Genomic DNA, 56,326 nt, shown 5'->3' with positions numbered 1-56,326 from the left:
TTCGTGGCCCAAGGCGCAGGCGATGTAGGATTTGCCCACCCCGCAGGGCCCGGTGATTAGAACGGTGCGATGCTCTGCGATCCATTGTCCCTGCGCGAGGGAGTTGAGTTGCGCCTGATCTAAGTTTCGCTTGGTCGCATAGTCGATCAGATCGACCCGCGCGGTGTCATCGCGCAGTTTTGCGGCCCGAAGGCGTGACTGCAAACGCCGCTCGCCGCGGTTCTGCTGCTCTTGCTCGGCCATGAGGCGGATCCACTCTACCGGATCAGCCTGACGATTGGCTTCGTTCTCGGCCAATTCGCTGAACATTTCTGCCATGCCGTCGAGTTTGAGCGCACGCAGGGCGTCATGTGTCGCGGTGAGGGACATTATTTATCTTCCTTTTAGCTAAAATAGTCTCGACCGCGGATATTTTCGTGCGGGAGCGTTGGCGCTTTGACTTTGTGGCGCGGTGGGGTTGGAGCAGGTGTGTCTTGCACGGCTGAGGTCGCTGCCACTGCGGGCGGGGGGCTGTCGGTCTTGGGTGCGCGCCGAACGAGGGCAGGGTGCGATGTTGGTGCGGTGGCGGGGGGCTCTTCGGCAGGTGTACTGACATCAATCGCGGTGTCAGCGTCTGGCGCAGGATCGTCACTTTTGAGGCGCGTATTCAACTCAGCGATTTGTTGTTTCAAATATTGCTCATGACTGCGGCGCAGTGTGGATAAAATATTGACACCAGAGGCAACTTTTTGACTGTTTTGTTCGGCGCGCGCGCGTGCCTCGGGCAATCCGATCTCAGGAAATCGGCCCAATTCAACGATGCGCGGTTTGTTGTCGATCTTGATGTTCTGAACCCAGATACGGCCACCAGATACATCCGGACGCAGCGAAACGCCGGGTCGCCAGTTTGGCTTTTTCTGAAGGGAATGTGGCATCGGGTGTCGGTGTCTCGTGGGCGTTGTGGCGCGAATGGGTGCGTTGGCACAGCAAATTGCGTGCCGGGAATTGGGCTGCATCCTTCTTTTTGCCGTAGTCGGTCGATTGAGGGTCGCACGGCCTTGTGTATCGTAACGGCAGGTTGGCTCGAAATTTAGCGCTGTTTGGGGGCTAATTGTCCACCCGGCAGGTCGAAATCGCCGAAATAACCCAGTCGCGCGGCATTTGGACCCAAGACCAGCCCTATACAAAAGACGCCCCATTCGGTAGAGCCGGGCCTTCACCCATGGATGACGCAACGCCTGTGAACACAGCGGCGCATACCACTTGCCCTATATAAAGAGCTTCCGACTTGAAAAAAACGATCGCAGACGTGCTGGCCCGCAAGGGCTACGATACCTTGACCCCTGTCCAAGAGGCGGTCACCCAGCCGGATATGCAAGGTCGGGATCTATTGGTTTCGGCCCAAACGGGTTCGGGCAAAACCATCGGGTTTGGCTTGGCGATCGCGCCAACACTGCTGGGCGAGGATGACACATTCGGGCAGGCAGAAACGCCGCTCGCGCTTGTGATTGCACCGACCCGTGAATTGGCAATGCAGGTCAAGCGGGAGTTAGGATGGCTTTATGCCGATGCTGGCGCATCGCTTGCGTCCTGTGTGGGCGGCATGGACATGCGCGACGAACGGCGCGCCTTGGCGCGTGGTGCTCATATCGTTGTGGCCACCCCCGGACGTCTACGCGACCACATTATGCGCGGCTCCATTGACCTGACGACTGTGCGGTCTGTGGTCTTGGACGAAGCGGACGAAATGCTGGATCTCGGTTTCCGCGAGGACCTTGAGTTCATCCTAGAGCAAACCCCATCTGAGCGTCAGACGCTCCTGTTCTCAGCGACCGTGCCTAAGTCGATCCTTGGTTTGGCATCGACCTACCAGAATGATGCGCAGCGGATTTCTACTGTGGGTGAGCAAAAGCAGCACACCGATATCGAATACCGCGCGATGTCCGTATCCCCGCGTGATGCTGAGAACGCGGTGATCAACGTTCTGCGGTACTATGAGGCTCCCAACGCGATTGTGTTCTGTAACACGCGCGCGATGGTGTCACGCCTGACGGCCCGCTTGTCCAACCGTGGCTTTGCCGTGGTGGCCCTGTCGGGTGAGCTGACACAAAGCGAGCGGTCTAATGCGCTGCAATCCATGCGCGATGGGCGTGCACGGGTTTGTGTTGCCACGGACGTGGCCGCGCGTGGGATCGACCTGCCCAAGCTGGATTTGGTTGTTCATGCGGAACTGCCCAATAACCACGAAACGTTGTTGCACCGGTCTGGCCGGACAGGTCGGGCAGGGCGCAAAGGCGTCAGCGCACTGGTTGTAGTACCCTCGACCCGCAAAAAGTCCGAGCGGCTTTTGAAGATGGCCAAACTGAATGCGAACTGGGGGTCTGCACCCTCGGCCGCAGAAGTGTATGAGCGTGACGAAGTGCGCATGTTGGCAGCGGACGATTGGCAGCAAGAGATCACCGAAGGTGAGCGTCCGTCCGTGGACAAATTGGTTGCGCAGTTCTCGGCAGAGCAGATTGCAGCGGCCTATATGCGCCAGTACCAGACGCGCCATTCCGCACCCGAAGACATTGGGGCGGTCCAACACGAAGAGCGTAAACCGCGCGCGCCGTTTGGGCCAAGTGTCTGGTTCTCTGTGTCGGAAGGGCGCAACGACAATGCATCGCCACGTCATCTTTTGCCGATGATCTGCAAGGCGGGCGGCGTCAGCAAAGACGATATCGGTGCAATCCGCATCGCGGATAATGAGTCCTATGTTGAGATCCGTCAGGCCAGTGTTGATGGCTTCTTGGCCTCCATTGGGCCGAGCATGAAGGTTGAGGGCACCAAGGTGATCACGCGCTTGGATCAGGCGCCCAATGTGCCGGATTTCAAGGGCGGACGTCCCGACCGCGCGCCGAAATCAAAGCCCGCACATCGCAAAGGCGACACCCGCCCTGTTGATTGGAACGACGCACCCGAGCCACGCAAGCGCAAGCCAAAGCCTGAGGATCGCAAGCCCGCTAAGCCTTATGGAGCAAAGCCCAAAGGTGAGGCGTCTGATGCCCCTTGGAAAGCACGTGCCGACAAGCCGGGTGCTGCTGCGGGAGGCTATAAGGGAAAGCCAAAGTCCAGCGGTGAAGGCGACGGTGCTGGCGGCTACAAGCCGCGCGGTGATGGCCCCAAAGGTCCGCCACCGCCCAAAGGCAAATCCAACAGCAAAAAGAACCGGGTCCGCACCGCCGAGGCGAAAGCCGCCAAGGGGGGAAAAGGAGCGCCAAAGCGCAAGTGATTGCGCGCTGACGTTTGTGACGATCGGATGCGATGAGGCCCGCACAAGTTGGGCCCGCATCACGACGGTATCAGTTGCGCTGAATTTCTAGCTTTGCAGCTACGCCGCGAGAAACGTCTTCAAACACGAGTGAACCACCGTGCAGCTTGGCAATCGTTGCAACGATTGTCAGGCCCAAGCCATGTCCATCGATGGTGGCGGTGTCTTCGCCCCTCTGGAAGGGGGCCATCAGGGCTTCGATGTCTTGCGCGGATGTTTGGGTGCCTTCGTCCTCAATCACCACGGTGGCTGTCAGGGCGGTGGCCGTGATCGACACATGCGCCCGGCGGCCGTATTTCAGCGCGTTCTCGATCAGGTTGGTGATTGCGCGTTGCAGCGACACGGGGCGCGCAAAGACGATGATGTCGGTTTCAGACGGCACGACGCCTTGGCCTTGACGCGACATAAAGATCGACCGTCCGCCATGTACGATCACCTCTTTGGCTTGTTGCAGCATGACGGGCCGCCCGACGTCTTGGTAATCTGCCACAATCGCATCCACGAGCGAGGTCAGTGAAAGCTTGCGGGGGGCTTCCGCGTTCATTTCCGCATTGGTGTAGGTCAGCACGCTTTCGATGATGTTTGTCATGCTGTCGATGTCGTTTTCGAATTTTTGGCGCAGGTCTTGGTCTGGGATCAGGGCGGCACGTAACCGCAGGCGTGTTGCGGGGGTGCCAAGGTCGTGGCTGACGCCCGACAGGACTGCCGCGCGGCTGGCCAGTTGGTCGCGCTCAACCTCAAGATAGCTGTTCACGGCTCTGACAATCTCGCGCAGTTCTTGGGGGCCTGTTGCATCGTATTTCGTGGGGCCGCCAAGGCGGCGGCGGTTGCGCAATTGATCTGCGAACGCTGTAAAATCTGACGACAGGTTCAACGTCAGAGTGATCATCGTCACCATCGACAAAACCGCCAGCAACACCGCCAAGAGCCGCCAGTCAGCGGGGTTCGCCTCACACCCCCACACCTGTGCGCCGTCGATGCTCAGCCAAGGTGCGTCACCCAGTTTTGCAATGACCACCGGGTCGCTGCAAAAGGACGCGAATTTGCGTGTCACAGCACCGGTTGTTTCGGCGGCTGTCTGGCCGTCGCGGTTGGGCAGATCAGCAATGTTGTAGGTGATATCAGGGGATAAAATCGCGAGCGTCAAAGGTGCCCCGACACGCTGCGGGGTGATGTCGGCAGAAATGGGAATAATCGTGAGGCGTGACGCGGATGTGGTGCCGGTTATTTGGCGGAATTGCCCTGTCGCTGCAAAGGCTTGATCCTCGCGGGAGAGCGCCCGAAGTGTCACCCCCGCTGGCGGAGCCGTCCCGTTTTGCAGGGCGTCATAAAGCGTAACACCCGCGATATATGCTGCACTTTGATGGTCACGCCAATTGGCGGTCGACTGGGTCCAAAGCCAGACAGAGACCCCGCCCGCCAGAAAGGCAGCACTCACGAGGATCAGACCGATCGTGCGCAGGCTCGACAGGGTACCGATCAATCGTCTTGGTCCACGACATCAACGGAAAAGACGTAGCCAACGCCGCGTTCTGTCTTGAGGATGAGGGGGGCCTTGGGGTTTGCTTCGATCTTACCACGCAGGCGGCCAACCAAAACGTCGATGGCGCGCCCCATAGCTTCGGGAGATTGTGAGGACGTGCCCGTGACATCCAGTGCGGTCGCAATTTCGGCACGGGTCAGCGGAATATGTGGGTTGGCCAACAGCGTTTGTAAAAGTGCGGTTTCACGGCGTGACAGGGCCACTTGGACATTGTCGGGCGATAAAACCTCTTCGGTTTTGGCGTGATAGGTCCAGCCCGCAAATGTAAAGGTTTTGGTGTTGCGTCGGTGCACGAGGGATGATGAGCGCCGTGCCCGCGACAAGACGGCCTTGACCCGCGCCAATAGCAAGTCGGGGTTAAAGGGTTTCGCGATGTAGTCATCCGCGCCCACCGCATAACCTTTCATACGCTGATGATCAGCCGACAGGGCGGATACCATAATCACGGGCACATCTTGTTCGTCACGCAAGCGGCCACAGATTTCGAGGCCGTTTTCATCCCCCAGCATCACGTCCAGCAAGATGAGATCCACACGCCCTTCATTTAGATGCGACTGTACCTCACGCTCGCATGAAGCTGGCAATGCAATCATGCCGTTCTGGCGTAAAAACTGCGTCATCATCTGGCGCATGTCAGAATCATCATCAACGACGAGGAGCCGCGGGATACCCATGATATGCCTTTCTAGGATGCTTAACTTATAGGCTGGCAGAGCAGTTAACGCCCCATATGTAACACTGTGCAACAAAATCGAGCACTACGTAACAACGTGTAACAAAATCCGCGATTAATGCCGAAACCGCTCTGAATACCTGCCCTGCGCTGATTGCAATGCTATGTGAGGCTCTCCAATAATTTGCGCACCTGCCTCACAGCGGGGCACAAAATTTCTGGGAGGAAATCACGAAATGACTATGAAATTCCTAGGCGCAGTGTCTGGTATGGCGATCGTTGCATCCACAGCTGCATTCGCGGACGGTCATGCGTCGCCTGAAGCTGAAGTCCTGCATTACTGGACATCTGGCGGCGAAGCAAAATCGGTCGCTGTTCTGCAAGAAGAGTTCGCCGCAAACGGCGGCACATGGACGGACATGCCCGTTGCTGGCGGTGGCGGCGATGCGGCGGGCACAGCCCTGCGCGCACGCGTACTTGCGGGCAACGCACCGACAGCGGCGCAGATCAAAGGCCCAGCCATTCAAGAATGGTACGAAGAGGGCGTTTTGGCTGATATCTCAGCTGTTGCTGAGGCCAACAACTGGTCCAAAATCCTGCCTGAGGCTATCGCGGGCCACATGCAGTGTGAGGGCACTTGGTGTGCGGCACCTGTAAACGTGCACCGTGTTGACTGGATTTGGGCGAACGCCGAAGTGCTGTCGGCCAATGGCATCGACATGCCCACCACATGGGATGAGTTCAACGCGGCTGCGACCAAGCTGCAAGCGGCTGGTGTCATCCCACTCGCACACGGTGGTCAGGCATGGCAGGACGCGACAGTGTTCGAGGCCGTTGCTTTGGGCATCCTCGGCTCTGACGGTTTCCGCAAAGCATTCGTTGAGCTGGACATGGACACACTCAAGTCTGACGACATGGTCGCGGTCTTTGACCAAATGCGCACCATGCGCGGCTACGTTGATGAAAACTTCTCCGGTCGTGACTGGAACCTCGCAACAGCTATGGTCATGAACGGCGAAGCCGCGTTCCAGATCATGGGCGACTGGGCCAAGGGTGAATTCATGGCCGCTGGCAAAGTGCCGGGCGAAGACTTCCTGTGCCTGTCCACACCGGGCGAAGGCTTCCTGTACAACGTGGACAGCTTTGCAATGTTCGCCGTCGATGGTGACGACAAGCAAGCCGGGCAGGCCCTGTTGGCCGAACTGGTTGTTGGGGAAAGCTTCCAAGAAGTGTTCAACCTGAACAAAGGTTCGATCCCTGTGCGTACAGACGTAGCACTGGACAACTTCGACAGCTGTGCAGTTCTGTCTGCTGACGACATGGCCGCAAGCAACGAAGGTGGTTCGCTCCTGCCATCTTACGCCCACGGTATGGCGCTTCGTGGCGCGCAGGCGGGTGCAATCACCGATACTGTGACGGCACACTTTAACTCTGACATGTCCTCGGCGGATGCCGTTCAGATGTTGGCTGACGCAATCGCGAACAGCATGTAAAAGTCTCCTCCCTTCCTCTCCCACGTTCGCGTGGGGGAGGACCTTTTAAGGATAATCCAATGACCAAGTGGCTTGAAGAACACATGCCTAAATTGGTTTTGGCCCCCTCGTTCATCGTCGTCCTGATCTTCGTCTATGGCTTTATCGCTTGGACGGCTTGGGTGTCTTTGACGCGGTCGCGGCTTTTACCAAGATATGAGATTGATGGTTTCATCCAGTATGACCGTCTGTTTGCCTCCCCCCGCTGGGACACCGCGTTCACCAACCTGTTTGTGTTCGGCTTTTTGTTCATTGTGATTGCAATGATTCTTGGCCTGATCCTTGCCATTCTGCTGGATCAGAACATCCGCACAGAGGGCGCGATCCGGACGATTTACCTCTATCCGATGGCGCTTTCGATGATTGTGACCGGTACGGCGTGGAAATGGATCCTGAACCCAGGTTTGGGCCTAGAGGCCACAGTGCGCGGTTGGGGGTTTGAGGACTTCACCTTCAACTGGCTCGTTGATCCGGACATGGCGATTTATACGGTTGTCATTGCGGCGATTTGGCAAAGCTCTGGTTTTGTGATGGCGCTGTTTCTGGCTGGTCTGCGGTCGGTGGATCAAGAGATCATCAAAGCGGCCCAAGTTGACGGTATTCCGACATGGCGCGTTTACACGGCGATCATTATTCCAGCGATGGCTCCGATCTTCTTGTCAGCTTTCATCGTGCTGTCGCACCTCGCGATCAAAAGCTTCGATTTGGTTATTGCTCTCACGGGGGGCGGTCCCGGTTATGCCACCGACCTGCCGGCAACATACATGTACACAATGGCGTTTTCGCGCGGCGATATTGGCCAAGCGGCCAGTTCTGCGATGATCATGATGATGGTCGTCTTTACGATCGTGGTGCCATACCTCTACTCAGAACTGAGGACGAAAGATGACTGATCTGTCTTACACCTCTCCTCGATCGGGCAGCCGTACGGCCAACATCCTATTACGCTGGGCGCTGTACATCATGCTGGGTCTGTTCGCGCTGTTCTACCTGATGCCGCTGTTTGTGATGGTCATAACATCCTTCAAAAGCCTCGACGAAATCCGGACCGGCGATTTGATATCGCTGCCGCGCGAAGTCACGTTTGATGCGTGGCGCACAGCGTGGTCCGGTGCGTGTACCGGCATCCAGTGCGAAGGCGTGCGTCCGTTCTTTTGGAACTCTGTCCTGATCGCGATCCCTGCGGTTCTGATCTCGACTTTGATCGGTGCTTTAAACGGCTATGTCGTCGCCCAGTGGCGCTTCAAAGGAGCGAACCTGTTCTTTGCTCTTATGCTGTTTGGCTGCTTCATCCCGTTTCAGGTCGTCTTGCTGCCCATGGCCCGCATGTTGGGTTTGATGGGAATGGCAGGGACCATTCCGGGGCTGATCTTTGTCCACGTCATCTATGGGCTTGGGTTCACCACATTGTTCTTCCGCAACTACTATGTGTCGATCCCATCGGAGCTGACAAAGGCCGCAAAGGTAGATGGCGCAGGGTTCTTCCGCATCTTCTGGTCGATCTTTCTGCCGCTTTCGCTGCCCATCATCGTTGTGACCGTCATTTGGCAATTCACCCAAATCTGGAACGACTTCCTGTTCGGTGTGTCCTTTAGCCAAGCAGGCACGCAGCCTGTGACTGTCGCCCTCAACAATATCGTTAATTCAACCACTGGCGTCAAAGCATACAACGTGGATATGGCCGCAGCGATCATCGCCGCTTTGCCGACCCTGTTTGTCTATGTCGTCGCTGGTAAATACTTCGTCCGCGGTTTGACCGCAGGCTCCGTGAAAGGTTAACCCAATGGCCCCCATCCTAGAAATCAACAACCTGTTCAAAAGCTATGGGTCCGTTGAAATCCTGAAAGACATCAATGTCGCGATCGAACAGGGTGACTTCCTTGTTTTGGTCGGTCCCTCCGGCTGTGGTAAGTCCACGCTGCTCAATTGTATTGCTGGGCTTGAGCCTATCACAGGCGGGCAGCTGAGCATCGGTGGCAAAGACATGACCCACGTCAGCCCCAAAGACCGAGACATCGCAATGGTGTTTCAGTCCTACGCCCTTTACCCGACGATGACGGTCGCCAAAAACATCACCTTTGGGATGAAAGTGCGCGGCGTTGATCAGGCGACGCAGGACGAAAAGCTGGCGCACGTTGCCACCCAACTACAGATTGAGCCCCTGTTGAACCGCAAACCGGGACAATTGTCCGGCGGTCAGCGTCAGCGTCAGCGTGTTGCGATGGGGCGCGCCCTTGTGCGTGATCCAAAGCTGTTCTTGTTCGACGAGCCGCTGTCCAACCTTGACGCCAAGCTGCGTGTGGAAATGCGCACTGAGATTAAGGCATTGCATCAGCGCCTTGGCGCATCGATGGTCTATGTAACTCATGACCAGATTGAGGCGATGACATTGGCGACCAAGATTGTGGTGATGAAAGGCGGCGTGATCCAACAAATCGGCACCCCGTCCGAGATTTATAATCACCCCGCTAACCTGTTTGTCGCCGATTTCATGGGCAGTCCCGCGATGAACCTGATCCCAGCCAAGACCAAAGCAAACGGGAAGGGTGTCGAAATTGAAATCGCGAGTAAGTCCGGCGATCCGATCACTTTGATCGACACCAAGAACAAAGACTTGCCCGAAGATGTCATTTTGGGCGTGCGCCCCGAAGATATTGCCGATGCATCCTTGCGCGGGGGCGAAGGACGCCAAGAGGCCGATTGCCTGATCGATATTGTTGAACCTGCGGGCGCGGACACTTTTGCCGTGATGCAATTGGGTGGCAAGCATGTCACGGCGCGCCTGCATGCCGAAACAGGGGCGGTCGCAGGGCAAAACCTGAACCTCGTGTTTGATCTTGGCAAGGTGTCCTACTTTGCACCCGAAACCGGCGAGCGTTTGAACTAAGCCATGCGGCTTGTTGCGGATATTGGCGGCACAAATGCCCGCGTTGCTTTGTGCGCGAATGGTGTGATCGATAAGGGGTCCGTTCAGCGGTTTTCCAACACGGACTGGGATAGCCTGATTGATCTGCTGCGCGCGTACTGTGATGCCCATCGGGGCGTTACGGTCGATGAAATGGTCATCGCGGTTGCAGGCCCCGTTCACGCGGGCCGCGCCAAATTGACCAACCGCAATTGGACAATTAACGCGGATGATCTGGCGCAGGTCTTTGCGTGCGAACGGGTTGTTTTACTGAACGACCTTGGGGCATTGGGGTACGCTGTGCCAATGCTAGGAGCAGATCAGGTGGTGCCGCTATGCGGTCAACTCAGCGCCCCCTATGCCAACGGACAGGCCTTGGTCGTTGGCGTGGGGACAGGATGCAACATCAGTCAGGTGATTACCAAAAACCAATGGACCGTCTGCCCCCCAGCCGAGGCGGGGCATATCTCAATGCCCTCAGCGATCGTTTCTAAGTTGCACGAATGTTCCTGTAATCCGGACGCATTTCTAACGGTTGAAGCGTTGTTTTCGGGTCGCGGCCTTACCGCATTCTGTCGTCTCTTCACAGGCTCAGAAAATGTCACCGGCGAAGTCGCCATTAGTCATTACGGCGCCCCCGGCAAAACGAAAATGACCGCTGCAATCGATACGTATGCAGCACTATTGGGCCTGCTTCTGCGGGATTTTTCACTGAGCTACATGCCATCCCACGGGACTTTTCTAGCCGGTAGTGTCGCCAGGGCCATATCCGAATGCGCGCCTGAGCGGCTGATTAAGGTGTTCCAAGAACCTTGCAGATTTCGTTTGCAAGAAACCCCATCCCTTTTTGTAGTCGATGAAGACGGCGCGGCCTTGCTAGGTTGTGCGCAGTTTTGAGTGGGGCATTGGTGATTTGTGGCCTTGGGAAAGCCGCAGTGGGCGACCTGATGCATAAAGAAACGGCTCTAATCGAACCGCATCTTATGTTCTCGTGCTCCCTTCGAACGGGTGGCTGTTGCCAGATTTTCAGGCGTGGGCAGGTATCAAATGTGCTCAGTGTCTTGTGAGGCGCTATACGATCGTTCTCAATACTTACATTAAATCAGTATAGTGAGCTGCGTGAGCGACATTGCTTGAGAGCCTTTGGGGCGTATTGGGATATCTTTAGAAGAATATCGGTTTCACGGATTAGTAAAGGCACAAGGTGCTCGTCAAAGAGACTTGAACTGCTGGTGCTATTTGAGTGGCAAGCGTTCCTAAAGGGAGCAAGGTCTGCTCGGTATAGGCGGGCAGGCTGGCCCAAATATGACCTGTCGCGGACGGGTCGCAGCCCGTCAGCTTTGGTCCTCATTACAGGTGGGTATACAACCTGACGACGTTTTACAGTGCCCCGCAAGCGTCTATGGCCTCCGCCAATTTAAGTGCTGTCGATGGGCAATGCCGAAGAGAATGCTTGAGACTGACTGATGTGCGTAGCTGCGTTCAGGTTCGTACGGGCGATCATCGTGGCCTATAGCGGGCCATAGTGTGTGAGTGCTGAGAGGGAGATTTGCTCACTCCTACAGTCTGATTAGGCGGCGCGGCCATTCCATTCGTATCGAAAACATGGACACCAATACCCCGCCTCATAATTGCTACGCCCGATAGACACCTTTGGCATGCCGTGCGCTGAGAAGCTCTCTGCCGCCGGTGAATATGGCTAAAGGTTTTCAGATGCTGAAGCTCGTAGAAGGGAGCATTGGCAGGATTGCGTTGTGGAAATAGCTGACCTAACGTCCGCTTTATATGAAATTTTCAAACGGTCTGATGAAAAAAACTGCCAAAGACGTCGCGGATCTCTGTGGGACCTCAACAGCAGCCGTCTCCCGAGCCTTTCGGGCGGAATCAACGATAAATACGGACTTGCGCCGCAGAATTTTGGCTACCGCGCGAGAAATGGGCTATGCACCACCCGCAAAGAGGATGAGGGGGCGTGAAGGCCGGCGCACGATTTCTATTGTGGTCGGAGACATTTCCAATCCGTTCTACGCAAGTGCCCTAGAAACGTTCGCTGCTGAGATAGGCAGGCTCAAGTATGAAATGCTCGTTCACGTTGTTGCTGAAGGTAAGACCGTGGATAGTGCGATTTCTCAGGTCATGAAGAGCGGCTCTGATGCGGCAATCATCGCCTCTGCAAATCTATCATCAGAGTTGGCGCAAGAGTGTAAGCGTCGCGGTATACCGGTTGTGTTGTTCAATCGGGTGCAGGCTGACCCGAATACAAATGCGATCTGCACAGACAACTATAACGGGGGTATGTTGGCGGCAAAGCGGTTCGTGTCCCGGAACTGCGCGTCTATTGGGTTTGTAGGTGGTGTTCCGGATACATCCACTCACCTTGAGCGTCGGCGGGGTTTTTTGGATGAACTTGCGCGGCATGACGCTGGACTTAGCTTTGAGGGTCTAGGCCAATACGATTATGGTGTGACATTCAATATGATCAGATTGTTGTTGGATAGTCGCAATCGCCCAGAGGGTTTATTCTGCGCCAACGACATAATGGCGATTGCTGCGATTGATGCCGCGAGGCTGGCTGGAATGGTTCCGGGAAAAGACATCTCAATCATCGGTTTTGATGATGTGCCAATGGCAGCCTGGACATCTTATCAATTAACGACCTTCCGCCAGCGCATACGCCAAATGGTGAGCAACGCACTCAGCCTTGTAGAAGAAATTTGGCAGGAACCGGATACCACAGGGGCATTGCGTATGGTGAGATGTGGCTTCATTGAACGCCAAAGCGGCTGAAATATTTCATCGTAATTATATTTTTCTTGCGGAACAATGGGGCCACGCTACCCCTATTGTTGTGGAAATGATTGCGGAGCTAATTCGCACAACCACTCCCAGCAAGGAGGATGTATTATGAATGTGATGAAAATTCTGAAACCTGTGGTTTTAGCTGTATCTGTTGCGGCTGTTCCGATGGCGGTATCGGCGCAAGAGCGTCTCGCGTTCGGTGCGACCAACGCACAAAGCGCTCACTACGCCTATTTCGCAGCTATTGCGAAGGTCGTGAACCAAGCCGGCGATAACTATCAGGCCTCGGTCGTAGAGACAGGTGCGACTGTTGATAACCTAAAGCGGATGGACCGCGGCCAGTTGGATATTGGGCTGATCACGACCAGTGCCCTTTACCACGCGAATGCAGGCATCAAGACTTTTGATGGTGCGCCTATCGCTTCGAAATTGCTCTGGGCCTACTCTCTTGCACCTCAAAACGTGGTCGTTCGCCAAGACTCTGGCGTGTCGTCTCTCGCGGAGTTGGATGGGGTTCGTTTCGGCCCTGGACAGCGCGGTAGCTCGACGGAAGCCACATCAATCGACGTCATGAAACTGTTTGGCTTTGAGCCCGACTGGGTCCGTGGTTCCAACGGTGAACTGGCCGGAGCGATCAAAGATAACCGTGCGGCAGGCTTCATCAAATCCGCCGTTGGCACCAGCTTCGATGCGCTGACAACTGATATTGCGACGTTTACGCCCGTTCAGGTTCTCGGTCTTTCGGATGAGCAAACCAGTAAAATCCGCGAAGATCTGCCTGAGCTGTCCATCGTGGACATGCCCGGTGGTGAGATGGAAAATTCCGGGCCTTACACAACTTGGGGCTTTATGATTGGTGTGTCTGCACGTCCTGACCTGCCTGATGATGTGGCTTACGACATCGTAAAGGCTGTGATGGAAGACGATATTGAGCAAGCCACGGCCTTTCCAAACGTCAAGGGTCAGAACCTTGCCGAGCTGACGCTGCAATACGCAACGTCCAAGCTGCACCCAGGTGCGATCCGCTACTTTGAGGAAATCGGCCTCACAGTACCTGATGCGCTGAAGTGAGCTGATATCCCGACGCTGCAAAGCCTGCGGCGTCGGGGCCTTTTCTGACAGGGAAACGAATATGTCGCAGATGATAGAAGACGCGAGCGCCCCGCAAAGCCGTTCTGAGTGGCTGGCGGCAATCCTTGCTATAACAATTGGGCTGTTTGTCTTTTATACATCGTTTTTCGGTTCCTTTGAGACGTTGATCCAGCGGGCCATTTTTGTCGCTATGATCATTCCACTCAGTGTTTTGCTGTTTCCCCTTGGGCGCGGAAAAACGTGGCGGCCTGTTGGGGCGGCTATCGATTTTGCGATGTGCGCATTCGTTGTCGCTTCAACCTCGTATATTGTTGTGAACTTTGAACGCATTATGACGGATCTGCCCTTCGCGGAGCAGATCGATATTTTTCTCGGGTTTGGCACACTTTTGGTTATCCTCGAAATGGCGCGTCGAAGCGCGTCTTTCATTTTCCCCCTCATCGTTGGCGGTGTGGTTGTCTACGCGTTCTTTGGCGAAAGCATTCCGGGCGCGTTTGGGCACCGTGGTTTTGATACTGGCTATTTGACGGAAGTCATCTTTTTGTCGGATCGTGGGCTTTGGGGTATGCTTGTGTCTATCGCCTCTACGACGCTTGCTGCGTTTATCTTGTTCGGGGCGCTACTTTTGCACACTGGGGCCGGTCAAACGTTTTTCGACCTGAGCGCACGCGCAGGTGGGAAAAGTCCAGGTGGGGCTGCGAAAATTGCGACGATAGCATCTGGGCTTTTTGGATCCATTTCGGGGTCATCCGTCGCCAATATCGCAACGACCGGAAACTTCACAATTCCGCTGATGAAAAGCCTGCGGTACCCGCCGCGCTTTGCAGGTGGGGTTGAAGCCGTCGCCTCAACCGGAGGCCAACTTGCACCCCCGATTATGGGTACCGCTGCCTTTGTTATGGCAGAATTAGTGGGGGTTAATTACTGGACCATCGCGGCGATTGCCGTTCTGCCCGCGTTTTTGTTCTATCTTGGTGTCTTCACAACAATCCACCTGATCGCCAAGCGCACGGGCTTAGGTGCCGTGTCGCAAAGCGAATTGCCTGATTGGCGCGAGGCTTTGAATTGGCGTCGCATGAGCCCGATTGTGGCTGGGATCGCGGGTCTAGCGTTCGGCATCTACAACGGCAATTCAATCCAGCTGACTGCTTGTTACGGAATGCTCGGGATTATTGGCGCTTATACCCTGGCGACACTGACGTCTGGCGGAAATCTGAAGCAAGTTGTTTTCACGTTGCTGCGCGCCCTCGAAGATGGGGGTAAGGGTGTGGTTATCGTTGGGGTTTTGTTGGTCGCTGCACAGGTTTTTGTCGCGATCGTCAATCTTACGGGAGTGGGCGTTGCAGTAACGTCGTCGATCCTTGCACTTGCTGACGGCAACCTCATCTTGATCGCGATCATTATGGCAGTTGTATGTTTGATTGCCGGTATGGGGCTGCCAACGTCTGCGGCTTACGTTCTTGTTGCCGCTGTTTTTGCGCCTGTTTTGATCCAGCAAGGTTTGGAGCCGATTACAGTCCACCTCTTTGTTCTTTATTATGCTGTCCTGTCGGTGATTACCCCGCCTGTATGTGTCGCGGTTTTTGTGGCGGCAACGGTTGCAAAAACGCCTTGGACAGGTGTCGCGAGCGAGTCACTTCGTTTGGGTGTGACGGCATATGCCATTCCAATGCTGATGCTCATCTATCCCGGTTTGTTGTTGCAAGGTGGGCCTGCATCCATTGTTATGGCTGTTCTGGCGGGTTTGGGCTTTACGATTAGTGTTGCGGCGTTCTTTGCGGGTCAGCCGATCTTTGGGCGGTTCTCGAGCCTGCTTTGGTCTGTGCCTGCCATCCTTCTTTTGTTTCCCATTTGGCCCGCAACCATCAGCGGCTTTGCACTTGTTTGTATTTTTTGGATGATTTCCAAACGTTCATCGGGTGCGGGCCTGTCCCAAGATGTTGCCTACGACACGTGACGTGAACATTCCAAAATTTTCGAACTCCAAAATCATGGGCATGACGGCGCCCATTCAATCATTTGATGCCCTCGGCGGCGTGTAGGAGAGAGTAAATGACAATCGAATATCTCAAACGCGGAAAATCTGATGCTGAGCGTGGTGAAGATGATGCCAAGACGAGACAAGTCGTTGAAGCAACACTGAAAGAGATCGAGGTAAAAGGGGATGCGGCGGTTAGGGCGCTGTCGGAGAAGTTTGACGGATATAGCCCTCAAGCTTTCCGGCTTTCTCAAGCTGAGATTGATGACTTGATCGCGCAGGTTAGCCCCCAGGACTTAGCTGATCTCAAGTTCGCCCAAGAGAACGTACGTCGTTTTGCCCAGGCACAACGTGAGTCGATGCTTGATATCGAGGTTGAAATGCAACCGGGCGTTATTCTTGGGCACAAGAATATCCCGGTTCAATCTGTTGGGTGCTACGTGCCCGGGGGTAAATTTCCAATGGTGGCGAGTGCTCATATGTCGGTGGCCACGGCCAGCGTCGCTGGAGTGCCGCGCATTATTGCCTGTACTCCGCCATTTAATGGCACGCCGAACCCCGCCGTTATTGCAGCCATGCGTTTGGGTGGTGCGCATGAGATCTATGTCATGGGCGGTATTCAGGCGGTTGGGGCCATGGCGATAGGCACGGAGACTATTGATCCCGTGCATCTCTTGGTTGGCCCGGGCAATGCCTATGTCGCCGAAGCCAAGCGCCAGCTGTTTGGGCGCGTTGGTATTGACCTTTTCGCGGGCCCTACGGAAACCATGGTAATTGCTGATGAAACTGTGGACGCCGAGATTTGTGCGACCGATCTACTTGGGCAAGCTGAGCATGGCTACAACAGTCCTTGCGTCCTTCTGACCAATAGCCGGAAGCTGGCACACGAAACCCTACAAGAGATTGATCGCTTGTTACAGATCTTGCCGACAGCCGATACTGCTGGTGTCAGTTGGAAAGAGTATGGTGAGGTCATTGTTTGCGATACCTATGAGGAAATGTTGCAAGTAGCGGACGAAATAGCATCTGAGCATGTGCAGGTAATGACCGATCGAGATGATTGGTTCCTCGAAAACATGACGTGCTATGGCGCGCTCTTTTTGGGGCCCCGGACCAATGTGTCTAACGGTGACAAAGTCATTGGCACCAACCATACACTGCCCACCAAAAAAGCGGGCCGCTATACGGGTGGTCTTTGGGTCGGAAAGTTCCTCAAGACGCATAGCTATCAAAAAATCACCACTGACGAAGCTGCGACGGAAATAGGCGCGTACGGGTCCCGGCTTTGTATGTTAGAGGGGTTTGTTGGGCACGCAGAGCAATGCAACGTTCGGGTGCGAAGGTACGGTGGTGTTAATGTGCCTTACGGCGAAGGGGCGCCCGTATCGTAGTCACGTAAGCAATCTGGGCGACGAAATACTTCTGGATGCGGTTAAAGGCAGAAACTCTGCTTCTGTCCTGCCAGTATCAAGTCTCTTGGGTCTATAGTGGTACGAGCAGGCGCTTGTCGTCTCCATAGGCGCCTACTTGCGCCCGAAAGTCGCGGCCAGTCTTTGTGTGACGGATTTCTCGCTTATACGAAGTGGGTATTTTTATGAGCTGGACGGGTTGGGTCACTTTGCACTGTGAGAAGACCCGGAGACCTATGCTAATGCACTTCTAAGCCTTTGTGGGAGCACAAATGAGTCAATCTGATCTGAGCGCATTGATTGCCCGAATGCAGACCTGTGATACGCCCACTATTTGCAACGCGATTGAAGTTGCTCAGGGTCAACGCGGCTTTGACGGGTTTACACACCGCACGACAATCTGGGCTGGCCCGCCAGATGCTAAGATCGTGGGCTTTGCAAGGACGGCTCGTATTGCAGGCAGAACGCCACCTTCTGAACCTCCTGAGGTCATCCGTGCACGCCGGATGTCCTATTTTGAAGCGATGAATACAGGTCCTCGGCCCGGTGTCGCTGTGATCGAAGACATGGATGGCGAAGCCGCCATTGGGGCATGGTGGGGGGAGGTGCATGCACAAGTGCACCAAAATGTCTTTGGTCTTTGCGGGGCAGTAACCAATGGAGTGGTGCGCGATCTAGGTGATCTCCCCGACGGCTTTCCAGTGCTGGCCGGATCTGTTGGGCCTAGCCACGGGTTCGTTCACATCCGTGAGATCGGAACGCCTGTCACTGTTTTTGGCATGATGGTCTCTGACGGTGATTTAATCCATGCCGACCGCCACGGGGCGGTGTGCGTGCCGGTCGATGTGATCGCGCATCTGAGCATAGCACTCGACCGGCTCTTCAATGCTGAGGCTGTGGTTCTGGATCCTCTCAAAGAGGGTCACGTGGATTATGACACTTTCAAAACGCTTTGGGCGGATTTCGAAAAGGCCCGCACATAAGCAGATCCGGATCGAGCTTATTGGTTTGTCGCAACTCTGATCGATAAGCTTGGAGCTAATTTAACTGGCAGTAAAGCTAAGAGAACCATTATCCACTTCTGTGCAACGCAGGTTTCACAGCTTTTGACTGATATCTGACGCAGCGCCCAATGGCTGGAACGACACGCCAAACCTGCCAGTGCCAATATTTGTTAGTTGGTCGCCGCGACCAATGCCGCACAAAATCGTCGAAACAGCGATGACGACGACATAGATGCGTTCCTTAAGTTGAAAGGGGGCGAATAGGTGCAGGTGGGCAGACGTGGTCGCAAGACGGTCACGCAATCAGAAAATGCTGTGGACAATCAATTGTGATCCAATATCAGTTTGATTCGTCCAAATTTCGAATGAGCCTAGACATGCAGACAATTACCGAACCGTCCCGAGAGACATCCGTTATCCACAAAACAGATGTGCTTGTTGTGGGCTCTGGGCCGGGCGGTCTTGCGGCCGCTTTAGCTGCTGCGCGCACAGGTGTTGATGTCTGTTTGGTTGAACGGTTTGGCTGTTTTGGCGGAAATATCACTGTTGTGGGGGTTGAGGGCTTCGCTTGGTACCGACATGAGCAGACGGTTGAGGCGGGGGGCATCGGGCGCGAGTTTGAGGACCGGGCAAAGGACATGGGTGCTGCGGTGCCGGAGTCACAGTCCCTCAGTTATGAGATCGATAGCGAAGGCTTTAAGTTGGTTGCGGATCGGTTGGTTGAAGAGGCGGGCATTCACGGCATGATGCACCGTCAATTCGTGGCGCCCGTTATGGATGATAACCGAGTGACAGGTATCATCGTGGAATCAAAAGCGGGTCGCGAAGCTATCTTGGCCAAAGTGGTGATCGACGCGACCGGTGATGCCGATGTCGCCCATCGCGCAGGTGCGCCTACGCACAAGACTCCGCTTGAGGACATGCAGGCGGCCAGTGTTATGTTCCACCTGGCCGGTGTCGATAAGTTAGCCTTTATGGCAGAGGTGCACCGCGATCCGCATACCTACAAGGATTGGTCCACCGGAGAATGGACCGTCGAAACGGACGGCAAAGAAGACGACATGTTCTCGCCGTTCCTTAAAAAGCCTTTTGCCAAAGCGATTGAGGATGGCGTGATACCTGCCCATCTGAACACAATTGCAGGTACGTGGGGCGCGATGCATGACACAGGTGAACTGACGTATATGAACCTTGTTCATCTGGCTGAAGTTGACGGCACGGACCCTGATAGCCTCACCAAAGGTGAGATTGAGGGTCGTAAGCAAGCCATGCTCGCTATTGAAGCGTTGCGTCGGTTCATGCCCGGTTGCAGCGGCGCGCGGCTGCGCAATTTCGGGATGAGTATCGGCATCCGCGATACCCGAAAAATTGACGCGATTTATAATATGACCGAGGCGGACGTGCGCCACGAGGGTCGGTTCGAAGATAGCATCGGGATTTATCCTGAGTTCATCGATGGGTACGGTGTGCTGATTATTCCAACGACTGGGCGCTACATGCACGTGCCCTATCGCGCGATGTTGCCGCGCAAAGTGAAGGGGCTACTTGTAGCCGGTCGAGCCATCGGCGGCGATAAAATCGCGCATGCCGCCACGCGAAACATGGCCTGCTGCGCGGTTGCGGGGCAAGGTGCAGGTGTTGCAGCGGCCCTGTCGGTGAAGAGCAAAACAGATTTAGATGATGTAGATCTGGGACAAGTTCAGGCTGAACTTGTGCGCCAAGGCGTGCGGATTTCTTAATTCCAATAATTGACCTAGCTGTGAGCCCAGAAACAGCAGGTTTCGCGTTGAAGCTTTAGCGTTTGAGAAAGCAGCTGATGCCTGAGTGGCTGATTACACGTTGATTTTTAAATGGAGGCGAGTACCGGAATCGAACCGGTGTACACGGATTTGCAATCCGCTGCGTCACCACTCCGCCAACTCGCCTCTCTTCGGCGCTGTGGTGTAGCTGCGCCGACGTGTTGCACACGCAACTGCGTGCTCATTACCCTCGCATGGGACTGGCTTCAAGTGTCCTTTTTGCGATCTTGGTGTGTAGGGCTTGCGTGGGCAGGATGCCTCATAGCCGCAGGGGGCACATTCGGCTTCCGGTTGCGTCAGTTTGGCTGCTATGAGAAGAGCAACTGACCCTTCGAGACCGGCGAGATAAGAGAATGACCGACACGACCGCTCTGCGCACTATGATGGTGGACACCCAAGTTCGCCCCTCGGATGTGACCAAGTTCCCGATAATCGAGGCACTGCTTGCGATTGAGCGGGAGGCCTTTGTGCCCGCAGATAAGGCGCCCGTTGCCTATATGGACGAGCCGATTGTGCTAGCGCCCGGCCGTGTCCTGGCAGACGCACGCGGGTTTGCGAAAATGCTCGACGCGCTTGATTTGGAGCGGGACGAGCTGGTGCTCGATCTAGGCTGTGGCTTGGGCTATTCGGCGGCTGTTTTGGCGCGGATGGTCGATGCGGTTGTGGCAGTTGAGGAAGACAGCGACATGGCGCGCGACGCTGAAGCCACACTGGGCGAAAAAGGCATCGACAATGTCGCCGTTCTGCACGCGCCGTTGGCGGAGGGGGCACCCAAAGCTGGCCCTTATGATGTTATTGTGATCGAGGGCGGGGTTGAGACTATTCCCGCCGCGATAGAAGATCAGCTCAAAGAGGGTGGTCGAATTGCGGCCGTGTTCGTAGAAGGCGCGCTGGGCGCGTGTAAAATCGGCCATAAATCGAACGGTCGGATCAGCTGGCGCATGGCATTTAACACCACGATGCCCATTCTACCCGGCTTTGCACTTGAAAAAGGCTTCGCGCTCTGATCCCATTCTGGGGCCGGGTCTACGGCAATACCAGAAAGGCAGAGTAATGTTTTCAGTAGCAAAAACCGTGCGCGGGTTCGCGGCATTCACGCTTGTGGCGGGGCTGAGCGTGGCGCCGATAGCGGCCAAGGCGCATTCGCTCGCGGATGCATTGGTGTTTGCCTACAACAATTCCGATCTGGTTCAGCAGCAGCGGTTTTTGCTGCGCTCATCCGATGAAGGTGTGGCGCAGGCTCAGGCACGGTTCCAGCCTGTGCTGTCCTACTTTGCGTCACTCAGTCAAAATGGCGTCGATGGCCCTACGGATTCATTCACGACGTCGGTTGGGGTTAATGCGGATTGGACCGTTTGGGATGCAGGCTCACGGACCGTGCGGTTGGAGTCGACCAAGGAATTGGTCCTGGCTGCGCGCCAAAATCTAGCGAGCGTCGAACAGCAAGTCCTATTCAATGCCGTTCAGGCGTTTTTGCAGCTTCGCTCCGCGATAGAGGCCGTGGCCTTGCGCGAAAGCAACCTGCGGCTCATCACGCAAGAATTGCGGGCCGCGGAGGATCGCTTTGAGGTTGGCGAAGTCACTCGTACGGATGTTGAGCTTGCACGTGCCCGACTGGCGCAGGCGCGGTCTGGGTTGGCAAGTGCGCAGGGTGATGTTGAGATCCAGCGGTCCAACTACATTCTGGCCATCGGTCGTGCGCCGCATGCCCTGCTGACACCTCCGTCGCCGCCCGCGATACCTGCTACTGTCCAAGCGGCCGAAGCGATTGCGATGCGCACTGCGCCATCCCTGTTGGCCCAACAGCACACGGTCAAATCGAACGAACTGCTGTCCTCCGCTGCGCAGCGCAACACGTTTGGGACCGTTGGCGTCACAGGCAGTGTCAGCACCGGCGCGCGCAACGGAGATGAGACCTCAAGCGGGACCGTCGGGTTGCGGTATTCCCGGACGTTCTATGATGGCGGCACGCTCAATTCATTGATCCGTCAGACGCAGGCAGCACTTGAGGCGTCGCGCTTTGGTTTGGCCCAAGAGGGGCGCATAGTGTCAGATGGTGTGAAGCGGTCCTGGGCGCAGCTACAGGTCGCGCGTGCGCAGGTTACGGCCACGCAACAGCAGGTTCGTGCGTCGCAACTCGCGTTTGAGGGTGTGCGTGAAGAGGCCCGCCTTGGCGCGCGGACCACACTTGATGTCCTCGATGCAGAGCAAGAGCTGCTGGATGCGCGCAACGCGGTACTCAATGCGCAAACAAGCGCCTATTTGGCGGTCTACAGTGTGCTGCAATCCCTTGGCCTTTTGTCGACTGAGCATCTGGGCTTGAACGTTGAGCGGTACGATGTAACTGACTATTATAACGCGATAACCACAACGCCAGCCGGGCTGGTCCGCTCCGAGCAGGGCGCGCGTCTGGACAGGATTTTGAACCGCAAATAGCCGATAGGTTGGATTCGAGAAAAATTGCCGATGCTCAGGGGCTGCCCATGCGTTTGTGGCTGTGATAGGTTAACCTCGTAAACTGTGCACCAAGTCACGGGAGAGGGCACGCATGGCCGAGCAGACCAACAAGCAAAACATTGAGGACGTCTTGTCCTCCATCCGTCGTTTGGTGAGTGACGAGGGTACACATGCGCCGCGTGCTCCGATGCCGGGGCTGCGCCCCGAGAAACTGGTTTTGACGCCGCAGTTGCGCGTGACAGAGCCCGAAGATCCCTATCAAACCATTCGCGTGTTAGGGCAACCCGAGCAGCCCTTGGATGAGATGGATGAAGCCTCTCTCGAAGATGCGCCTGATGCGGATGTCCTCATGGCCCCAATGGCCGGTGATAGCCGCGCAGATGTTATGCCTGCGCTCGATCCAGCCCTTGAGCGTGCCTTTGCGGCGCCAGCCGACGCAAGTACCGCTGAGCGAGAAGCGGTGGAGACGTCTGAGGGCAATGGCGAGGCGGGTCAAGGCGACGCTTCAACCCAAGCTGACGAAACGGCAGCCCCAGATGCGCCGATGGTGGAGGTCGCATTCGATGAGGCCTCTATGGACGAGCCGTTTGAAGCCGTCGCACGCCTGAGCCCGTCGGAAATGGATGTGGCGACGCTAGAGGCGTCTGATGATTCTATCTCGCAAGACCTGCAATCTGCTGTAGCTGAGGCCCCGCAAGACCCGCCTCCAGCTATTCCATTCCCTCAGGAGAAAGTTCAGCGCGCTGCTGAGCCAAAGCCGCAAGAGGGCGATGATGTGCTGGACGAGGAGACCCTGCGCGAGATCATCGCAGAGGTCGTGCGTGAGGAATTTGCCGGGCAGCTGGGAGAGCGTATCACGCGCAATGTGCGCAAATTGGTGCGTCGGGAAATCCGCCAAATACTGTCGAGCGAGGACCTTGACTAGTCCATAGTCTGGCTGCTTTATCCACACTTATGCGATAAAAAAACGCCGCGCAGATTGATCTGCGCGGCGTTTTTTTTGTTCTGTCTGGGTCGCTTAGGCGGCTTCGGCCTCAGCGGCGGCGTTGCGGCGCTCGCTCTCTTCGCGCGAAAGCGCGACCGAAGTGCGCACACCGCGACCGACGAAATCCATCAAGCCGGAGACGACGCGTTCATTGGGGTCAATTCCTGCGCACGACAGGACTTCACGTCCGTCGCGCGAACGTGCCCAACGCGCGATTTGCTCAGGGCCATTACCGTATTTCTTGTCATCAGCAATGGCATCATCCAAGGCGGCCAAAACTACTGCGGCAAACAGCTTGCGAGACCGTTGTCCCTGCTCAAAGTTGAAAGCTGTTCCGTCAACGAAATCCATCATAGGCCGTCCTGTTTTATTGCTCTTGCATTTGCGGGGTGCCGCCCAATATGACGATTTTACGACGATTCGGGTATGCGAACTTCGAATGTCTGGGATGCACTATATGCATAGGTCGAGTCAACCTTTTGCTGCATATCGTTGGCTTGCCCTTCATCAGCCCACCAGATATAGGCATGACCAAGATCTGTTCAACCTTTTGCCATGGTTTTGCCCAATGCCTAAAATTAACGGAAACGAAATCCGCCCCGGGAACGTGTTGGAGCATAACGCCCACCTTTGGGTGGCTGTGAAGGTCGACCACGTGAAGCCCGGAAAGGGTGGCGCATATGCTCAGGTCGAGATGAAGAACCTGCGCAACGGCTCCAAACTCAACGAACGCTTTCGCTCGGCGGATAAGATCGAAAAAGTGCGTCTTGAGCAAAAAGATCAGCAGTTCCTCTACGAGACCGACGGAATGCTGGTTTTCATGGATCTCGAGACCTATGAGCAGATCGAACTGCCTGCAGACATTCTGGGCGAGCGTCGTCCGTTCTTGCAAGACGGCATGACAGCCGTGATCGAATATTACGACGCCGAAGCGCTTAGCGCCTCGCTGCCGCAAAAGGTTATCTGCAAGATCGTAGAGACCGAGCCAGTGGTCAAAGGTCAGACTGCCGCAAACAGCTTTAAGCCTGCGATCCTCGACAACGGCGTGCGTGTCATGGTGCCTCCGTTTGTGGCCCAAGACGAGAGCATCGTCGTCAACACCGAGACAATGGAATACTCCGAGCGCGCCTAGCGCTTGGTCCGATCCCTCATCGCTTGGGCCCCCAAGGGCCCGTGTTGCGTCGGCCCGTGCGCGGAATATGCGATCTGGCATATTGTGCCTCTGGGTGAGGGGGATGCATTTGCGTATGTTGCCAAAAACGCGGTCCGCCCCGGGCAATCCACCATGGCAGCGTCATCACAAACCCTGCGATAAACCCACCGGCATGGGCCCAATAGGCCACAGCGCTCGCGCTCCCTGCGGATACGCCATTGAACAATTGCAGGCCAAACCAGATCGCCAGAACCATCCAAGCAGGCACTGGGATGATCCGGATGATGATCACAAAGAACACGAAAATATCGATCCGCGCTTTGGGAAACAGCAGCAAGTAGCCCCCCATAACGGCTGCAATCGCGCCAGATGCTCCAACCAAGGGAATGCGACTGAACGGGTCCACGGCAATATGGGCCAGCGTCGCCAAAATACCGCCAATCGCGTAGAATCCGGCAAAGGGCAGGTGGCCCAGTTGGTCCTCCATGTTGTCGCCAAAGATGTATAAAAACAGCATGTTTCCAGCCAAATGCATCCAGCCCCCATGCAGGAACATGGATGTCACGAGGGTGTGCAGCTCAAACCCTTGGGCGATCTCAATTGGGATGGCGCCAAAGCTGCCAAAGACCATAGCCGCCGCGCGGCCGTTCGGTTCAAACCCATAACTCAAAAAGATGAGAATGTTGGCCGCCAGCAGCGCGTAGGTCACGTAGGGTACCCGCCGGGAGGGGTTATGGTCGCGAATGGGGATCATGGTTGGTCCTGGCTTTTGGCGCGGCTGCCAGCAGATACAATGTGGTCTGCGGCGTCAACTGGGCCTTGCGCGCGCAGGCCGCGCCTGTACCGCCCAAGATGTATAAAAATTTCACGTTGATGGTACGAAACCTATGGCTCTGCCCGGTGGCGCAAGGCACAACGGCCCAAAGGGAGAGACCATGGCCAAAGCGATCATGATCCAGGGTGCAGGGTCCAACGTGGGGAAATCCATGTTGGTTGCAGGCCTGTGCCGACATTACGCGCGCAAAGGGCTTCGGGTGCGCCCGTTCAAGCCGCAGAACATGTCCAACAATGCCGCCGTCACCGAAGACGGGGGCGAGATTGGCCGCGCTCAGGCGCTTCAGGCGTGGGCCGCAGGCGTGCCCCCACGCATCGACATGAACCCCGTATTACTCAAGCCCGAAACCGACGTGGGCGCGCAGGTGATTGTACAGGGGAAACGCTTTGCCACGTTAAAGGCACGGGATTACGCAAAGGTGAAGCCGGACCTTCTGGCTGCATGTGTCGAAAGCTTTCACCGCCTTGCGGCCGAGGCGGACCTGATCATTGTAGAGGGCGCTGGCAGCCCCGCTGAAATCAACCTTCGGGCAGGGGATATCGCCAACATGGGGTTCGCTGAGGCTGTGAATATCCCGGTTATCCTGGCGGGTGATATTGATCGGGGCGGCGTCATCGCCCAGCTGGTGGGCACGCAAAACATCCTGCCATCTGAGGACGCAGCTCGCATCAAAGGGTTTCTGATCAACAAGTTCCGCGGTGACGTGAGCCTATTTGATGATGGCCTGACCGAGATTGTGAATCGCACCGATTGGGCCTCAATCGGAGTGCTGCCGTGGTTTGCTGATGCGTGGAAGCTGCCGGCAGAGGATATCATGGATATCCGGTCGTCACGCTCCGGTGGGTTCAAGGTGGTGGTGCCGCGATTGAACCGTATTGCAAACTTCGATGATCTTGATCCCCTATCGGTGGACCCCAACGTTTCGGTTGAGATTGTGACGGCGGGCCGTCCCTTGCCTGCGGACGCTGATTTGGTCCTGATCCCTGGATCAAAATCCACAATCGCCGATCTTGCCCACTTCCGGGCCCAAGGCTGGGATGTGGATCTACATGCGCATATCCGGCGTGGTGGCCATGTGCTGGGCATCTGCGGGGGCTACCAAATGCTGGGGCGCCGAATTGCGGATCCAGGCGGGATTGAGGGCGCGCCCAGTGATGTGGCGGGCCTTGGTCACCTAGATATCGAAACGATCATGACCCCGCACAAACATCTCGCCCGGGTGCAGGCGCATCACCCCGACAGCGGTACCGATTTGACTGGCTATGAGATCCACATTGGCGAAACCTTTGGCCCCGACACGGCGCGCGGTTGGCTCAACTTGCACGGACAGCCGGTGGGTGCAACCAGTGAAACGGGCAGGGTGCGTGGCTGCTATCTGCACGGTTTGTTTGAAGCCGACGCGTTTCGCACAGCGTTCTTAGCGGGCTTGGGCGCACAGACCACTCAGATGGACTATGGTGCGCAGGTCGAGGCAACGCTGGACGCTCTCGCGGATCATATGGCTGATAGCCTTGATCTCGACGCGCTTGATGGGATTTTCGGCCAAGTTTAAAGCGGGCCGAGTTTTTCAAAGAAAGGTTGGTACGGGCGGCGGGATTTGAACCCGCACGGGCTCTCGCCCCAGGGATTTTAAGTCCCATGTGTCTACCGTTCCACCACGCCCGCACACAGGAACCTTTTGCCGGGGCATTGGGCTGAGTGCAAGCGGCTATAAGTCTTCGCCACGCAAAAGCGCACGTTCCGACAGCCACGGGTTCAACTCTAATGCTTCTCGCAGCACGGGCTGCGCCTCGTCGTCCCGGCCTGCATTGATCAGGGTCAGCGCCTTGCCTGTCAGCGCCCCGGTATGGCGTGGGTTGTACTTGAGCGCTTGGTCAAGGTCCGTCAGCGCACCGTCCCAATCGGATTGCAGAAAGCGGACAAACGCCCGCTGGTTCCAGCCCTCTGCGTAGAATGGGCAGTATTGCACAAGCGACGTCAGCGCGGCCTCCGCAGCGGCATAATCGGCCACGTTGCGCCGCGCCATCGCGCTATCGAGCAGGTTTTGGCTGTATTCATCTGGGGCTTGCAGCCACAGCTCCCACATTTCAGCCGAAAGGGCGCGGGCGGCCATTTGGTCCGGTGCGCGCTGCACTTGTGCCACCAGCCGGTCCATATCCGCTTCAATAGGCGGTGCCTCGGGGCATGTTTCTGCCAGCACGGGCAGTGCGATGATGTTTAGGCTTAGGGCCATTAGGACATGTTTCATGCCCTAATGGTGCGTCTTGGGGCGTGTAGGTCAAGCCCGCCGTTCAAGCGGGCCTGATAGGATCAGTCCCGTGTGCCGGAAAACCGCTCCTGCCATTCTTCGCGCTGCTCGTCGGTGATTTTGGCAAACAGAACCTCAGGAACGGCAAAGGCATGGCCCGCTGGCAGCACCGAAAGGGCCGCCGTCATATCGTCGGGCCAGCTGTCATCTTCGGTTCCCATTGCGGCCAACATCGCTGCGGAGGCGTCGGGGATGAACGGGCGCGAGAGGACGGCGTAGACGCGTATCAGGTTCAGCGCGAGCCGGATTTGCGCCGCCGCTAGCTCGGGGTCGGTCTTGAACGCCGACCACGGGGCTGCTTCTTGCAGGTACTCATTGCCGGCCACCCAGATAGAGCGCAACTCGGCCGCGGCCTTGCGGACCTCCATGGCGTCCATGAAGCCTTCGTAGGCGCGTGTCTTGGCTGTGAGCGTGGCAATCAACGCAGCCTCACGTTCTGCCCATGCACCGCCCTCTGGCACCACTTCTCCAAACTTGGAGCGGCAGAATTTTGTAACCCGGCTCACAAGGTTGCCCAGCACATCTGCCAAGTCCTTGTTCACGCTGGATTGGAAGTTTTCCCATGTAAATTCCGCGTCGGAGTTTTCGGGCGCATGGGACAGAAGCCACCACCGCCAATAATCCGCCGGCAAGATCGAAAGCGCCTGATCCATGAACACACCGCGCCCCTGTGAGGTGCTGAACTGTCCGCCATCGTAGTTGAGGTAGTTGAACGACTTGATGTAGTCGACCAACTTCCACGGCTCACCCGAACCCATGATCGTCGCGGGAAAGCTGAGCGTGTGGAACGGCACGTTATCTTTGCCCATGAACTGGACATAGCGAACATCATCCGCACCTTCATCCGTGCGCCACCAGCGGCGCCATGCGGTGTCATCGAGGCCCTTCGCTTCGGCCCATTCGGCGGTGCCAGCGATGTATTCGATTGGCGCGTCGAACCAAACGTAAAAGACTTTGCCCTCCATACCTGGCCATTCGTCGGTGCCGCGCTTGACGGGCACGCCCCAGTTCAGGTCGCGGGTGATACCGCGATCACGCAGGCCATCACCATCGTGCAGCCATTTCTTGGCGATAGAGGTGGTCAGAACCGGCCAGCCTTCTTGGCTGTTGATCCAATCGTCCAACCGATCCTTGAGCTGCGATTGCCGCAGATAAAGGTGCTTGGTTTCGCGCACCTCTAGGTCGGTGCTGCCAGAAACGGCAGAGCGTGGGTCGATCAGGTCTGTGGGGTCCAACTGCTTGGTGCAGTTTTCGCATTGGTCGCCGCGTGCCTTGTCATATCCGCAGTTGGGGCAGGTGCCCTCAATATAACGGTCGGGCAAAAAGCGGCCATCGGCGTTGGAATACACCTGCTTTTCGCTGATCTCTTGGATGAAACCATTATCGGCCAACTTGCCCGCAAAATACTGCGTCAGGCTGTGGTTCTGGACCGAGGATGAGCGGCCAAAGTGGTCGAACGACAACCGAAAGCCATCGGCGATTTCGGATTGGACCGCGTGCATTTCGGCGCAGAACTCCTCAACTGGCTTACCCGCTTTGGTCGCGGCCAGTTCAGCTGGGGTGCCGTGTTCGTCCGTCGCACAGATAAACATGACCTCATGGCCCCGCTGGCGCATGTACCGCGCATAGAGGTCCGCAGGCAGCTGGCTGCCCACAAGATTGCCGAGGTGTTTGATCCCGTTGATGTAGGGGATCGCCGATGTGATCAAAATACGCGCCATGGTCTCTCCGCAGGTGTCGGGCTTTTGCTTAGTCCAAGCCCGCGCAGGCGTCCACCCAATGCGTCCAAAGGGGTGCGATGTTGTGCGGACCTCTAGCGTTTGCGTGACAAGAGGCGGCCAATCGTGAATGTCGTGCGGGGGGCGTAGATGTAGGCGGTTTTTTCCTCAACCGTTGGGCGGGCGCGCATCCGGATGATCCCGACAACCGCGAGCAGGATATGCGCCACCGCAATCAGCAGGAACAGGGATGCCGGGCCAAAGGCCGCCAACAGTTGTGACGATACCACGGGTGAGGCGATGGCCCCAACCGCGAACCAAAACATGAGGGCGGCGGACAGCTCGACCCGCGTGTCAGAGTTTGCGAAGTCGTGGGCGTGTGCGGCCGCAACCGAATAGATCGGAAAGGTCGTGAACCCGAAAAGCCCGGCGACCAGCATCACCACCACAGTGCCTTGGCCGGACGTCGCTGCCGTAATCCCACATGCCAGAGCCGATGCGATTGATAGCCAGATCAGCACCCAGCGCCTGTCATATTTGTCCGCAAGCCAGCCCACAGGGTATTGCGCCAAGGCACCGCCCAAAACGAAGGCCGCAAGGAAATAGGCGATCTGATCCGCGCGCAGGCCGACCTCTTGGCCGTAGATGGGTCCGACCATCCGGAACGCGGCAGAGGACACGCCCGCGACAACCACGCCCGCCACCGCAAGTGGTGACAGCGACAGTGCCAGCCGGGGCCGCAACCGAGGCGCGCTGGGCGTTTCGGGCTGCGGCGTGCGCGTGAGCGTGATGGGCAAGAGGGCGGCACAGCATAGAATGGCCAGCACGTTGTAGGATAGGTAGGATGCAGGTTCGAGCACACCGATCATCAACTGCGCAAGGATCGACCCCGAAAGGTCAATGATCCGATAGGTACCCATCGCGCGGCCGCGCGTCTCATTCGTGACTTTGGCTTGCAACCAGCTTTCGATCACTGTGTAGCAGCCCGCCACGCACAATCCGGTTCCGACACGCAGGACGCTCCAGAAAATAGGGTCGACCCAGACCATGTGCGCGAGCAGCCCAATCGCGCCCAACGCGGTAAATGCTGCAAATGCGCGGCTGTGACCCACGGATCCCAAAAGCCGCGGCGCCCACCAACACCCAACAAAAAAACCGACAAAATGCGCCGAACCTAGGGCACCGACAGCTGCGGTGGAAAACCCCAGCTCCAACCCCGAAAGCGCGTCTAGGGGGCCAACCCCCCCCGATGAGATCTGCAACAGCAGCACCGACAGAAACAGGGCGGCAAAAGAAATGAGCATCCGCATGGGAGCGGCCTTTTTATAATGTCTATCTCGCAGGAATGGGGAAAAGCGCATTGAGATCAATGAGGAATGTGCATTGGCCCCAAGGCTGTCACGTATTGTGATCAAGCGCGTCGTTTCTAGGCACCCTAAAGGCGTAATCGGATTATTGCCGTGTTTCGCTCACGCTTGGGTGAGCATTTTTCACGGATTTGGGAGCTTCGTGCATAGGCGGCTTTGGTGTGTGCGATTGCGCACGAATTTCGCCCAATCCTCACGGTTACGTTCATTGAATGGGAGTGCGACTGGGTGCATATACCTCCCCATGAATGCCGACAAGACGGGCCTCACCACACACTCCAGCCCGCCCTCACGCCCCCGAATGGTCTGTCGCCGGCGTGGAGTTTTATTCAGACCAACGAAAGGACATAACATGACACGTTTTCTAACCCGCGCAGTTGTTGTGCTTTCGCTCCTCACGCCTCTGACCGTTCCGTCGGTCACCGTCGCGCAGGATGCGCAAGACGAATTGATCACGATCAAAAGCGATCGCCAAACCAATGAAAACATTCTGACGCTGATCTTCGGCTCCAGCCGAGGTTAAGCGGAACAGGCTAAGAGTAGGCTGGGAGCGTTAGCTCCCGCCGCTCAGCCAAACACATTAAAATTTGTAACTCTGCCAAACGCATGGGCGCCCTGTAGCGAAAGTCACGGGGCGCCTGAGCGTGTGCAGCCAAAACAGCCAGTATCGTTGCGCTATCGGTAGTTTGGTCTTTTTGTGCAAACCAAGTCCTAAGGTCATCTTGGCTTAGACCCGTGTGAGCGGCATGGGCCGCGATCCAGCCAGAAGGACAGGTGCTGGCGTCATAGTCAGGGCTTAGCACTGCGATCCGAGTGCGCACATCCGTCGTGTTGGCCAGCACAGCTATGTCGTGCGCGGCCGCGCCGAGCACGATCAGACCAAGGCCCAAAAGGCCAGCCATCATTACTATGCTGTCCACTGGCACCGTACGCTTGGTCCAGTGCCTGAACCAAGGCAGCGCCTTGTGTAATGTGCTGATCATCAACGGGCCTTTTCACTGTGTTGCCACTTTTAAGCCCTGAAACCGGCTAAAATGAGGTTAACGCCTCTTCTATTGTCCACATACTGCTGAACATACATCGATCGTGTGAACAGACTGTTAACCATATGGAGACGATGCGCGGTACCAAACGCCGCCAGAAGCCCTCGCTTCGCCCGGCTGGTGCATCCCCGACGCGCATGCGATGAAGCGCTATGGAACATCTGTGGATCTACGCGGCCGTTTTTGCGGCCTTTGTGCAGTCGCTGCGATTTATGCTGCAAAAGCAGGTTAAAGAGGCAGGGCTGAGCACGGCTGCCGCAACGTTTGCACGGTTTGTTTATGCGGCACCCGTGGTCGGCTTGGGCGCGTTTTTCTACTCCAGCGCCCAAATCGGGGGGGTGCCTGCATTGGCGCCCGGATACTGGGGATATGTCGTTGTGGGCGGGCTGTCGCAGATATTGGGCACAGTCGCGGTCGTCATCCTGTTTTCACACCGCAATTTTGCCGTGGGCATGACCTTCAAAAAAACCGAAGTAATGCTGACTGTGCTGTCGGGGTACCTTATCCTCGGGGATAGCGTGTCGGTCTATGGCATTGCCGCGATCGCGCTTGGGTTTTGCGGGGTTCTTGCGCTTTCGGGGCAGGCAGCGCGGTTCACGTGGCGCGATTTGATCAGCCGGGCAAGCCTGATTGGCCTCGCTTCGGGGGTGATTTTCTCAATCTCCGGGCCTGCGTATCGGGGCGCGTCTCTGGCGGTGATGTCAGATGATCCGCTGATCCGTGCAAGCATTACGTTGGCTTGCGCAACGGCGTTTCAAACGGTGGTTCTGCTGGGCTGGATGCTATGGCGCGAACAGGACCAACTGCGCGCCGTCTTCGTTCGGTGGCGCCTGACGGGCATGGTTGCAGTGGCGTCGATGCTGGGCTCGATGGGCTGGTTCACAGCCTACACGCTGCAATCGGCGGCTTATGTGAACGCGGTCGGGCAGGTGGAGCTGATCTTCTCCATGATCATCAGCTACTTTGTGTTTTCCGAGCGGAGCACGCCGCGCGAATACGCAGGTATTGCACTGATCTGCGCCAGCGTTCTGGCCCTGATCCTGTTTGGCTAGCGGCTTAGCGCGCGGCTTTTTCGGCGATACCGGAGGTGCCTGCGCGCCGGTCCAGCTCGGCGCAGACATCGTCCAACGTCACGCCGCGCGATTGCAGCATCACCAGAAGATGAAACAGAACATCTGCCGCCTCTGAGGTCAGGGCGTCTTTGTCATCCTTGACGGCCTCAATGATGGCTTCAATTGCCTCTTCGCCAAACTTTTCGGCGCATTTCTCGGGGCCTTTGGCCAGCAATTTGGCGGTCCAAGAGCTGTCTGGCTCCGCGGTGGCACGGGCGGCGATGGTGGCGGCAAGCGTGTCGAGCGTGTGCATCAGGTCAGCCTCATGGGGATGCCCGCGGCGGCCATGTGTTCCTTGGCTTCGCGGATGGTGTAATCACCAAAGTGGAAAATCGATGCGGCCAAAACTGCGCTGGCCCCACCTTGGGTCACGCCCTCAACGAGGTGATCCAGTGTGCCGACACCGCCGCTGGCGATCACGGGTACTGAAACTGCGTCACTGATCGCGCGGGTCAGTGGCAGGTTAAAGCCGGCGCGCGTGCCATCCCGGTCCATTGAGGTCAGCAGGATTTCACCCGCGCCCTTGGCGGTGATGGTTTTGGCAAACTCAACGGCATCAATCCCTGTGGATTTGCGCCCTCCGTGGGTGAAGATTTCCCACTTGCCGGGGGCCACGGTTTTGGCGTCGATGGCGCAGACGATGCATTGGCTGCCGAACTTGTCGGCGGCGCGGGCGATACAATCGGGGTCGGCCACGGCGGCCGAGTTGAAGCTGACTTTATCAGCCCCCGCCAGCAACAGATTGCGTACGTCCTCGACAGTGCGCACGCCACCACCGATCGTAAGCGGCATAAAGCATTGCTCCGCCGTGCGGGTCGCCAGGTCATACATCGTGCCACGGTTTTCATGTGTGGCCCGAATATCAAGAAAACACAGCTCATCCGCGCCGGCGGCATCGTAGGCACGCGCCTGTTCCACTGGGTCGCCCGCATCGATCAGATCGACAAAGTTGACGCCCTTAACCGTGCGCCCCTCGGCGACGTCCAGACAGGGAATGATGCGGGTTTTGAGCATTGCGGATGCCCTCCTCGGGGTCGTGATGCCTCATCTACTAGGCAAGAATGGCGCGCAAGGGTAGGGGCAAATGGGCCGCGCATTGCCGCGACCCATGGCGAAACGGTACCTTAGGCCAGCGCTTTGAGGGCGGCGGACAGGTCAAGTGCCCCGTCATACAGCGCACGGCCCGAAATCGCGCCCGAGATCACGCCGGTGTCGCGCAAGGCGATCAAATCCTCTAGCGAGGAAACGCCACCACTGGCGATGACCGGAATTTGCGTCGCCTGCGCGAGGGCTGCGGTCGCCTCAACGTTGGGGCCTTGCATCGCGCCATCGCGGTTGATGTCGGTATAGATGATCGCGGCGACGCCAGCGTCCTCAAACGATTTGGCCAGATCGGTGACCATGACATCCGTTTCCTCGGCCCAACCTTTGGTCGCGACACGGCCATTGCGAGCATCAATGCCCACAGCCACTTTGCCCGGAAAGGCGCGGGCGGCTTCGCGCACCAAGTCGGGGTTTTCCACGGCCACGGTGCCTAGAATGACGCGGGCAATGCCCTTGGTCAGCCACATCTCAATGGTAGCCATGTCACGGATGCCACCGCCCAATTGTGCGGGCAGGTTGGTCGCGGCCAAAATCGCCTCAACGGCGGCGCCATTGACGGGTGTGCCTGCAAAGGCGCCGTTCAAATCCACCAGATGCAACCACTCGCTGCCGGCATCAGCAAAGGCTGCGGCCTGCGCGGCGGGGCTGTCGTTGAACACGGTCGCGCTGTCCATTTCCCCGTGCAGGAGGCGCACGGCTTTGCCGTCTTTGAGGTCAATCGCTGGATAGAGGATCATGGTCGGAGCCCTTATGTGTTGCGCGTGCCTTGTGGCCGAACGGAGCCGCTAGGGCAAGTGCCGGTACGTCATACTGGACAGCAGGTCGCGGTGTGCTGTTTGGTTTGTGCACCTTGAGGGAGGACACCGATGAAAACGATACTGACCGCCGCTGTGGCGAGCTTTTTGATGCTAGGCGCGGCCCACGCCGAGCCGCTGTTGGGTACATGGCAGACGGCCAAAGACGACAATGGCAACTTTGGCCACATTGAAGTGGCCCCCTGTGGTGACGCACTGTGTGGGACATTGATCAAATCGTTCGACAGTGCGGGGGCGGTGATCCCGTCAGATCACACTGGCTCCAATATCATCTCGGCGACCAAACCACGCGGGGACGGCGAATACCGCGGCAAGGTGTTTTCACCGGACCGGGGCAAGACCTACAATTCCAAGCTGCAACTTACGGGTGACACGTTGTCGGTGTCGGGCTGTGTGTTTGGGATCTGCCGCGATGGCGGCACTTGGACCAAGCTCAACTAGGCGGAAATACGCGGGTTTGAGCCCGTATTTCGGCGTCGTCTTGTGCGGCGCCGACCCCTCCCGATATAGGACGACATCCTCTCGGGAGATGGATCATGCGCAGCATCGTTTTGGCTTGTGTGTTCGGCCTTTGGGCCAGCGCGCCGGCTTACGCCAAGGACAGTATCGTCGGGGTATGGCAGACAGAGCCGGACCGCAAAGAGCTGACCTCTCACATCGAAGTAGCGCCCTGTGGGGCGGGGTATTGCGGCCGCGTTTTGCGCGCCTTTGACCCAACGGGGGCCGAGGTCACAACCCGAAATATCGGCAGAATGCTCTTTTGGGATATGAAGCCGCAGGACAACGGCACGTTCGGTGGCGGCGCGGCCTATGTGCCGATCCTAAATGTCACAACCTCAAACGTCGCGTTAACCCTGTCGGGCGAACGGCTGGAGGTAAAGGGACGCGTCGGATTGATGCGCGGCACACAGGTGTGGACGCGGCTCCGCTAGGGGCGCCACGTCAGAAAGTTTGCGATCATCCGCAGACCGGCGTCTTGGCTTTTCTCAGGGTGGAATTGCATCCCGATGACGGTATCCCGACCGACAATAGCCGTGACATCTCCGCCATAATCCACATGCGCCAACCGGTCCGCCGGATTGGCCACATCCATATGATAGGAATGCACAAAATACGCGTGATCGCCGGTTTTGATGCCCGATAGAACAGGGTGGTCACCCGTCACGATCAGGTCGTTCCAACCCATGTGTGGAACCTTTAGCGCGGGATCCGAGGGCGCGATGCGCACGACCTCACCGCCGATCCAGTCAAAGCCGCGCACGTCTTCATATTCGCGCCCCCAAGTCGCGAGCATTTGCATGCCGACGCAGATCCCCATGAAGGGCTTGGCATCGCGCGTGACGGCTTCCATCACGGCTTCTTCAAGCCCATCAAAGCTGCGCAGACCCGCGCGGCACGCAGGAAATGCGCCGTCGCCGGGCAGCACGATGCGGTCGGCGCGGGCGATGTCCTCGGGCTTGTCCGAGACGATAACCTCACCTGCGTCGACCTCTTGGGCCATCCGCTGAAACGCCTTTTCCGCAGAGTGCAGATTGCCGCTGTCGTAATCGATCAGAACCGTGCGCATCGTCTAAAGTGCGCCCTTGGTTGAGGGTACGGCGTCAGCCTTGCGCGGGTCGGTTTCCAGCGCATCGCGTAAGGCGCGGGCCACTGCCTTGAACGCGGCTTCGGCGATGTGGTGGCTGTTGAACCCATGCAACTGATCCACGTGCAGCGTGATGCCTCCGTGTGTGGACAGCGCTTGAAAGAATTCACGCACCAATTCTGTGTCGAATGTCCCGATCTTGGGTGTCGGAAGGGTCACGTTCCAAATCAGAAAGGGGCGTGCGGACAGATCAAGGGCCGCACGCACCAGCGCGTCGTCCATCGGCAACAGACACGCGCCGTAACGCACGATGCCACGCTTGTCGCCCATCGCTTTGCTCAGCGCCTGACCCAGCGCGATGCCCACGTCCTCAACGGTGTGGTGATCGTCGATGTGCAAATCACCCTTTGCGCGGATTTTCATGTCGATCAGCGCGTGGCGCGACAGTTGATCCAGCATGTGGTCAAAGAAACCAACGCCGGTTTGGTTGTCATAGATACCAGTGCCGTCGAGATTGATCTCAACAGTGATGTCGGTCTCCGCGGTGGTGCGGGTGATGGTTGCGCTGCGCATAGGGCCTCCGTCTGCCATTGAGGTCTCTATAGGCGGGTGGTTCGGACGGGCCAAGGGGCGTGTCGCGATTTGCGGGCGGCTGTGGCTGGTTGGCCAGCCGTTTCCGGAGCCCAGAAACAACAAAGGCCGCCCGAAGGCGACCTGAGTGTTTGCCACATGGGGTGTGTGGCCTGCTAATTGGAGCGGGCGAGGCGATTCGAACGCCCGACCCTAACCTTGGCAAGGTTATGCTCTACCCCTGAGCTACGCCCGCTCACTTAGCGTGTGGGTGATCTACTTTCGTGGGCGGGTGGCTGCAAGAGAAAAATGCGCTTCGGATGTAAAATTTCTGTGCGACCTAGGGTCAAGCAGGGCGGCGCACGAAAATGCGGTTATCCGAGCGGCTCTGTGCTGGCCGCAACCGTGGATTCGATGATGAAATTGTCGATTGCCCAGCTTTCGTCAGAGACATCTTGGTTCGCGGTGGACCCAAATCCGAAATCCAGCGTGGCACCGGGATCATCAACCGTAATGGTGATCCGGCTGGCCGCGTCGCGCCACCAATTCTGGCTAGTGTCGTTTTGCATGCCGCCCAAGTGTTCGCCTTCGGACAGGGTCGTGGCGCTTAGGCTGATGCCCTCCACGTCGCCGGGGGTCCACGTCAGGTAACCTTGGTCAGAGGTCATGCGCCCGACCTCAACACCATCAATATACAAAACCGCATCTTCACCATCGAGGCTGTCGAAGGCCAGCAGATCAAAGGTCAGCGTGGCGGATTCGGCTTCTGCCCCGATGTCAAAGTTTGTCGTGACGCTTTCTAACCCGCCGCTGCCCGCAATCGGGCCCAGCACTTCGCCAAATCCATCCACATAGGTTGAGCTTGCGCCTGTCCACGCGCTGGTGTCGCCAGCAAAGTCATAGTTCGACCGGTACGCAACAATCGTCGATCCCTCGTAGATCGAGCCCACCGTGGCCTCCAGCGCATCAACAACGGATATCGCCATACGACCCAGCGACGGACCAATGGTTCCCATCATGGCAAGCCCCGTGATCGTGACCCCAAACGTCAGAACGACCCAGTCGACGGTGATGGCACCATCCTCGGACTTAATGAAACGATGTGTCATTGCGGACTCCTTTGCCCATCTTTGCTACACACCACGTGCGGCAAATCTGCGGCACAGATACGTCCAAAATTGGGGCCAAAGAGCCGAAATAGTTAAATGTTCGTCGATAATCCGGGGATTGTCGCCGGATTGTGGCCAATCACTTGCTGGCGATATCGTCGAGTATGGCAGCCTTGTGCGCAGCGACGTCCTCGGTATGGACGCATATATCGCCATCCGGACCAACCAGCAGCAGGCCGTATGCTCCGCTTTCGTCTATCGACAGGCCGGATGTGCCTGCGCCGAGTTGAAGCGGCATTTGATGGCAGGGGCTTTTGAACACCGCCATGGGCAGTCCACCCGCACTCGCCATGATCGTGCGGTGAATGTGACCCGCGATAACGAGCCGCACGTCGGCACAAGCCTGTAGTGTTTCGATAACTTCAGCTCGGTTTACCAGCCCGATGCGGTCCATTCCGTCAAAGCCCGTGACAAACGGAGGATGATGCAGCGCGACGATTTTGGGCGTACCAGGGGCACGGGCCAATTCTGTGCGCAACCAATCCATACGGTCTGCGCATAAAAAGCCGCTGTGGCGGGGCTTGGCATCGGGCGCAAGCGTGTCGAGACAGAGGATATGCGCGTGGGGCAGTGTGATGCGGCTTTGGACAAAGCCGTTGGCGTCTAGGCCTGCGCGCGGGAAGGTGGCGCAGAACGTGTCGCGGTCATCGTGGTTGCCCATCATGAACGTGGTGGGCCAGGGCAGGTCGCGCAAAAGACCACGCAGGCGCGCATATTCCTCGGCAGTGCCGTAGTGAACCAAATCCCCAAGGATCAGCAGGTGGTCGGCATCTGCATGCGCGGCGCGCATTGCATCCAACACACGGGAAAGCCGCTCTGCCGGATCAAGCCCGATGATCAATTCACCAGGCGGTGTGATGTGAAGATCCGTTAGGACAAGGATCTTGTGCATGAATTGATGCTCCGTATGGCGGGGCAGTGATGCCCCGCCGGAAGGGCGGTAACGCCTGTTGGGTCGTTATTCCAGTTCGATCAGCAGGTCCTTGGCATCGATTTGCCCGCCGGGTGAGACATGCACAGCCTTAACCGTAGCATCCCGCTCGGCATGGATGCCGGTTTCCATTTTCATCGCTTCAATCGTGAGCAACAGATCGCCTTCTTTGATCTCTGCCCCCGCTTGAATGGCCACGCTGGCCACGACGCCCGGCATGGGCGCGCCGATGTGATTGGGATTACCGAACTCAGCCTTTGGCATTTTGACCGCAGTTCCCACAACTTTGCGGTTTGGCACGCGGATGACGCGGGGCTGACCGTTCAGTTCAAAGAACACCTTGGCCTCACCATCGGCGTTGGTTTCGCCTTCGGCTTGCATCCGGATCACAAGGGATTTGCCGGGGTCGATCTCGGCCTCGATCTCTTGGCCCGGCTCCATCCCGTAGAAGAACACGGGCGTGGGCAGGGTGCGTACGGGGCCGTAGGTTTCGTGGCGCTGGGCGTAGTCGGTAAAGACCTTGGGATACATGAGGTAGCCGTTCAGGTCCTCATTGTCGAAATCAACGCCGGGGATCGCGGCCTCAAGTTCGGCGCGTACTTTTGCCATGTCTGCGGGGGCAAGATGCTTGCCCGGACGTTCCGTGCTTGGGGCCTCATCCTTAAGCGCCTTTTTCACGATCGCCTCGGGGAACCCGCCGGGAGGCTGGCCCAGATTGCCGCGCATCATGTCGATCACGCTGTCGGGGAAGGCGACGTCCTTTTTCGGATCCTCAACCTCGGCCCGGCTTAGGCCCTGAGACACCATCATCAACGCCATATCGCCAACAACTTTCGACGATGGTGTGACCTTTACGATGTCGCCAAACATCTGGTTCACGTCGGCGTACATTTGCGCCACTTCGTGCCAGCGATCCTCTAGGCCAAGCGAGCGTGCCTGCGCCTTGAGGTTGGTGAACTGACCACCGGGCATTTCGTGCAGATACACCTCGGACGACGGCGCCTGAAGCCCGCTTTCAAAGGCGAGGTACTGCGCGCGGACCGCATCCCAATAGGTGTCGATCTGGCGTACAGCGGCCATGTCGATCCCGGTATCGCGGTCGGTGTTTTGCAGCGCGGCCACGACGGTGCCGAACGTTGCCTGCGATGTGTTGCCCGAAAAGCTGTCCATCGCGACGTCGGCTGCGTCCACACCGGCCTCGGCGGCGGCCACGATGCTGGCAGACGCGATACCGGCCGTGTCGTGTGTGTGGAAGTGGATCGGCAGGCCGACTTCTTCCTTAAGCGCCTTGACCAACTGCTTGGCCGCACCAGGTTTGATCAGGCCCGCCATGTCCTTGAGGCCCAGAACATGGGCACCTGCGGCTTCAAGCTCTTTGGCCATCGCGACGTAGTATTTCAGGTCATATTTGGCGCGGTTGGGGTCTTGGATGTCACCGGTGTAGCAAATCGTGCCTTCGCAGACCTTATCGGCGGCGATCACCGCATCCATCGCGACGCGCATGTTTTCGACCCAGTTGAGGCTGTCGAACACGCGGAACACATCAACGCCGGTTTCAGCGGCCTGCTTCACAAAGCCTTGGACAACGTTGTCGGGGTAATTGGTATAGCCCACACCGTTGGAGGCGCGCAAAAGCATCTGCGTCATGATGTTTGGCATCGCCTCACGAATGTCGCGTAGGCGCTGCCACGGACATTCCTGCAAGAACCGGTAGGCCACGTCAAACGTCGCACCGCCCCAACATTCCACCGACAACAATTGTGGTAGTTTGCTGGCATAGGCAGGTGCGCAGCGGATCATGTCGATGGACCGCATCCGCGTCGCAAGCAGCGACTGGTGGCCATCGCGCATTGTGGTGTCGGTCAACAGAAGTTGCGGCTGGGCCTTCATCCAATCCGCCACAGCCTGCGGCCCCTTGGCGTCTAGGATTTGGCGCGTGCCCTCGGCAAAGGGCGTGCCCAGTTTGACAGGTGGCTTGGGCGCGCGGATGTCTGCGGCGGGCCGGGGGCGGCCCTCGGTCTCGGGGTGGCCGTTGACCGTGATCTCAGCGATGTAGGTCAGGATCTTCGTGGCCCGGTCCCGGCGTTGTTGAAAATCAAACAGCGCGGGCGTGTCGTCGATGAACTTGGTCGTGTATTCGTAATTCAAGAACGTCGGGTGCTTGAGCAAGTTCTCAACAAACGCGATGTTGGTGGAGACACCCCGAATACGGAACTCGCGCAGTGCGCGGTCCATCCGGGCAATCGCCGCCTCAGGCGTTGGGGCCCAAGCGGTGACTTTTTCCAACAGGCTGTCGTAGTAGCGGGTGATGACCGCGCCGGAATAAGCGGTGCCGCCATCGAGCCGGATACCCATGCCGGTGGCCCCGCGATAGGCCGTGATGCGGCCATAGTCGGGGATAAAGTTGTTCTGTGGGTCCTCGGTCGTGACGCGGCATTGCAGCGCGTGGCCGTTCAATTGAACATCGTACTGGCTGGCAATACCTGTGGCTTCGACCAGCGATTTGCCCTCGGCGATCAGGATTTGGGCGCGAACGATATCAATGCCTGTGACTTCTTCGGTCACGGTATGTTCAACTTGCACGCGGGGGTTCACCTCGATGAAGTAAAACTCACCGGTGTTCATATCCATCAAGAACTCGACCGTGCCTGCGCACTCGTAGTTCACGTGTTCGCAGATTTTCTTGCCGAGGTTGTTGATGGTCTCACGCTGGGCACCGCTGAGGTAGGGGGCAGGCGCGCGCTCGACGACCTTTTGGTTGCGGCGCTGCACCGAGCAGTCACGCTCATAGAGGTGATAAATCTGGCCGTGGCTGTCGCCGAGGATTTGCACCTCAACGTGGCGTGCACGGGTGATCATTTTCTCCAGATAGCCTTCGCCGTTGCCAAAGGCGGCTTCGGCCTCACGGCGGCCCTCTAGGACCTTTTCTTCTAGCTCATCCTCGGAATAGATCGGGCGCATCCCGCGTCCGCCACCGCCCCAAGATGCCTTGAGCATCAGCGGATAGCCGACTTCGGCGGCCTCTTTCTTGATGGCGGCCATGTCGTCGCCCAACACTTCGGTGGCGGGGATGACGGGCACGCCCGCCTCCATCGCGACCTTGCGGGCCGAGGCCTTGTCACCCAGTTTGCGCATGGTTTCGGCTTTGGGGCCGATAAAGGTGATGCCGTTGTTGGTGCAGGCATCCACGAAGTCGGGGTTTTCCGACAGTAGGCCATAGCCGGGGTGGATCGCGTCCGCGCCACAGGCTTTGGCAACACGGATGATCTCTTCGATGGAGAGATAGGCGGCCACGGGGCCCATGCCTTCGCCAATTTTATAGGCCTCATCAGCCTTGAACCGGTGCAGGCTCAACTTGTCCTCTTCGGCATAGATCGCCACGGTGCGTTTGCCCAACTCGTTGGCGGCGCGCATCACGCGGATGGCAATTTCGCCTCGGTTGGCTATGAGGATTTTTTGGAAGTCGGCCATAGATAAGGTCCTCTTGGTCGTCAGACACGGGTGTCTGGGGCGGGAAGAATCCCACGCTGCAGGTGCACACTGCCTAGTTTGCACCGAGCACCTCGCCAATACCAAGGACTACGTATGTATGACGGTTATGTGACGCAGATTGCGTGTTGAATGCGCACAGCGTTTCCTTTGGGAAACCTCGGCCCGGAGCTAGAGCCAGTTGCCCCGACGCGAGCCAACAGCCTGTTCAAGCGTGGTGTGGCCATCCGCACGCATCCGCGCATCCAAGCCCCGCGCGATATCTGCAATCAACGACGGACCCGCGTAAACCAGTGCGGTATACAGCTGCACCGCAGTCGCACCTGCGCAAATTTTTGCGTACGCCGTATCCGCATCGTGGACGCCGCCCACACCGATCAACGGCATCTGCCCATCTGTCAGCTTGGACATTTGCGCCAGCACGCGGGTCGAACGTTCAAACAGCGGCGCACCAGACAGGCCACCAGCCTCGCCCGCGTGGGGCGACTGCAGGCCAGTCCGATCCAGCGTCGTGTTGGTGGTGATGATCCCGTCCAGCTTGAGGGAAGTCGCCACCTCGGCGATATCCTCCAGCTCCGCCGCAGAGAGATCCGGCGCGATTTTGAGAAACAGTGGGATACGTTTGGGCAGTGCATCGCGTGCCTCAAGCGCACCGGTCAGCAGAGCGGTAAGGGCAGCTTTGCCCTGCAGGTCGCGCAGCTTTTCGGTGTTGGGTGAGGAAACATTGACCGTCGCAAAATCTACATAAGGCCCACATGTCGCGATCACGCGGGCAAAGTCGCCCGAACGGTCAGTGCTGGTTTTGTTGGCCCCAAGGTTGAGCCCCACGGGAATGGTGGGGTTATGGGCCATCAGCCGATCGGCGATGACATCCGCACCATCATTGTTGAACCCGAACCGATTGATCGCCGCGCGGTCCTCCGTCAGGCGAAAAAGACGCGGTTTGGGATTTCCGGGTTGGGGCAGCGGTGTGGCTGCGCCCACCTCAAGAAACCCAAAACCCACCTTGGACAGGGCCGCCAATGCCGTGGCGTTCTTGTCGAACCCGGCAGCCAGACCCACGGGGTTGGCAAATTCCATCCCGGCAATTGTGCATTTCAGCCGCTGGCTGGTCACCGGACCGGGTTTTGGCCCGAGGCCTGTGTTCAACGCCTTTAGAGCCAGCCCGTGGGCGGTTTCGGGGTCAAACGCGCGCAACGCCCGCAGGCCAAGGGCTTCGATCATAGCATTTCATCCGGAAAAACATGCGCGCCATCGCGCAGGGGGAGGCGGCGCGTCCAAGCAACATCGGTGATGCGCAACACACGGTACAGGTGGGGGAATTCGGCACCGCCCCGCGATACCTCCCACTTAAGATCATCCCCAAGGGCATCGGTTTCAACCGCGGCCAGAACCAAGTCGGCTTCACCCTTAAAGTGCTTGGCCGCCGTCTCGCGGGCCTGATCGGCGGTTGAGAAATGGACGTAGCCATCCGTGAGGTCCACGGGTGCGCCGCGTGTGAGGCCTGTGGCGCGGAGTGTCGCCCACTCGGCGCGGCGGAAAATCTTGTAAATCAGCATGCCTCGCAGATGCACCCACCAAGCCGCAACGTCAAGACATCTCAGACTTTGACTTGCTTAGGCGTTCGCGCCACCATTCCGGCTTTAAAACAGGGGAATCGCAGAATGAAAAAACTTCTTACGACGGCCGCGGCCTTGGCGATGACGACAACGCTGGGCACAGGCATGGCGGTGGCCGATAGCTACACGCTGCACATTTTGCATATCAACGATCTGCACAGCCGGATTGAGCCGATTTCGCGGTTTGACGGAACCTGTGGGGCCGAGGATGACGCTGAGGGCAAATGCTTTGGCGGCGCGGCCCGGCTCAAGACGTTTCTTGACGCCAAACGTGCCGAGCTTGCGGGTGAAAATGTCATCACCTTGGATGCGGGCGATCAGTTCCAAGGCTCACTGATGTACACGACCTACAAGGGCGCGGTTGAGGCCGAAATGATGGAGGCCATCGGTTTCGACGTCATGGCGGTGGGCAATCACGAATTTGACGATGGCCCTGAAAAGCTGGCCGAGTTCATTGATAGGGTCTCCTTTCCCGTGATCTCGGGGAACCTTGATGTGAGCCAATCGAACCTTTTGAACTGCAAGGTCGGCAATCATGTCGTGCTGGAGGTCGGCGGTCAAAAGATCGGGATCATCTCGGCGCTGGCCACTGACACGGTCGAGACATCCTCGCCGGGACCAAATGTCATTTTCCAAAATGAGATCGATGCACTAGCCGCAGATGTCGCCACGCTTGAGGCCGACGGCGTGAGCAAGATCATAGCGCTTAATCACGTGGGCGCGCCCAAGGATTTCGCGATCGCCGAGGCCGTGGATGGCATTGACGCGGTTGTGGGCGGACATTCGCATACACTGTTTTCCAACAGTGATGAGGGCGCGCTGTTTTCCTATCCGCATATGATTGGCGACACACCCGTGGTGCAGGCACGGGCCTATGGCAAATACGTGGGCCACTTGGTCCTAGAATTTGATGCGGATGGCAATGTGACCTCGGCCACTGGTGACACCATCTTGATCGACGCGAGTGTAACTCCGGATGCGGCCATCGCGGCCCGTGTGGCGGAACTTGCGGGCCCCATCGAAGAGCTGAAGGCGCAAGTCATCGGCGACACCACCGCCTTTATCGAAGGTGACCGGGCCGTCTGCCGCGCAGTGGAATGTGCGATGGGAAATCTGGTGGCGGATGCTTTGCTGGACCGGGTCAAATCGCAGGGCGTCCAAGTGGCGATCCAAAACGGCGGGGGGCTTCGGGCTTCGATCGATGCGGGCGAAATCACGATGGGCGAAGTGTTGACGGTGCTGCCGTTCCAAAACACGCTTGCGACCTTTAGCACCACGGGCGCTAATATCGTGGCTGCTCTTGAAAACGGGGTCAGCCAAGTTGAGGAAGGCGCGGGCCGCTTCCCCCAAGTGTCCGGCATGACCTACGCGTTTGATGCCAGTGCCGCCCCCGGATCACGGGTGTCGGATGTGATGGTGGGCGGCGCGCCGATTGACTTAGCCGCGACCTACGGCGTGGTCACCAACAACTACATGCGCAATGGCGGCGATGGCTATGCGATGTTTGCAACCGCAACCGATGCCTACGATTTCGGCCCCGGTGTTGAGCAAGTGTTGGCTGACTACATCGCCGCCAAAGGGGGCAGCTACACGCCCTACACGGACGGGCGCATCACCGCCAAGTAACGCCGTGTGGTTATGATATCGTGCGGGGCGGTTTTGTGCGCGCCCCGCGCCTTTTACCCCAAATTGTGCGGCATCCCTGCCGCATTTTTTCTCTGGGAGGAGAGACAATGTTTTCAAAAACCAAAACGCTCGTGGCCACCATTGCGGCCCTTTGGACTGTGGCGGCCCCTGCTGCCACGTTGCCAAACACCTATTCCAGTCTTGTCATTCTGGGCGACAGCCTCAGCGATACGGGCAACATCTTTGCCCAATCGGGCGGCACGTTCCCGCCGCCACCGTACTTTAATGGCCAATTCTCAAACGATGCCGTTTGGGCCGATCAGGTTGGGCAGGATTTTTCCAATGCGGGACGGCTTTCGCTGAACCTTGCGTTTGGGGGGCAAAGGCCGTGACGGATGCGGATGCCTCGCCGGATTTGGCCTTTCAGGTCGATCTGTTCAAAGGCTTTACCCAAACAGCGAATGCTGCGCTGCTAGGTCCGCGCCCATTGGGGGTATTGTTCTTTGGGGGCAATGACCTGTTTGCGGCGGCCAAACAGCCCGATGCGCTGCAATTGGCCCGGACTGCGGCCCGTGCGGTGCGTGGTCAGGTGGAAACACTCGCGGCCCTTGGCCTGCGCGACCTTGTGTTGGTTAATTCCATCGACGTGTCCGTCACACCCCGTGTCCAGATCGAAGGCGATAGCGACCCGAATACCGCCCGCAATGCGACCGCGGCTTTTAATGAGATCATGGCCCAGCAGTTTGTGGCCAACCCCGCGCTGTATAACGATGTGCGGCTGTTTGATTTCGCCGCCCTCAGCGGTGGGTTGCTTGCTGACCCGGGGGCGGCCGGGATCACCAACGTGACTGACGCATGCCTGTCGACGCTCGCGTGTATCGCGGGCGGGCAGGCGGATCGCTTTTTGTTTTGGGACAGCGTGCACCCGAATGGCGTGGCGCATAGCCTGATTGCGGATGCTTTCCGTCAGGGGGCCAATCAAAGCTCTCTGCTGGTTTCACCCGTGCCGCTGCCTGCTGGCGCTTGGAGCCTGCTTGCAGCCTTAGCCGCGCTGGGCGCAGTGGGTGCCGCGCGCAACGGGCGCATGGTCTAGGTGATGTGCGGGCGGTTTGCACATACGCTGTCCCATGATGCTATGGCGCATCTGTTCAACGCGACCTTGGGCAATGATTTGCCCGAGGTCCCCAATTATAACGTTTGCCCCACCAATCCAGTTGCGGCTGTGGTCAGCGATGGACAGTCGCGGCGTCTGCGGGCGTTGCGGTGGGGGTTTATCCCGGCGTGGTACAAGCAACCCAACGATGGCCCGCTTTTGATTAATGCACGGGCCGAGACCATTGCGACCAAACCTGCCTTTCGGGAGGCCTGCCGCACCCGTCGTTGTCTTATCCCGGCTTCTGGTTTTTATGAATGGACCAAGGATGATGAAGGCCTTCGCTGGCCGCATTATTTCTACAACACGGACGGCAGCCCTATGGTTTTTGCGGGTATCTGGCAGGAATGGCAGGACCTTGTGACCTGTGCGATTGTCTCCTGCGCGGCGGGACCGTCTATGGCGGATATCCATCACCGCGAGCCGGTCACTGTCGCCCCAAACGACTGGGCCCTATGGCTTGGCGAAGACGGGCGCGGTGCGGCGCGCTTGATGCACGCAGCCCCAGAGGGGCGCATCGCCCGCCATGCTGTGGACCGCGCCGTCAATTCAAACCGCGCACGGGGCCCTGAGTTGATCGAAGAGGCCTGAAGTGACCTAGTAAAAGTGCGGCAGGTTTTTGGCCCGCGCGGCCCGGACCCAGCGGGGGACAAACGGCACGATCTGATCCTGTGTGGGCACACGCATTTCAATGAAGTTCGCGCCGGGGTTGGCGATGGCTGCTGATAGGATCGGGGTGATCTCAGCCTCAGAGGTGATGCGCGCGGTTTCAAATCCGAACCCTTCGGCCACCTTCAGATAATCCACCGCGCCGAAATCTGTTGACCAAGGCGCGTCGACGTCATCAAGCAGGATCGCTTCGCCCCTGATCCAACCGAAACTGTCGTTGCGCGTCAGTATGATGGTGATGTTCTTGCCGGAGCGTTTGATCGTCTCCATGTCGCCCAGCACGAACCCGAGTGACCCGTCGCCTGTGACCGAGATCACCGGGCCGTCGCCTGCGTAAGCGGCCCCCAAACCCGCAGGCACCGCGTATCCGAGCGCGCCCATGGAATAATTGGTGATGTACCGCCGCCCGGCCTTGCGAAAGGTCAAAAGCGCGGATGGGTAGATCGCGCTCACCCCCGGCTCAGATGTGACGATGGCGTTGTCTGGCATGAGCGCGTCCAGCGCTTGGGACAGTTTGACCGGCGAAATCGTGCCTTCGGGCATTGGGATATTGGCGTTGAACACCTTGTCCAGTGCGGTCCGTTTCATCCGCGTCAGGTCAAGGGGCGCGCGATTTGGGGTTGGGTATTCGGTGCGCAAAATCTCGAGCATGTAGTCCAGCGTTGCGCGCGCATCTCCCACAAGGCCCACATCCACTGGGAAGTTGTTCCCGATATGCGCCTCTGCAATATCCAGATGCACAAAGGTCTTGGAATGCGCATCCCCGTATAGCGTCCAATGATCGGTCGCGGCACTGTCGGTGTTTGTGCCAATAAAAAAGATCGTATCGGCATCGCGGACGTAGTCATTGGAATATTCCATCCCGCCGCGCCCACCGATGACCCGGAGTGCGAGGGGGTGATCCTCGGGGATGGTGCCCTTGCCCGGCGTGGTCGTGCCCACCGGAATTTGCAGCCGCTCGGCCAGTTGGGTGATGGCGTCGGTGGCCCCCGAAATCAGCCCGCCTTGGCCACAGACAATCGCGGGGTTTTTGGCGGCCAACAGAATGTCGATGGCGGCGCGAATTTTGGCGTGATCCGCGACGGGCCGATGCGCCGGATAGTGGCTGTATTCTGGTTCGGCATATAAATCGCGCAGCTCGGCCTCTTCATCAAAGATGTTGATAGGCACGCGAATATGCACTGGAGCAGGCCGCCCAGATGTGGCCACGCGGAATGCGCGGCGCAGCAAAAATGGGATCTCGGCCACGTTGGTGATGACGAAAGATTCTTTGCAGATACTGTCGTACAACGCAGTCTGATCTACTCCTGTCAGGCCATGCTTTTTGTCTTGATTGATCGGAATATCCGAGCTGAAAAAGATCACAGGCACTGAGCTGAGGAACGCTTCGGTAATACCGGGCGTGCAATGGGTTACGCCGGGGCTTGGGGCTTCTAGCACACAGGGCCGACCGGTGATTTTGGCGTAGGCCTCGGCTGCATAAGAGGCCGTGCGTTCATCACGGGTCAACACGAACTCAATATTCGAATGCGCGCGCCATTCCTTGTACCAGCCGATTGTCGTCTCGCCCGGAAGGCCGAACACATGGGTCACGCCGTGAAGTTGCAGCATATGCAACAGCGCGCGGGCGCCATTCATTCGGATCGGTTCGGGCGTGATCGGCATTAGCTGTCTCCGTGGCTCAAAAGGCGGGTGCGGTACCGGGCCAAGGCATCTGGGTCGGGCGCTGTGCCAAGGCCCGGGGTTTTGGGCAGGTGGACATGTCCGCCGCGCACGGGGAAGGGTGTCTTGGCAATGTCGGTCTCAGCGTAATAAGTGGACATGTAGAACTCACACCCCAGCGTGAGGTCGGGCACCGCAGCCATCAAATGTGCCCCCGCCATATGCGCGATCGAAGTTTCGAACATGCAGCCGCCGTATACCTCAATGCCAGCGGTTCGGGCGATGGCCGCGATCTCAAGGCAACGGCGGATGCCACCGGATTTTGCGGTCTTGAGCGAGATAATGTCGGTCATACGCGTAGCGGTTGCCTGTTGGGCATCGCGCACGTTGAACACGCTTTCATCGGCCATGATGGGCACATCGACAGCACGGGTAATCTCGGCAAGGGCGGCGCGTTCGTGCATCCGCACGGGCTGCTCGACGAACTCTGGACGAAAGGCCTCAAGGTCGCGGATATGGCGAATGGCGTCATAGGCGGGCAGGCCCTGATTGTAATCGATCCGCAGCCGGATCGCATCGCCATACGTGTCGCGTAGTTTTTCAAGCCGCATCAGGTCAAAGGCATGGTCCGCAAACCCGGTCTTGAGCTTGAAGATCCGCACGCCACTGTCCCAGATTTGGGCGACGTCTGCTTGGTCAGCGTCAAAGTCGGGGTTAGCGATCGAAAAGCTGAGGGGCATGCTGTCGCGCGCGCGCCCGCCCAACAACTCGGCGATGGGAAGGCCCGCGATTTGTCCGGTCAGGTCCAAAAGGGCGCATTCAAGGGCGGCTTTTGCCTCTGGGTGGCCGACAAGCACCCGTTCGGCTTGTGCCATGATCGGCTCGACCAGGACGGGGTCCTGGCCGATCACGAGAGGGCGGAAATGAACGTGCAGGGCCGCGGCTGCGCCCTCTTGTGTGCCGGTGAACACGGGCCAAGGCGAGGCTTCGCCCCAACCGGTCAGGCCGCTGTCGGTCGTCAGTTCACACAAGGCCACGTTGATACCACCGACATCACCGGAACCATGGGAGTGCACCGCGCGTGCGGGGATCGACACGCAGTGTATGCGCATTTCGGTGATACGGTGATCGCTCATGATGGTGCCCAGGGGATGTCATCTAGGTGGGTTGGGAACCTGCGGGGCAAAAGACCCGCTTGGAACCACAAAAGGTAGGTATAGATCGAGAACACCGGCCGCCCGGTCGCGCGGCGGATATCGGCGGCGTAGGGCACCATGTTTGTGCATTCCAGCAAGATCGCGCCGATATTCGGGTTGTCATGGACCAAGCGGAGGGCAGCATTGACGTTGTCGGCGCGCGCCTGATCGAAATCGATCTCATCGGCATCTCCAAGCACGCGTGTCGTAAAGTGCGACCCAGCCCCTGTGCCCCCGACGGGTGTATCATGCGGGATGCCCGCGGCATCTAGATGGGCGGTGGTGAGGGTTTCTGACGAAATGGTCAAAATACCCAGCGTTTGGTCCGCAGGAAGGGACATCCGGATCAACGGCGCCTGTAGTAATGAGGATGAGGCCACGGGCACCCCAAGGGCGCGCGACATCTCGGTTTGAAACGGCACAAGGAACCCGCAGTTGGTCGCGATCCCGTCGCAGCCCAACTCAAGCAGCTCGCGCCCGGCGTCGATAAAGGCCCCAAGCAAGGGCGATGCATCCCCGCGTACAACGTTGTCGGGCGTGGCCGCAGGAATGACCTTGTAATGGACCGGAAACGGCCATGTTGCGGCATTGCCAATATCGCCGGGGATGCGCGGAAACCGTGTGTTCAGCATCAAGATCCCGACGCTCGCGCCAAAGACGGTTTTTCCACCTCGTGTGGTCATTCGGAGGCCTCCTTCGGGGCGTAAATATCTGCAAATGCAAGGCGCACAGCCTCGGCGGCATGTTGGGCGCGGTCTTGGATGTGGGCGCGCATGGCTTCGGATGCGGCCATGCCGTCACCTGTGCGCATTACCGCGATGATACGTTTGTGGCGGTGCGTTGTGGATCGACCTGTGGCTTGTAAGCGGCGCAAATCGGCAGTGCGCACAAAGCGGATTTTATCGTAGATCGTGGCGAGCAGGCTCTGCAATTCCGCGTTTTCGGAAAGAGCAGTTAACTGCATGTGAAATGCCTCATCCAGTTCCATCAGGCGAATGGGATTGGTGCAGGTTTGATATTCGTCGTGCGACTGATCCAGCGCCAATTCGATGGCATCCAGGTCAGCGGGGCGCGCCCGCTGAGTGGCTTGGCGGACTGCCTCACATTCGATCGCGACCCTCGCATCATACAAATGCTGGATACGCGTCTCAGAAAGGGCGCGGCAAAAGAAACCTCGGCCTGCGTGAAAATCCACAAAACCCTCGGCCACTAACCTATTCAAGGCCTCTCGCAGGGGGGTGCGACTTGCGCCAAGCGCGCGTGATAGCGCGGACTCGTTGATCCGCTCGCCGGGTTTGAACGCAAACGAGGCCGCCATTTCACGCAGCTGTGCATAGATCGCGCTGACCGCGTCTTCTGTGTTTTGATTTAAAGGTTTCAAAGCGTCTCGTTTTTAGTAGCGTCGAAAAAATAGTCTCAACCTTGCAATGCATGCAAAGCTGTGCCTTGAATTGTATACAGGAATGAATGCGATTTGGATAGCCGGAGAACAGCATGCCCGAACACGTGATTATAGCCGGAGCAGGGATCGTTGGGGTCTCTGCGGGAATCTGGCTGCGGCGCATGGGACAAGCTGAGGTCACGATTATTGATCGGCTTGCGCCGGGAGAGGGCACATCTCACGGTAACGCTGGCGTTCTGGCGGCCTGTTCTGTGGCGCCCGTCACCGCACCCGGCCTTGTACGCAAGGCACCGGGCATGCTGGCCAATCCAGACTTTCCGCTGTTCGTAAAGTGGGGCTACTTTCCCAAGCTGGTGCCTTGGCTGCTCAAATACCTATCGAACGCGAACGACAGTGACACGCGCCGCATTTCAAAGGGGCTGACAGAAATTGTCGCCGACACAGTGGCGCAGCACAAATCGCTTGTGGCGGATACGGGCGCACAGGATTGGGTCAACGACTGTGACTATTCCTTTGCCTACGCCAACCGCGCCGCATTTGAGGGCGACGCTTACACATGGGGCTTGCGCCATGAAGCGGGCTTTGTGCCCGAACTGCGAGAGGGTGCCGAGGTCCGTGAATATGAGCCGAACCTATCGTCCGATGTGGGCCTCTTGGCGACCATGAAGGATCACGGCTACATCCGCGACCCGGGCGGCTACGTCAAAGCGCTCGCCAAGGTGTTCGAGGCGCTGGGCGGCAAGATCATCCAAGCAGAGATCAAGGATTTCGACCTGACTGACGACAAGATCACGTCCGTGCAAACCAGCGCCGGCACGATGCCCTGTGATCGCGCCATTTTGGCCACGGGCGTTTGGTCCAAGCCGTTGATGAAAAAGCTAGGCCTTTCGATCCCGATTGAGACGGAGCGCGGCTATCATATCATATTTGAGGACGCGACGGGCGGACCTTCGCACCCCATCATGGTCGCGAGTGGTAAATTCGTGGCCACACCGATGGCTGCGGGCCTGCGGTGCGCTGGGGTTGTCGAATTTGGCGGGTTAGAGGCGGGGGCCTCGAAATCTGCGCTCGATCTTTTGCGCAAATACACGAAATCCGCGTTTCCGGGGCTAAAGGCCACCGGCGAGGTGGAATGGCTGGGTCATCGGCCTGCGCCATCCGACAGTTTGCCCCTGATTGGGCAGGTGCGCGGCTCTGGCGTGTACACGGCTTTTGGCCATCACCACATTGGATTGACCGGCGGACCCAAAACAGGAAGGATCGTTGCAGGTCTTGTTGCGGACCAGCCGGTAAATAGCGATTTGGCCGCTTTCGATCCAATGCGCTTTGGCTAAAACTGCAACGACACAAAAAACAAAAGATATAACCGGGAGACTACAATGACGAAAATCTCAAAAACATGCGCCGCTCTAGCGGCGACCACGATGCTGGCGATGCCTGCAATGGCGCAGGAAAAGTGGGACCTGCCCATGGCCTATTCCGGCTCAAACTTCCACTCTGTAACGGGTGCTGAGTTCGCGAAATGTGTGACAACCGGCACAGGCGGCGACATCGAAGTCACGACACACCCCTCGGGTTCGCTGTTTGCAGGCGGTGACATCAAGCGTGCCGTTCAAACGGGCCAAGTCCCTCTGGGTGAGCGTCTTTTGTCCGGCCACCAAAACGAAAGCGCGATTTTCGGCTGGGATTCCGTGCCGTTCCTCGTGTCGTCGTTTGACGAGCATGACAAACTGTATGCCGCGGCAAAACCTCACCTCAATGAGCTCTTGGCCGAGCAAAACATGACCATGCTGTATTCGGTTCCGTGGCCACCGCAGGGTCTGTACTTCAACAAAGAAGTAAACTCAGCCGCTGACATGGAAGGTCTCAAGTTCCGCTCGTACAACAACGCAACTGCGCGTATGGCTGAGCTGACCAAAATGCTGCCCGTCTCGATTGAAGCCGCTGAGATCAGCCAAGCCTTTGCGACAGGTGTGGCAGAATCCATGGTGTCCTCGGGTGCAACTGGCTACGACCGCAAGGTCTGGGAAAGCCTGAGCCACTTCTACTCGGTCGATGCATGGTTGCCGCGCAACTATATGCTGATCAACAATGACGTCTGGGATGGCGTGTCCGAGCAGAACAAAAACGTCATCAACGCATGTGCCTCGATGGCTGAGTACGCAGGTACATGGCGCGCCAAGGAATACACCGGCTTCACGTTGGCCGGTCTGGCCGCTGGCGGCATGAGCGTTCAGCCCGCAGGCGACCAACTGATGGGCGATCTGCGCAAGGTCGGTGAGATCATGGCCGCCGAATGGCTGGAGGCCGCCGGTGAAACCGGTGCCGCGATCCTCGACGCCTACAACGCGCAATAAGATCGTTACTTTCTCGGGCCAGTCCACACCAAGACTGGCCCGTTTCCTTTCCCAAACGCCCGAGAGAGTACCATGACCGCTGCCCTACGCGGCCTGCGCCGCACGCTCGACTTTCTGTACCTTGCCGCCGGAGTTCTGGCCGCGCTGTGTCTGATTGCGATCCTCCTTCTTATTGTCGCACAAATGGTCGCCCGCTGGACCGGTGAGATTTTTCCCGGCGCGGCGAACTACGCGGGCTATTCCATGGCCGCCGCGAGCTTTTTTGCTTTTGCCAATGCGCTGAACCGTGGGTCGCATATCCGCGTGTCGCTGGTGTTGAATGCGCTGCCAAAAGCCGCGCGCCGCTGGCTTGAGGTCTGGTGCTTTGGCATCGCGAGCGCGGTGATGTGGTACTTCACCTACTATGCCTATTGGTTCACGTTTTGGTCGTGGAAATTCAATGAGGTCAGCCAAGCGCAGGACGCCACGCCCCTTTGGATACCGCAATCCGTCATGGTGATCGGCGGAGGCATTTTGGCCATTTCGCTTACGGATCACCTTGTTCACGTCATCTTCCGAGGGGATCACCGCATTAAGCGCGATCTCGTCGATCAAAGTTTCGCGGAGTAGCCCGATGGACGAACTCTATGCAATCGCGCTGTTCCTTTTCGTTTTGTTCCTGTTGTTGGGGTCGGGCGTCTGGGTTGGCCTTGCCCTGATGGGCGTCGCTTGGGTCGGGATGGAGCTGTTCACCAGCCGTCCTGTGGGCGACACCATGATCACCACCATTTGGGCGTCATCCTCTAGCTGGACACTGACGGCGCTGCCGCTGTTCATTTGGATGGGTGAAATCCTGTTCCGCACCCGCCTGTCCGAGGACATGTTTCGGGGCCTTTCGCCTTGGTTGGCGCGGCTGCCCGGTGGGTTGGTGCACACCAATATCGTGGGCTGCACGGTCTTTGCCGCCGTGTCTGGCTCGTCTGCGGCGACGCTGACGACGGTGGGCAAGATGTCCATCCCAGAGCTACGTTCGCGTAACTACCCGGAGGCGATGATCATCGGTACGCTGGCGGGGGCGGCCACGTTGGGCCTGATGATCCCGCCGTCACTGGCGTTGATCGTTTACGGTGTGACCGTGAACGAATCCATCACGCAGCTGTTCTTTGCGGGCGTCTTTCCGGGCCTGTGTCTGGCCTTGATGTTCATGGGCTATGTCGCGGTCTATTCATGGCTGTCGCCCAATTGGGCACCTAAGCAAGAAACCGGCATGTCCTTTGTTCAAAAGCTCGCGAATTCGCGGTTCTTGATCCCGGTCTTGCTGCTGATCTTTGTGGTGATTGGGTCGATGTACGCGGGCCTTGCCACAGCGACAGAGGCGGCGGCCATCGGTGTGATCGGCTCGTTGGTTCTGGCTGCCGGGCAGGGGTCCCTTAATTGGAGCACGTTCTCCGAGAGCTTGATGGGTGCCACGCGGACATCCGCCATGATCGCGCTGATCCTTGCAGGGGCGGCATTCCTAAAGCTTGCGATGGGGTTCACAGGTCTACCGCGCGCGCTGGCTGATGGGATCGCCACAATGGAGCTATCGCGGTTTGAACTCCTGATGATCCTAATGGTGTTTTACATCATCCTCGGCATGTTCCTTGATGGCATTTCATCGGTGGTCCTGACCATGGCCGTGGTGGAGCCTATGGTCCGTGAGGCCGGCATTGACCTCATCTGGTTCGGCATCTTTGTGGTTGTCGTGGTTGAGATGGCGCAAATCACGCCGCCCATTGGGTTCAACCTGTTTGTGCTACAGGGCATGACGGAGCATGAGATGGGCTATATCACCCGAGCGGCGTTCCCGATGTTCTTGATTATGGTCCTGATGTGCTTTGTCTTGATCTGGTTCCCAGACATCGCGATGTGGTTGCCTGAAAACATGCGACAGGCCCCCTAGAGGGTGCCGCGTTTCTTGGTGGGCTGCCTCATCTGGATCGCACGCCACGGGCGCTAT

The 56,326-nt window shown here is 57.9% G+C and carries 55 protein-coding genes and 3 tRNA genes (2 of these 58 running past the window's edge); 30 read left to right on the top strand and 28 right to left on the bottom strand.

From position 1 onward, the window contains the following. Both istB and THS5294_RS13340 read right to left on the bottom strand, forming a co-directional pair. On the bottom strand, positions 1-369 hold the 5' portion of the coding sequence (istB, locus tag THS5294_RS13345) for an IS21-like element helper ATPase IstB (protein ID WP_058124150.1). The gene continues 354 nt to the left of window position 1, outside the view; 369 of the gene's 723 nt are visible here — the first part of the coding sequence; it begins with the start codon at positions 367-369; the stop codon falls past the left edge of the window. Positions 370-383: 14 nt separating this feature from the next. Further along, entirely contained in the window at positions 384-914 is a 531-nt protein-coding gene (locus tag THS5294_RS13340) for an Arm DNA-binding domain-containing protein (protein WP_058124149.1), read from the bottom strand. A 353-nt stretch (positions 915-1,267) separates the two neighbouring features. On the opposite strand from THS5294_RS13340, the gene THS5294_RS13335 reads away from it, so the two are divergent. Continuing rightward, the gene (locus THS5294_RS13335) at positions 1,268-3,250 is read left to right on the top strand and encodes a DEAD/DEAH box helicase (protein WP_058124148.1); all 1,983 of its coding nucleotides are present in this window, start codon (positions 1,268-1,270) and stop codon (positions 3,248-3,250) included. A 70-nt stretch (positions 3,251-3,320) separates the two neighbouring features. Here the strand turns inward: THS5294_RS13335 and THS5294_RS13330 are convergent, their stop codons facing one another. Both THS5294_RS13330 and THS5294_RS13325 read right to left on the bottom strand, forming a co-directional pair. Continuing rightward, a complete protein-coding gene (locus THS5294_RS13330) occupies positions 3,321-4,772 on the bottom strand; it encodes a sensor histidine kinase (RefSeq protein WP_233486479.1) in 1,452 nt (483 codons plus the stop codon). Then, positions 4,769-5,506 (bottom strand): response regulator transcription factor, encoded by a 738-nt coding sequence (locus THS5294_RS13325; RefSeq protein WP_058124147.1) that lies wholly within the window; start codon positions 5,504-5,506, stop codon positions 4,769-4,771. The genes THS5294_RS13330 and THS5294_RS13325 overlap by 4 nt, the downstream gene beginning before the upstream one ends. Positions 5,507-5,747: 241 nt before the next feature. Here THS5294_RS13325 and THS5294_RS13320 point away from each other — a divergent pair, with 241 nt between their 5' ends. From THS5294_RS13320 to THS5294_RS13275, 10 genes are all read left to right on the top strand, one after another. Next, positions 5,748-6,998, top strand: a complete 1,251-nt coding sequence (locus THS5294_RS13320) for an ABC transporter substrate-binding protein (protein WP_116904551.1) — start codon at positions 5,748-5,750, stop codon at positions 6,996-6,998. 59 nt (positions 6,999-7,057) lie between these two features. Then, positions 7,058-7,930: a carbohydrate ABC transporter permease gene (locus THS5294_RS13315; RefSeq protein WP_038006794.1), complete on the top strand. Its 873-nt coding sequence runs from the start codon at positions 7,058-7,060 to the stop codon at positions 7,928-7,930. Beyond that, the gene (locus THS5294_RS13310) at positions 7,923-8,816 is read left to right on the top strand and encodes a carbohydrate ABC transporter permease (RefSeq protein WP_058124146.1); all 894 of its coding nucleotides are present in this window, start codon (positions 7,923-7,925) and stop codon (positions 8,814-8,816) included. Before THS5294_RS13315 ends, THS5294_RS13310 begins: the two co-directional genes overlap by 8 nt. 4 nt (positions 8,817-8,820) lie before the next feature. After that, on the top strand, positions 8,821-9,924 hold the full coding sequence (locus THS5294_RS13305) for an ABC transporter ATP-binding protein (protein ID WP_058124145.1): 1,104 nt from the start codon (positions 8,821-8,823) through the stop codon (positions 9,922-9,924). A 3-nt stretch (positions 9,925-9,927) separates the two neighbouring features. Then, entirely contained in the window at positions 9,928-10,839 is a 912-nt protein-coding gene (locus THS5294_RS13300) for a glucokinase (RefSeq protein WP_058124144.1), read from the top strand. Positions 10,840-11,727: 888 nt separating this feature from the next. Continuing rightward, positions 11,728-12,729 carry a LacI family DNA-binding transcriptional regulator gene (locus THS5294_RS13295; RefSeq protein ID WP_082645026.1) on the top strand — a complete coding sequence of 334 codons (1,002 nt, stop codon included), beginning with the start codon at positions 11,728-11,730 and terminating at the stop codon, positions 12,727-12,729. Between the two features lie 117 nt (positions 12,730-12,846). After that, positions 12,847-13,812 (top strand): TAXI family TRAP transporter solute-binding subunit, encoded by a 966-nt coding sequence (locus tag THS5294_RS13290; protein WP_058124142.1) that lies wholly within the window; start codon positions 12,847-12,849, stop codon positions 13,810-13,812. Between the two features lie 61 nt (positions 13,813-13,873). Beyond that, on the top strand, positions 13,874-15,790 hold the full coding sequence (locus THS5294_RS13285; protein WP_058124141.1) for a TRAP transporter permease: 1,917 nt from the start codon (positions 13,874-13,876) through the stop codon (positions 15,788-15,790). A gap of 95 nt (positions 15,791-15,885) precedes the next feature. Then, positions 15,886-17,202: a histidinol dehydrogenase gene (gene hisD / locus THS5294_RS13280; RefSeq protein ID WP_058124140.1), complete on the top strand. Its 1,317-nt coding sequence runs from the start codon at positions 15,886-15,888 to the stop codon at positions 17,200-17,202. 290 nt (positions 17,203-17,492) lie between these two features. Continuing rightward, a complete protein-coding gene (locus THS5294_RS13275; RefSeq protein WP_058124139.1) occupies positions 17,493-18,203 on the top strand; it encodes an RraA family protein in 711 nt (236 codons plus the stop codon). 114 nt (positions 18,204-18,317) lie between these two features. On the opposite strand, the gene THS5294_RS18380 is transcribed toward THS5294_RS13275, so the two are convergent. Then, entirely contained in the window at positions 18,318-18,527 is a 210-nt protein-coding gene (locus tag THS5294_RS18380) for a hypothetical protein (protein ID WP_058124138.1), read from the bottom strand. Between the two features lie 74 nt (positions 18,528-18,601). Between THS5294_RS18380 and THS5294_RS13265 the strand changes: the two genes are divergently transcribed. Further along, positions 18,602-19,963, top strand: coding sequence for an FAD-dependent oxidoreductase (locus tag THS5294_RS13265; RefSeq protein ID WP_058124137.1), 1,362 nt, complete (start codon positions 18,602-18,604; stop codon positions 19,961-19,963). A 112-nt stretch (positions 19,964-20,075) separates the two neighbouring features. Here the strand turns inward: THS5294_RS13265 and THS5294_RS13260 are convergent. Beyond that, positions 20,076-20,149, bottom strand: a tRNA-Cys gene (locus THS5294_RS13260). Positions 20,150-20,376: 227 nt separating this feature from the next. Between THS5294_RS13260 and THS5294_RS13255 the strand changes: the two genes are divergently transcribed. The 3 genes from THS5294_RS13255 (at position 20,377) to THS5294_RS13245 (ending at position 23,405) form a co-directional block, all read left to right on the top strand. Further along, positions 20,377-21,030, top strand: a complete 654-nt coding sequence (locus THS5294_RS13255; RefSeq protein WP_058124136.1) for a protein-L-isoaspartate O-methyltransferase family protein — start codon at positions 20,377-20,379, stop codon at positions 21,028-21,030. 46 nt (positions 21,031-21,076) lie between these two features. Continuing rightward, complete coding sequence (locus tag THS5294_RS13250) at positions 21,077-22,459, top strand: TolC family protein (protein WP_058124135.1); 1,383 nt, start codon at positions 21,077-21,079, stop codon at positions 22,457-22,459. A gap of 112 nt (positions 22,460-22,571) precedes the next feature. Then, complete coding sequence (locus tag THS5294_RS13245; protein ID WP_058124134.1) at positions 22,572-23,405, top strand: prolipoprotein diacylglyceryl transferase; 834 nt, start codon at positions 22,572-22,574, stop codon at positions 23,403-23,405. A gap of 93 nt (positions 23,406-23,498) precedes the next feature. Here THS5294_RS13245 and THS5294_RS13240 read toward each other — a convergent pair whose 3' ends face one another. Then, on the bottom strand, positions 23,499-23,819 hold the full coding sequence (locus THS5294_RS13240; RefSeq protein ID WP_038006813.1) for a DUF6280 family protein: 321 nt from the start codon (positions 23,817-23,819) through the stop codon (positions 23,499-23,501). A gap of 214 nt (positions 23,820-24,033) precedes the next feature. On the opposite strand from THS5294_RS13240, the gene efp reads away from it, so the two are divergent. After that, positions 24,034-24,597, top strand: coding sequence for an elongation factor P (efp, locus tag THS5294_RS13235; RefSeq protein WP_038006816.1), 564 nt, complete (start codon positions 24,034-24,036; stop codon positions 24,595-24,597). A gap of 16 nt (positions 24,598-24,613) precedes the next feature. Here the strand turns inward: efp and THS5294_RS13230 are convergent, their stop codons facing one another. Further along, positions 24,614-25,372, bottom strand: coding sequence for a rhomboid family intramembrane serine protease (locus THS5294_RS13230; RefSeq protein ID WP_058124133.1), 759 nt, complete (start codon positions 25,370-25,372; stop codon positions 24,614-24,616). 181 nt (positions 25,373-25,553) lie between these two features. On the opposite strand from THS5294_RS13230, the gene THS5294_RS13225 reads away from it, so the two are divergent. After that, on the top strand, positions 25,554-27,005 hold the full coding sequence (locus THS5294_RS13225; protein WP_058124132.1) for a cobyric acid synthase: 1,452 nt from the start codon (positions 25,554-25,556) through the stop codon (positions 27,003-27,005). Positions 27,006-27,032: 27 nt separating this feature from the next. Here THS5294_RS13225 and THS5294_RS13220 read toward each other — a convergent pair. From THS5294_RS13220 to THS5294_RS13205, 4 genes are all read right to left on the bottom strand, one after another. Continuing rightward, a tRNA-Leu gene (locus tag THS5294_RS13220) sits at positions 27,033-27,118 on the bottom strand. Positions 27,119-27,161: 43 nt separating this feature from the next. Next, positions 27,162-27,701, bottom strand: coding sequence for a tetratricopeptide repeat protein (locus THS5294_RS13215; protein WP_058124131.1), 540 nt, complete (start codon positions 27,699-27,701; stop codon positions 27,162-27,164). Positions 27,702-27,763: 62 nt separating this feature from the next. Continuing rightward, positions 27,764-29,482 (bottom strand): methionine--tRNA ligase, encoded by a 1,719-nt coding sequence (metG, locus tag THS5294_RS13210; RefSeq protein ID WP_058124130.1) that lies wholly within the window; start codon positions 29,480-29,482, stop codon positions 27,764-27,766. A gap of 92 nt (positions 29,483-29,574) precedes the next feature. Next, entirely contained in the window at positions 29,575-30,789 is a 1,215-nt protein-coding gene (locus THS5294_RS13205; RefSeq protein WP_038006823.1) for an MFS transporter, read from the bottom strand. Between the two features lie 409 nt (positions 30,790-31,198). On the opposite strand from THS5294_RS13205, the gene THS5294_RS18375 reads away from it, so the two are divergent. Further along, the gene (locus THS5294_RS18375) at positions 31,199-31,369 is read left to right on the top strand and encodes a hypothetical protein (RefSeq protein WP_158508600.1); all 171 of its coding nucleotides are present in this window, start codon (positions 31,199-31,201) and stop codon (positions 31,367-31,369) included. Between the two features lie 10 nt (positions 31,370-31,379). Here THS5294_RS18375 and THS5294_RS13200 read toward each other — a convergent pair whose 3' ends face one another. Then, entirely contained in the window at positions 31,380-31,829 is a 450-nt protein-coding gene (locus THS5294_RS13200) for a hypothetical protein (protein WP_058124129.1), read from the bottom strand. Between the two features lie 212 nt (positions 31,830-32,041). Here THS5294_RS13200 and THS5294_RS13195 point away from each other — a divergent pair, with 212 nt between their 5' ends. Further along, on the top strand, positions 32,042-32,941 hold the full coding sequence (locus THS5294_RS13195) for a DMT family transporter (RefSeq protein WP_058124128.1): 900 nt from the start codon (positions 32,042-32,044) through the stop codon (positions 32,939-32,941). A 4-nt stretch (positions 32,942-32,945) separates the two neighbouring features. On the opposite strand, the gene THS5294_RS13190 is transcribed toward THS5294_RS13195, so the two are convergent. The 3 genes from THS5294_RS13190 to hisA all read right to left on the bottom strand — a co-directional run bounded on the left by THS5294_RS13190 (position 32,946) and on the right by hisA (position 34,842). Beyond that, positions 32,946-33,254 (bottom strand): phosphoribosyl-ATP diphosphatase, encoded by a 309-nt coding sequence (locus THS5294_RS13190; RefSeq protein WP_058124127.1) that lies wholly within the window; start codon positions 33,252-33,254, stop codon positions 32,946-32,948. Beyond that, positions 33,254-34,015, bottom strand: a complete 762-nt coding sequence (gene hisF, locus THS5294_RS13185) for an imidazole glycerol phosphate synthase subunit HisF (RefSeq protein WP_038006831.1) — start codon at positions 34,013-34,015, stop codon at positions 33,254-33,256. The genes THS5294_RS13190 and hisF overlap by 1 nt, the downstream gene beginning before the upstream one ends. A 110-nt stretch (positions 34,016-34,125) precedes the next feature. Further along, positions 34,126-34,842, bottom strand: coding sequence for a 1-(5-phosphoribosyl)-5-[(5-phosphoribosylamino)methylideneamino]imidazole-4-carboxamide isomerase (hisA, locus tag THS5294_RS13180; RefSeq protein WP_058124126.1), 717 nt, complete (start codon positions 34,840-34,842; stop codon positions 34,126-34,128). A 129-nt stretch (positions 34,843-34,971) separates the two neighbouring features. Between hisA and THS5294_RS13175 the strand changes: the two genes are divergently transcribed. Beyond that, complete coding sequence (locus THS5294_RS13175; RefSeq protein WP_058124125.1) at positions 34,972-35,361, top strand: DUF2147 domain-containing protein; 390 nt, start codon at positions 34,972-34,974, stop codon at positions 35,359-35,361. A gap of 95 nt (positions 35,362-35,456) precedes the next feature. Next, entirely contained in the window at positions 35,457-35,852 is a 396-nt protein-coding gene (locus tag THS5294_RS13170) for a DUF2147 domain-containing protein (RefSeq protein WP_058124124.1), read from the top strand. Here the strand turns inward: THS5294_RS13170 and hisH are convergent. The 8 genes from hisH to THS5294_RS13130 all read right to left on the bottom strand — a co-directional run bounded on the left by hisH (position 35,849) and on the right by THS5294_RS13130 (position 44,223). Further along, the gene (hisH, locus tag THS5294_RS13165) at positions 35,849-36,487 is read right to left on the bottom strand and encodes an imidazole glycerol phosphate synthase subunit HisH (protein WP_058124123.1); all 639 of its coding nucleotides are present in this window, start codon (positions 36,485-36,487) and stop codon (positions 35,849-35,851) included. The genes THS5294_RS13170 and hisH overlap by 4 nt on opposite strands. A gap of 3 nt (positions 36,488-36,490) precedes the next feature. Beyond that, complete coding sequence (gene hisB / locus THS5294_RS13160) at positions 36,491-37,078, bottom strand: imidazoleglycerol-phosphate dehydratase HisB (RefSeq protein ID WP_058124122.1); 588 nt, start codon at positions 37,076-37,078, stop codon at positions 36,491-36,493. Positions 37,079-37,256: 178 nt separating this feature from the next. After that, a tRNA-Gly gene (locus THS5294_RS13155) sits at positions 37,257-37,331 on the bottom strand. 118 nt (positions 37,332-37,449) lie between these two features. Continuing rightward, positions 37,450-38,184 (bottom strand): hypothetical protein, encoded by a 735-nt coding sequence (locus THS5294_RS13150; protein WP_058124121.1) that lies wholly within the window; start codon positions 38,182-38,184, stop codon positions 37,450-37,452. A gap of 139 nt (positions 38,185-38,323) precedes the next feature. Beyond that, complete coding sequence (locus THS5294_RS13145) at positions 38,324-39,136, bottom strand: phosphodiesterase (protein ID WP_058124120.1); 813 nt, start codon at positions 39,134-39,136, stop codon at positions 38,324-38,326. Positions 39,137-39,202: 66 nt separating this feature from the next. After that, positions 39,203-42,646: a pyruvate carboxylase gene (locus tag THS5294_RS13140; protein ID WP_058124119.1), complete on the bottom strand. Its 3,444-nt coding sequence runs from the start codon at positions 42,644-42,646 to the stop codon at positions 39,203-39,205. 189 nt (positions 42,647-42,835) lie between these two features. Beyond that, on the bottom strand, positions 42,836-43,888 hold the full coding sequence (locus THS5294_RS13135) for a quinone-dependent dihydroorotate dehydrogenase (RefSeq protein ID WP_058124118.1): 1,053 nt from the start codon (positions 43,886-43,888) through the stop codon (positions 42,836-42,838). After that, on the bottom strand, positions 43,885-44,223 hold the full coding sequence (locus THS5294_RS13130; RefSeq protein WP_058124117.1) for a DUF952 domain-containing protein: 339 nt from the start codon (positions 44,221-44,223) through the stop codon (positions 43,885-43,887). Before THS5294_RS13130 ends, THS5294_RS13135 begins: the two co-directional genes overlap by 4 nt. A gap of 105 nt (positions 44,224-44,328) precedes the next feature. On the opposite strand from THS5294_RS13130, the gene THS5294_RS13125 reads away from it, so the two are divergent. From THS5294_RS13125 to THS5294_RS13110, 4 genes are all read left to right on the top strand, one after another. After that, complete coding sequence (locus THS5294_RS13125) at positions 44,329-45,909, top strand: bifunctional metallophosphatase/5'-nucleotidase (RefSeq protein WP_058124116.1); 1,581 nt, start codon at positions 44,329-44,331, stop codon at positions 45,907-45,909. A 107-nt stretch (positions 45,910-46,016) separates the two neighbouring features. After that, a complete protein-coding gene (locus THS5294_RS13120; RefSeq protein WP_058124115.1) occupies positions 46,017-46,301 on the top strand; it encodes an SGNH/GDSL hydrolase family protein in 285 nt (94 codons plus the stop codon). Then, on the top strand, positions 46,298-47,002 hold the full coding sequence (locus THS5294_RS13115; RefSeq protein WP_058124114.1) for an SGNH/GDSL hydrolase family protein: 705 nt from the start codon (positions 46,298-46,300) through the stop codon (positions 47,000-47,002). Before THS5294_RS13120 ends, THS5294_RS13115 begins: the two co-directional genes overlap by 4 nt. 3 nt (positions 47,003-47,005) lie before the next feature. Next, positions 47,006-47,653 (top strand): SOS response-associated peptidase, encoded by a 648-nt coding sequence (locus THS5294_RS13110; protein ID WP_058124113.1) that lies wholly within the window; start codon positions 47,006-47,008, stop codon positions 47,651-47,653. A gap of 6 nt (positions 47,654-47,659) precedes the next feature. Here THS5294_RS13110 and THS5294_RS13105 read toward each other — a convergent pair whose 3' ends face one another. From THS5294_RS13105 to THS5294_RS13090, 4 genes are read right to left on the bottom strand one after another with little or no spacing between them, the layout of a single operon-like run. Beyond that, entirely contained in the window at positions 47,660-49,396 is a 1,737-nt protein-coding gene (locus tag THS5294_RS13105) for a thiamine pyrophosphate-binding protein (protein WP_058124112.1), read from the bottom strand. Continuing rightward, a complete protein-coding gene (locus THS5294_RS13100; protein WP_058124111.1) occupies positions 49,396-50,529 on the bottom strand; it encodes a mandelate racemase/muconate lactonizing enzyme family protein in 1,134 nt (377 codons plus the stop codon). Before THS5294_RS13100 ends, THS5294_RS13105 begins: the two co-directional genes overlap by 1 nt. Continuing rightward, entirely contained in the window at positions 50,526-51,272 is a 747-nt protein-coding gene (locus THS5294_RS13095; protein WP_058124110.1) for an aspartate/glutamate racemase family protein, read from the bottom strand. Before THS5294_RS13095 ends, THS5294_RS13100 begins: the two co-directional genes overlap by 4 nt. Next, on the bottom strand, positions 51,269-51,970 hold the full coding sequence (locus tag THS5294_RS13090) for a GntR family transcriptional regulator (RefSeq protein ID WP_233486478.1): 702 nt from the start codon (positions 51,968-51,970) through the stop codon (positions 51,269-51,271). Before THS5294_RS13090 ends, THS5294_RS13095 begins: the two co-directional genes overlap by 4 nt. Positions 51,971-52,083: 113 nt before the next feature. Between THS5294_RS13090 and THS5294_RS13085 the strand changes: the two genes are divergently transcribed. The 5 genes from THS5294_RS13085 to THS5294_RS13065 form a co-directional block, all read left to right on the top strand. Continuing rightward, positions 52,084-53,325: an NAD(P)/FAD-dependent oxidoreductase gene (locus THS5294_RS13085; protein WP_058124109.1), complete on the top strand. Its 1,242-nt coding sequence runs from the start codon at positions 52,084-52,086 to the stop codon at positions 53,323-53,325. Positions 53,326-53,370: 45 nt separating this feature from the next. Beyond that, positions 53,371-54,348 carry a TRAP transporter substrate-binding protein gene (locus THS5294_RS13080; protein ID WP_058124108.1) on the top strand — a complete coding sequence of 326 codons (978 nt, stop codon included), beginning with the start codon at positions 53,371-53,373 and terminating at the stop codon, positions 54,346-54,348. A 72-nt stretch (positions 54,349-54,420) separates the two neighbouring features. Further along, positions 54,421-54,957 carry a TRAP transporter small permease gene (locus tag THS5294_RS13075; protein WP_038006862.1) on the top strand — a complete coding sequence of 179 codons (537 nt, stop codon included), beginning with the start codon at positions 54,421-54,423 and terminating at the stop codon, positions 54,955-54,957. Between the two features lie 4 nt (positions 54,958-54,961). After that, positions 54,962-56,269, top strand: coding sequence for a TRAP transporter large permease (locus THS5294_RS13070; RefSeq protein WP_038006865.1), 1,308 nt, complete (start codon positions 54,962-54,964; stop codon positions 56,267-56,269). A 3-nt stretch (positions 56,270-56,272) separates the two neighbouring features. Then, positions 56,273-56,326, top strand: the 5' end (the start) of a protein-coding gene (locus tag THS5294_RS13065; RefSeq protein ID WP_082645025.1) for a hypothetical protein. Its footprint extends 891 nt past the window's final position; 54 of the gene's 945 nt are visible here — the first part of the coding sequence; its start codon is at positions 56,273-56,275; its stop codon lies beyond the right edge, outside the window.

Origin of the sequence: Thalassobacter stenotrophicus (assembly GCF_001458315.1) — a bacterium.
Taxonomy (GTDB): domain Bacteria; phylum Pseudomonadota; class Alphaproteobacteria; order Rhodobacterales; family Rhodobacteraceae; genus Thalassobacter; species Thalassobacter stenotrophicus.
Note: the sequence above shows the minus strand (reverse complement) of the source record. Positions and strands in the feature narration are given on the sequence as shown.

Coding starts and splice junctions, on each gene's coding strand:
- THS5294_RS13340 (WP_058124149.1), bottom strand. CDS start 914: ATGCCACATTCCCTTCAGAAAAAGCCAAACTGGCGACCCGGCGTTTCG.
- THS5294_RS13325 (WP_058124147.1), bottom strand. CDS start 5,506: ATGGGTATCCCGCGGCTCCTCGTCGTTGATGATGATTCTGACATGCGC.
- THS5294_RS13320 (WP_116904551.1), top strand. CDS start 5,748: ATGAAATTCCTAGGCGCAGTGTCTGGTATGGCGATCGTTGCATCCACA.
- THS5294_RS13315 (WP_038006794.1), top strand. CDS start 7,058: ATGACCAAGTGGCTTGAAGAACACATGCCTAAATTGGTTTTGGCCCCC.
- THS5294_RS13310 (WP_058124146.1), top strand. CDS start 7,923: ATGACTGATCTGTCTTACACCTCTCCTCGATCGGGCAGCCGTACGGCC.
- THS5294_RS13305 (WP_058124145.1), top strand. CDS start 8,821: ATGGCCCCCATCCTAGAAATCAACAACCTGTTCAAAAGCTATGGGTCC.
- THS5294_RS13300 (WP_058124144.1), top strand. CDS start 9,928: ATGCGGCTTGTTGCGGATATTGGCGGCACAAATGCCCGCGTTGCTTTG.
- THS5294_RS13295 (WP_082645026.1), top strand. CDS start 11,728: ATGAAATTTTCAAACGGTCTGATGAAAAAAACTGCCAAAGACGTCGCG.
- THS5294_RS13290 (WP_058124142.1), top strand. CDS start 12,847: ATGAATGTGATGAAAATTCTGAAACCTGTGGTTTTAGCTGTATCTGTT.
- THS5294_RS13285 (WP_058124141.1), top strand. CDS start 13,874: ATGTCGCAGATGATAGAAGACGCGAGCGCCCCGCAAAGCCGTTCTGAG.
- hisD (WP_058124140.1), top strand. CDS start 15,886: ATGACAATCGAATATCTCAAACGCGGAAAATCTGATGCTGAGCGTGGT.
- THS5294_RS13275 (WP_058124139.1), top strand. CDS start 17,493: ATGAGTCAATCTGATCTGAGCGCATTGATTGCCCGAATGCAGACCTGT.
- THS5294_RS13265 (WP_058124137.1), top strand. CDS start 18,602: ATGCAGACAATTACCGAACCGTCCCGAGAGACATCCGTTATCCACAAA.
- THS5294_RS13255 (WP_058124136.1), top strand. CDS start 20,377: ATGACCGACACGACCGCTCTGCGCACTATGATGGTGGACACCCAAGTT.
- THS5294_RS13250 (WP_058124135.1), top strand. CDS start 21,077: ATGTTTTCAGTAGCAAAAACCGTGCGCGGGTTCGCGGCATTCACGCTT.
- THS5294_RS13245 (WP_058124134.1), top strand. CDS start 22,572: ATGGCCGAGCAGACCAACAAGCAAAACATTGAGGACGTCTTGTCCTCC.
- THS5294_RS13240 (WP_038006813.1), bottom strand. CDS start 23,819: ATGATGGATTTCGTTGACGGAACAGCTTTCAACTTTGAGCAGGGACAA.
- efp (WP_038006816.1), top strand. CDS start 24,034: ATGCCTAAAATTAACGGAAACGAAATCCGCCCCGGGAACGTGTTGGAG.
- THS5294_RS13230 (WP_058124133.1), bottom strand. CDS start 25,372: ATGATCCCCATTCGCGACCATAACCCCTCCCGGCGGGTACCCTACGTG.
- THS5294_RS13225 (WP_058124132.1), top strand. CDS start 25,554: ATGGCCAAAGCGATCATGATCCAGGGTGCAGGGTCCAACGTGGGGAAA.
- THS5294_RS13215 (WP_058124131.1), bottom strand. CDS start 27,701: ATGAAACATGTCCTAATGGCCCTAAGCCTAAACATCATCGCACTGCCC.
- metG (WP_058124130.1), bottom strand. CDS start 29,482: ATGGCGCGTATTTTGATCACATCGGCGATCCCCTACATCAACGGGATC.
- THS5294_RS13205 (WP_038006823.1), bottom strand. CDS start 30,789: ATGCGGATGCTCATTTCTTTTGCCGCCCTGTTTCTGTCGGTGCTGCTG.
- THS5294_RS18375 (WP_158508600.1), top strand. CDS start 31,199: ATGACACGTTTTCTAACCCGCGCAGTTGTTGTGCTTTCGCTCCTCACG.
- THS5294_RS13200 (WP_058124129.1), bottom strand. CDS start 31,829: ATGATCAGCACATTACACAAGGCGCTGCCTTGGTTCAGGCACTGGACC.
- THS5294_RS13195 (WP_058124128.1), top strand. CDS start 32,042: ATGGAACATCTGTGGATCTACGCGGCCGTTTTTGCGGCCTTTGTGCAG.
- THS5294_RS13190 (WP_058124127.1), bottom strand. CDS start 33,254: ATGCACACGCTCGACACGCTTGCCGCCACCATCGCCGCCCGTGCCACC.
- hisF (WP_038006831.1), bottom strand. CDS start 34,015: ATGCTCAAAACCCGCATCATTCCCTGTCTGGACGTCGCCGAGGGGCGC.
- hisA (WP_058124126.1), bottom strand. CDS start 34,842: ATGATCCTCTATCCAGCGATTGACCTCAAAGACGGCAAAGCCGTGCGC.
- THS5294_RS13175 (WP_058124125.1), top strand. CDS start 34,972: ATGAAAACGATACTGACCGCCGCTGTGGCGAGCTTTTTGATGCTAGGC.
- THS5294_RS13170 (WP_058124124.1), top strand. CDS start 35,457: ATGCGCAGCATCGTTTTGGCTTGTGTGTTCGGCCTTTGGGCCAGCGCG.
- hisH (WP_058124123.1), bottom strand. CDS start 36,487: ATGCGCACGGTTCTGATCGATTACGACAGCGGCAATCTGCACTCTGCG.
- hisB (WP_058124122.1), bottom strand. CDS start 37,078: ATGCGCAGCGCAACCATCACCCGCACCACCGCGGAGACCGACATCACT.
- THS5294_RS13150 (WP_058124121.1), bottom strand. CDS start 38,184: ATGACACATCGTTTCATTAAGTCCGAGGATGGTGCCATCACCGTCGAC.
- THS5294_RS13145 (WP_058124120.1), bottom strand. CDS start 39,136: ATGCACAAGATCCTTGTCCTAACGGATCTTCACATCACACCGCCTGGT.
- THS5294_RS13140 (WP_058124119.1), bottom strand. CDS start 42,646: ATGGCCGACTTCCAAAAAATCCTCATAGCCAACCGAGGCGAAATTGCC.
- THS5294_RS13135 (WP_058124118.1), bottom strand. CDS start 43,888: ATGATCGAAGCCCTTGGCCTGCGGGCGTTGCGCGCGTTTGACCCCGAA.
- THS5294_RS13130 (WP_058124117.1), bottom strand. CDS start 44,223: ATGCTGATTTACAAGATTTTCCGCCGCGCCGAGTGGGCGACACTCCGC.
- THS5294_RS13125 (WP_058124116.1), top strand. CDS start 44,329: ATGAAAAAACTTCTTACGACGGCCGCGGCCTTGGCGATGACGACAACG.
- THS5294_RS13120 (WP_058124115.1), top strand. CDS start 46,017: ATGTTTTCAAAAACCAAAACGCTCGTGGCCACCATTGCGGCCCTTTGG.
- THS5294_RS13110 (WP_058124113.1), top strand. CDS start 47,006: ATGTGCGGGCGGTTTGCACATACGCTGTCCCATGATGCTATGGCGCAT.
- THS5294_RS13105 (WP_058124112.1), bottom strand. CDS start 49,396: ATGCCGATCACGCCCGAACCGATCCGAATGAATGGCGCCCGCGCGCTG.
- THS5294_RS13100 (WP_058124111.1), bottom strand. CDS start 50,529: ATGAGCGATCACCGTATCACCGAAATGCGCATACACTGCGTGTCGATC.
- THS5294_RS13095 (WP_058124110.1), bottom strand. CDS start 51,272: ATGACCACACGAGGTGGAAAAACCGTCTTTGGCGCGAGCGTCGGGATC.
- THS5294_RS13085 (WP_058124109.1), top strand. CDS start 52,084: ATGCCCGAACACGTGATTATAGCCGGAGCAGGGATCGTTGGGGTCTCT.
- THS5294_RS13080 (WP_058124108.1), top strand. CDS start 53,371: ATGACGAAAATCTCAAAAACATGCGCCGCTCTAGCGGCGACCACGATG.
- THS5294_RS13075 (WP_038006862.1), top strand. CDS start 54,421: ATGACCGCTGCCCTACGCGGCCTGCGCCGCACGCTCGACTTTCTGTAC.
- THS5294_RS13070 (WP_038006865.1), top strand. CDS start 54,962: ATGGACGAACTCTATGCAATCGCGCTGTTCCTTTTCGTTTTGTTCCTG.